This window comes from Pseudomonas sp. (assembly GCF_002796985.1).
Taxonomy (GTDB): Bacteria; Pseudomonadota; Gammaproteobacteria; order Pseudomonadales; family Pseudomonadaceae; genus Pseudomonas.
On record NZ_PEKX01000004.1, the window covers coordinates 343,622 to 399,406 of the forward strand.

At 65.4% G+C, this 55,785-nt stretch carries 51 protein-coding genes and 1 pseudogene (2 of these 52 only partly in view); 21 read left to right on the plus strand and 31 right to left on the minus strand.

From position 1 onward, the window contains the following. Together CTR55_RS04465 and CTR55_RS04470 are read right to left on the minus strand one after the other, a co-directional pair. A protein-coding gene (locus CTR55_RS04465) for a DUF1615 domain-containing protein (RefSeq protein ID WP_296284399.1) crosses the window boundary here: on the minus strand, positions 1-565 show its 5' portion. Its footprint begins 509 nt before the window's first position; 565 of the gene's 1,074 nt are visible here — the first part of the coding sequence; the start codon lies at positions 563-565; its stop codon lies off the left edge, out of view. A 152-nt stretch (positions 566-717) separates the two neighbouring features. Further along, positions 718-1,611, minus strand: coding sequence for a DMT family transporter (locus tag CTR55_RS04470; RefSeq protein ID WP_296284342.1), 894 nt, complete (start codon positions 1,609-1,611; stop codon positions 718-720). Between the two features lie 130 nt (positions 1,612-1,741). Here CTR55_RS04470 and CTR55_RS04475 point away from each other — a divergent pair, with 130 nt between their 5' ends. Next, positions 1,742-2,179 (plus strand): Lrp/AsnC family transcriptional regulator, encoded by a 438-nt coding sequence (locus tag CTR55_RS04475; protein ID WP_296284343.1) that lies wholly within the window; start codon positions 1,742-1,744, stop codon positions 2,177-2,179. Positions 2,180-2,891: 712 nt separating this feature from the next. On the opposite strand, the gene CTR55_RS04480 is transcribed toward CTR55_RS04475, so the two are convergent. The 3 genes from CTR55_RS04480 to CTR55_RS04490 form a co-directional block, all read right to left on the minus strand. After that, positions 2,892-4,262 carry a DUF1329 domain-containing protein gene (locus tag CTR55_RS04480; protein WP_296284344.1) on the minus strand — a complete coding sequence of 457 codons (1,371 nt, stop codon included), beginning with the start codon at positions 4,260-4,262 and terminating at the stop codon, positions 2,892-2,894. A 13-nt stretch (positions 4,263-4,275) separates the two neighbouring features. After that, on the minus strand, positions 4,276-6,237 hold the full coding sequence (locus CTR55_RS04485; RefSeq protein ID WP_296284345.1) for a DUF1302 domain-containing protein: 1,962 nt from the start codon (positions 6,235-6,237) through the stop codon (positions 4,276-4,278). 345 nt (positions 6,238-6,582) lie between these two features. After that, complete coding sequence (locus CTR55_RS04490) at positions 6,583-7,056, minus strand: DUF3859 domain-containing protein (protein ID WP_296284346.1); 474 nt, start codon at positions 7,054-7,056, stop codon at positions 6,583-6,585. Positions 7,057-7,186: 130 nt separating this feature from the next. Between CTR55_RS04490 and CTR55_RS04495 the strand changes: the two genes are divergently transcribed. The 5 genes from CTR55_RS04495 (at position 7,187) to CTR55_RS04515 (ending at position 13,633) form a co-directional block, all read left to right on the plus strand. Then, positions 7,187-8,053, plus strand: a complete 867-nt coding sequence (locus CTR55_RS04495; protein ID WP_296284347.1) for a pirin family protein — start codon at positions 7,187-7,189, stop codon at positions 8,051-8,053. Positions 8,054-8,199: 146 nt separating this feature from the next. Beyond that, positions 8,200-9,453 carry an L-fucose:H+ symporter permease gene (fucP, locus tag CTR55_RS04500; protein ID WP_296284348.1) on the plus strand — a complete coding sequence of 418 codons (1,254 nt, stop codon included), beginning with the start codon at positions 8,200-8,202 and terminating at the stop codon, positions 9,451-9,453. Positions 9,454-9,630: 177 nt separating this feature from the next. Continuing rightward, positions 9,631-10,122, plus strand: a complete 492-nt coding sequence (locus CTR55_RS04505; RefSeq protein WP_296284349.1) for a (2Fe-2S)-binding protein — start codon at positions 9,631-9,633, stop codon at positions 10,120-10,122. Continuing rightward, complete coding sequence (locus tag CTR55_RS04510) at positions 10,119-12,356, plus strand: molybdopterin cofactor-binding domain-containing protein (RefSeq protein ID WP_296284350.1); 2,238 nt, start codon at positions 10,119-10,121, stop codon at positions 12,354-12,356. Before CTR55_RS04505 ends, CTR55_RS04510 begins: the two co-directional genes overlap by 4 nt. Next, the gene (locus tag CTR55_RS04515) at positions 12,353-13,633 is read left to right on the plus strand and encodes a cytochrome c (RefSeq protein ID WP_296284351.1); all 1,281 of its coding nucleotides are present in this window, start codon (positions 12,353-12,355) and stop codon (positions 13,631-13,633) included. The genes CTR55_RS04510 and CTR55_RS04515 overlap by 4 nt, the downstream gene beginning before the upstream one ends. Before the next feature lie 41 nt (positions 13,634-13,674). On the opposite strand, the gene CTR55_RS04520 is transcribed toward CTR55_RS04515, so the two are convergent. The 5 genes from CTR55_RS04520 to CTR55_RS04540 all read right to left on the minus strand — a co-directional run bounded on the left by CTR55_RS04520 (position 13,675) and on the right by CTR55_RS04540 (position 18,672). Continuing rightward, positions 13,675-14,406, minus strand: a complete 732-nt coding sequence (locus tag CTR55_RS04520; protein ID WP_296284352.1) for a dienelactone hydrolase family protein — start codon at positions 14,404-14,406, stop codon at positions 13,675-13,677. Between the two features lie 91 nt (positions 14,407-14,497). After that, on the minus strand, positions 14,498-16,402 hold the full coding sequence (gene htpG, locus CTR55_RS04525; RefSeq protein ID WP_296284353.1) for a molecular chaperone HtpG: 1,905 nt from the start codon (positions 16,400-16,402) through the stop codon (positions 14,498-14,500). A 108-nt stretch (positions 16,403-16,510) separates the two neighbouring features. After that, a complete protein-coding gene (locus CTR55_RS04530) occupies positions 16,511-17,755 on the minus strand; it encodes an MFS transporter (RefSeq protein WP_296284354.1) in 1,245 nt (414 codons plus the stop codon). Continuing rightward, entirely contained in the window at positions 17,756-18,202 is a 447-nt protein-coding gene (locus tag CTR55_RS04535; protein ID WP_296284355.1) for a PaaI family thioesterase, read from the minus strand. After that, positions 18,199-18,672, minus strand: a complete 474-nt coding sequence (locus CTR55_RS04540; protein WP_296284356.1) for a PaaI family thioesterase — start codon at positions 18,670-18,672, stop codon at positions 18,199-18,201. The genes CTR55_RS04535 and CTR55_RS04540 overlap by 4 nt, the downstream gene beginning before the upstream one ends. A gap of 161 nt (positions 18,673-18,833) precedes the next feature. Here CTR55_RS04540 and CTR55_RS04545 point away from each other — a divergent pair, with 161 nt between their 5' ends. Further along, positions 18,834-19,055: a hypothetical protein gene (locus tag CTR55_RS04545; RefSeq protein ID WP_296284357.1), complete on the plus strand. Its 222-nt coding sequence runs from the start codon at positions 18,834-18,836 to the stop codon at positions 19,053-19,055. A 65-nt stretch (positions 19,056-19,120) separates the two neighbouring features. Here CTR55_RS04545 and CTR55_RS04550 read toward each other — a convergent pair whose 3' ends face one another. The 4 genes and pseudogenes from CTR55_RS04550 to CTR55_RS27365 form a co-directional block, all read right to left on the minus strand. Then, complete coding sequence (locus tag CTR55_RS04550) at positions 19,121-19,882, minus strand: DUF599 family protein (RefSeq protein WP_296284358.1); 762 nt, start codon at positions 19,880-19,882, stop codon at positions 19,121-19,123. A gap of 137 nt (positions 19,883-20,019) precedes the next feature. Further along, complete coding sequence (locus CTR55_RS04555) at positions 20,020-20,625, minus strand: START domain-containing protein (RefSeq protein ID WP_296284359.1); 606 nt, start codon at positions 20,623-20,625, stop codon at positions 20,020-20,022. A gap of 123 nt (positions 20,626-20,748) precedes the next feature. Beyond that, positions 20,749-21,003, minus strand: coding sequence for a YkgJ family cysteine cluster protein (locus tag CTR55_RS04560; RefSeq protein ID WP_296284400.1), 255 nt, complete (start codon positions 21,001-21,003; stop codon positions 20,749-20,751). Between the two features lie 54 nt (positions 21,004-21,057). Then, positions 21,058-21,192, minus strand: a pseudogene (locus tag CTR55_RS27365) (hypothetical protein); the annotation flags it as partial. Positions 21,193-21,306: 114 nt separating this feature from the next. Here CTR55_RS27365 and CTR55_RS04565 point away from each other — a divergent pair. After that, positions 21,307-21,648 (plus strand): DMT family protein, encoded by a 342-nt coding sequence (locus tag CTR55_RS04565; protein ID WP_296284360.1) that lies wholly within the window; start codon positions 21,307-21,309, stop codon positions 21,646-21,648. Positions 21,649-21,713: 65 nt separating this feature from the next. Here CTR55_RS04565 and CTR55_RS04570 read toward each other — a convergent pair whose 3' ends face one another. Next, positions 21,714-22,610 carry an NAD(P)-dependent oxidoreductase gene (locus CTR55_RS04570; protein WP_296284361.1) on the minus strand — a complete coding sequence of 299 codons (897 nt, stop codon included), beginning with the start codon at positions 22,608-22,610 and terminating at the stop codon, positions 21,714-21,716. Positions 22,611-22,694: 84 nt separating this feature from the next. Between CTR55_RS04570 and CTR55_RS04575 the strand changes: the two genes are divergently transcribed. After that, a complete protein-coding gene (locus tag CTR55_RS04575; protein ID WP_296284362.1) occupies positions 22,695-23,246 on the plus strand; it encodes an exonuclease domain-containing protein in 552 nt (183 codons plus the stop codon). A gap of 111 nt (positions 23,247-23,357) precedes the next feature. Continuing rightward, positions 23,358-23,639 carry a pyrimidine/purine nucleoside phosphorylase gene (locus tag CTR55_RS04580; protein ID WP_024765480.1) on the plus strand — a complete coding sequence of 94 codons (282 nt, stop codon included), beginning with the start codon at positions 23,358-23,360 and terminating at the stop codon, positions 23,637-23,639. A gap of 156 nt (positions 23,640-23,795) precedes the next feature. Here the strand turns inward: CTR55_RS04580 and CTR55_RS04585 are convergent, their stop codons facing one another. Both CTR55_RS04585 and CTR55_RS04590 read right to left on the minus strand, forming a co-directional pair. Continuing rightward, on the minus strand, positions 23,796-24,713 hold the full coding sequence (locus CTR55_RS04585) for a GTP-binding protein (protein ID WP_296284363.1): 918 nt from the start codon (positions 24,711-24,713) through the stop codon (positions 23,796-23,798). Then, positions 24,710-26,473: an amidohydrolase gene (locus tag CTR55_RS04590; protein WP_296284364.1), complete on the minus strand. Its 1,764-nt coding sequence runs from the start codon at positions 26,471-26,473 to the stop codon at positions 24,710-24,712. Before CTR55_RS04590 ends, CTR55_RS04585 begins: the two co-directional genes overlap by 4 nt. A 112-nt stretch (positions 26,474-26,585) precedes the next feature. Here CTR55_RS04590 and CTR55_RS04595 point away from each other — a divergent pair, with 112 nt between their 5' ends. After that, complete coding sequence (locus CTR55_RS04595) at positions 26,586-27,632, plus strand: AraC family transcriptional regulator (protein ID WP_296284365.1); 1,047 nt, start codon at positions 26,586-26,588, stop codon at positions 27,630-27,632. Positions 27,633-27,718: 86 nt separating this feature from the next. On the opposite strand, the gene CTR55_RS04600 is transcribed toward CTR55_RS04595, so the two are convergent. Next, positions 27,719-28,135 (minus strand): VOC family protein, encoded by a 417-nt coding sequence (locus tag CTR55_RS04600; protein ID WP_296284366.1) that lies wholly within the window; start codon positions 28,133-28,135, stop codon positions 27,719-27,721. A gap of 17 nt (positions 28,136-28,152) precedes the next feature. Next, on the minus strand, positions 28,153-28,578 hold the full coding sequence (locus tag CTR55_RS04605) for a YciI family protein (RefSeq protein WP_296284367.1): 426 nt from the start codon (positions 28,576-28,578) through the stop codon (positions 28,153-28,155). A 333-nt stretch (positions 28,579-28,911) separates the two neighbouring features. On the opposite strand from CTR55_RS04605, the gene CTR55_RS04610 reads away from it, so the two are divergent. From CTR55_RS04610 to CTR55_RS04620, 3 genes are all read left to right on the plus strand, one after another. Further along, a complete protein-coding gene (locus CTR55_RS04610) occupies positions 28,912-29,379 on the plus strand; it encodes a YbaK/EbsC family protein (RefSeq protein ID WP_296284368.1) in 468 nt (155 codons plus the stop codon). 216 nt (positions 29,380-29,595) lie between these two features. After that, on the plus strand, positions 29,596-30,105 hold the full coding sequence (locus CTR55_RS04615) for a hypothetical protein (protein WP_296284369.1): 510 nt from the start codon (positions 29,596-29,598) through the stop codon (positions 30,103-30,105). A 582-nt stretch (positions 30,106-30,687) separates the two neighbouring features. Next, positions 30,688-31,629 (plus strand): hypothetical protein, encoded by a 942-nt coding sequence (locus CTR55_RS04620; protein ID WP_296284370.1) that lies wholly within the window; start codon positions 30,688-30,690, stop codon positions 31,627-31,629. A gap of 45 nt (positions 31,630-31,674) precedes the next feature. On the opposite strand, the gene CTR55_RS04625 is transcribed toward CTR55_RS04620, so the two are convergent. Next, positions 31,675-32,496 (minus strand): alpha/beta hydrolase, encoded by an 822-nt coding sequence (locus CTR55_RS04625; RefSeq protein ID WP_296284371.1) that lies wholly within the window; start codon positions 32,494-32,496, stop codon positions 31,675-31,677. A gap of 139 nt (positions 32,497-32,635) precedes the next feature. After that, a complete protein-coding gene (locus CTR55_RS04630) occupies positions 32,636-33,535 on the minus strand; it encodes a LysR family transcriptional regulator (protein WP_296284372.1) in 900 nt (299 codons plus the stop codon). Between the two features lie 116 nt (positions 33,536-33,651). Here CTR55_RS04630 and CTR55_RS04635 point away from each other — a divergent pair, with 116 nt between their 5' ends. Together CTR55_RS04635 and CTR55_RS04640 are read left to right on the plus strand one after the other, a co-directional pair. Then, positions 33,652-34,644 carry an aldo/keto reductase gene (locus tag CTR55_RS04635; RefSeq protein WP_296284373.1) on the plus strand — a complete coding sequence of 331 codons (993 nt, stop codon included), beginning with the start codon at positions 33,652-33,654 and terminating at the stop codon, positions 34,642-34,644. Between the two features lie 67 nt (positions 34,645-34,711). Then, a complete protein-coding gene (locus tag CTR55_RS04640) occupies positions 34,712-35,179 on the plus strand; it encodes a thermonuclease family protein (RefSeq protein WP_296284374.1) in 468 nt (155 codons plus the stop codon). Positions 35,180-35,191: 12 nt separating this feature from the next. Here CTR55_RS04640 and CTR55_RS04645 read toward each other — a convergent pair whose 3' ends face one another. Then, entirely contained in the window at positions 35,192-35,998 is an 807-nt protein-coding gene (locus tag CTR55_RS04645; protein WP_296284375.1) for a transporter substrate-binding domain-containing protein, read from the minus strand. 316 nt (positions 35,999-36,314) lie between these two features. On the opposite strand from CTR55_RS04645, the gene CTR55_RS04650 reads away from it, so the two are divergent. Continuing rightward, the gene (locus tag CTR55_RS04650) at positions 36,315-36,734 is read left to right on the plus strand and encodes a nuclear transport factor 2 family protein (RefSeq protein ID WP_296284376.1); all 420 of its coding nucleotides are present in this window, start codon (positions 36,315-36,317) and stop codon (positions 36,732-36,734) included. A 31-nt stretch (positions 36,735-36,765) separates the two neighbouring features. On the opposite strand, the gene mgtA is transcribed toward CTR55_RS04650, so the two are convergent. The 4 genes from mgtA to CTR55_RS04670 form a co-directional block, all read right to left on the minus strand. Then, complete coding sequence (mgtA, locus tag CTR55_RS04655; protein WP_296284377.1) at positions 36,766-39,483, minus strand: magnesium-translocating P-type ATPase; 2,718 nt, start codon at positions 39,481-39,483, stop codon at positions 36,766-36,768. 204 nt (positions 39,484-39,687) lie between these two features. Next, positions 39,688-43,353 (minus strand): translocation/assembly module TamB domain-containing protein, encoded by a 3,666-nt coding sequence (locus CTR55_RS04660; protein WP_296284401.1) that lies wholly within the window; start codon positions 43,351-43,353, stop codon positions 39,688-39,690. Between the two features lie 14 nt (positions 43,354-43,367). Next, positions 43,368-45,056, minus strand: coding sequence for an autotransporter assembly complex family protein (locus CTR55_RS04665; protein ID WP_296284402.1), 1,689 nt, complete (start codon positions 45,054-45,056; stop codon positions 43,368-43,370). Between the two features lie 119 nt (positions 45,057-45,175). Further along, a complete protein-coding gene (locus CTR55_RS04670; protein ID WP_296284378.1) occupies positions 45,176-45,823 on the minus strand; it encodes a GNAT family N-acetyltransferase in 648 nt (215 codons plus the stop codon). 129 nt (positions 45,824-45,952) lie between these two features. Here CTR55_RS04670 and xthA point away from each other — a divergent pair, with 129 nt between their 5' ends. Then, complete coding sequence (gene xthA / locus CTR55_RS04675; protein ID WP_296284379.1) at positions 45,953-46,765, plus strand: exodeoxyribonuclease III; 813 nt, start codon at positions 45,953-45,955, stop codon at positions 46,763-46,765. Between the two features lie 63 nt (positions 46,766-46,828). On the opposite strand, the gene CTR55_RS04680 is transcribed toward xthA, so the two are convergent. The 4 genes from CTR55_RS04680 to CTR55_RS04695 form a co-directional block, all read right to left on the minus strand. Continuing rightward, entirely contained in the window at positions 46,829-48,034 is a 1,206-nt protein-coding gene (locus tag CTR55_RS04680) for a hypothetical protein (RefSeq protein ID WP_296284380.1), read from the minus strand. A gap of 344 nt (positions 48,035-48,378) precedes the next feature. Further along, positions 48,379-49,002 (minus strand): response regulator transcription factor, encoded by a 624-nt coding sequence (locus CTR55_RS04685; protein ID WP_296284381.1) that lies wholly within the window; start codon positions 49,000-49,002, stop codon positions 48,379-48,381. Positions 49,003-49,237: 235 nt separating this feature from the next. Next, positions 49,238-51,769, minus strand: coding sequence for a hypothetical protein (locus CTR55_RS04690; RefSeq protein ID WP_296284382.1), 2,532 nt, complete (start codon positions 51,767-51,769; stop codon positions 49,238-49,240). A gap of 143 nt (positions 51,770-51,912) precedes the next feature. Continuing rightward, complete coding sequence (locus CTR55_RS04695; protein ID WP_296284383.1) at positions 51,913-52,155, minus strand: hypothetical protein; 243 nt, start codon at positions 52,153-52,155, stop codon at positions 51,913-51,915. Between the two features lie 196 nt (positions 52,156-52,351). On the opposite strand from CTR55_RS04695, the gene CTR55_RS04700 reads away from it, so the two are divergent. From CTR55_RS04700 to CTR55_RS04710, 3 genes are all read left to right on the plus strand, one after another. After that, positions 52,352-53,734 carry a phosphate ABC transporter substrate-binding/OmpA family protein gene (locus tag CTR55_RS04700; RefSeq protein ID WP_296284384.1) on the plus strand — a complete coding sequence of 461 codons (1,383 nt, stop codon included), beginning with the start codon at positions 52,352-52,354 and terminating at the stop codon, positions 53,732-53,734. A gap of 220 nt (positions 53,735-53,954) precedes the next feature. Further along, the gene (locus CTR55_RS04705; RefSeq protein WP_296284385.1) at positions 53,955-54,998 is read left to right on the plus strand and encodes a TerC family protein; all 1,044 of its coding nucleotides are present in this window, start codon (positions 53,955-53,957) and stop codon (positions 54,996-54,998) included. Further along, a complete protein-coding gene (locus CTR55_RS04710; protein ID WP_296284386.1) occupies positions 54,964-55,164 on the plus strand; it encodes a hypothetical protein in 201 nt (66 codons plus the stop codon). Before CTR55_RS04705 ends, CTR55_RS04710 begins: the two co-directional genes overlap by 35 nt. Before the next feature lie 43 nt (positions 55,165-55,207). On the opposite strand, the gene CTR55_RS04715 is transcribed toward CTR55_RS04710, so the two are convergent. After that, on the minus strand, positions 55,208-55,785 hold the 3' end of the coding sequence (locus CTR55_RS04715; RefSeq protein WP_296284387.1) for an acyl-CoA dehydrogenase. Its footprint extends 652 nt past the window's final position; 578 of the gene's 1,230 nt are visible here — the last part of the coding sequence; the start codon falls outside the window, past its right edge; the stop codon is at positions 55,208-55,210.

The following is a 55,785-nucleotide window of genomic DNA, read 5'->3' on the forward strand; positions in this document are numbered from 1 at the left end:
GGATGCTGCCGTCCACCGGGTACGGATAACCGTCGGCATGAGCCTGGGCGAACTCGATGCTGACCTGCATCGGCCCGCCGGTATGCACCGGGTTGAAACGGCCGAACAATTGCTGGCCCAGCGGTACGCCGCCGATGAAGTCATCGAATATCGCGCTCAATTCCCGCTCGGTTTTCGCACTCGCCAGGCGCTGGCTGTAGCTGCGGCCATTCGGCGATTTCAGCGCCAGCGCGGTGTCGATGAGGAAACCCGGCACATGTATCTTGCTCGCACGCCGGTCGATCTCGGCGCGGGCGATCTTGCCCAGCCCCGGCACGGCAGGGTCAGCCTTGAAGTTGGATTCCTGCTCGGTAATTGCCACCACCGAGCAGAGGTTCTCGGTGGTCGCCGGAATGCGCTGGGTGGTGAAGGCGACCTGGATGTCCTTTGCCCAGCCCTGGCGGTCGGACGCGCCAGCCGGAATCAGCCTGGTCAGCTTGCCGCGTACTTCTTCCGGGGTCGGCTCCGGCACGCTGGGCGCGCGGCTGCCGCAACCGGCCAGCGCCAGCAGCGCGGCCACGCCCAGCAGGTGAATGCATCGTGATGAAGGCCTTTTCAGGCTGAGTGAATCCGCCGTCAGGGCAGCCGCAGTCATAGTCCGTTCCTTGCTTGAAGTCCGCCTACAGGACCTGTGCGCAGCGGCACAGGTTCCCCGGCATTGTCAGGCAAGCACGGATTTCAGCGCCAGGCCAGGCGTCGCAGGTTCAGGCTCCAGCCGCGTTGCATGCCGGCGGCGGCCAGCAGGATGGCGACCACGCCCAGCCATTGCAACGGGGTCAGGCGGTGGCCGAAGGCCAACCAGTCGACGAAGATCGCGGCGATCGGGTAGACGAACGACAGCGCGCCGGTCAGCGCCGTCGGCAGTTTCTGGATCGCGCCGTAGAGCAGCACATACATAAACCCGGTGTGGACGATGCCCAGCGTCGCCAGGCTGGCCCAGGCCGTGGTGGCCTGCGGCAGTGGCGACAGGGTCGCCCAGGGCGCCAGCAGGAGGACGCCGGTCACCGCCTGGATCAGCGCTATCAGGTGCGGCGGCACGCCGGTCAGGCGCTTGATGATCAGCGCCGCCACCGCGTACAGGGCCGCCGCTCCGAGCGCCAGGGCGATGCCGCCCAGGTAGTCGCTACCCACCTGCCCCGCTTCACCGTGCGCGCTGACGATGGCCAGCATGCCGACGAAGGAAACGCCGAGCCAGGCGAGTTTCTGCGCGGTGACCTTCTCGCCGAGGAACAGCGCGCCCAGCAATACCAGCAGGAACGGCTGCACGTTGTAGACCGCTGTACCGATGGCGATGGATGCCCGCGAGTAGGAACCGAACAGCAGCACCCAATTGCCGACGATGGCCGCGCCGCTGAGCAGCGCCAGGCCGAAGGTGGCGCGGGTGAGGATGCCGGGGCGCAGGAAGCCCATGACCGCGCAGATCACCAGGAGCGTCGCGGCGCCGAACACGCAGCGCCAGAACACCACGTCCAGCACCGGTTGGCCCGAGACAACCACCAACCAGCCGATGGTGCCGCAGATCAGCATGGCGCTGATCATTTCCAGGGTGCCGCGTTTGATCTGCTCGTTCATGGTTGACCTCCGCTCGTTGGAGACCAGTATGAACAGGCGGATTCGCACACTCCATCGCCTGGCGCAGGCGAAACAGGCTGATCACCTTTACTATCAAGGCAAATTACCGATACCACCTTTCGAGGCCGTCATGACCGATGAGATCGACCAACTGCTGATCACCGCACTGATGGAAGATTCGCGCCTTTCGCTCAAGGCGCTGGCCCAGGTCAGCGGCCTGAGCTCCCCCAGCGTGGCCGAACGCCTGCGCAAGCTGGAGGAGCGCCAGGTGATCACCGGCTACACGGTGAACGTCGACCCGCGCGCTTTCGGCTACCAGTTGCAGGCCATCGTCCGGGTGCGCCCGTTGCCGGGGAAACTGCAGGAGGTGGAAAAGCAGATCCTGGCGATCCCCGAGTTCACCGAGTGCGACAAGGTCACCGGCGAGGATTGCTTCTACGCGCGGATGTGCGTGCGCTCCATGGAGCAGTTGGACGAGATCCTCGATCACCTCAACGGCTTCGCCGAGACCAACACCGCCATCGTCAAGAAGAGCCCGGTGAAGCGGCGGTTACCGCCGATGGCGTGAATCCCGGCGTCCCAGCACAACGGCGAACCAATCGCGGACAGAGTCCGCTCCTCCCTGGATAGTTCTGTGTCGACCTCAGCCCTCTCCCTTCGGAGCGGGGCGCGCAGCCAGGGTCCGGAAGAGGGAAAACACTTGTGCGGGGCTTCAGAAGAAGACAGTTTTTCCTACGTATGACCACGTGCCGAAGTTGGCCCGCTCCTACAGGGGGATACCGTGCTATGCGGTTCGCGAGCAAGCTCGCTCCTACAGCTGCTCTTCGCACCCTGAAGACTTCCAGAGAAATATCCGCGCGCTCCGACTGCCCCGTTCAGGAGGCCTCGTTGGATCGGAGTTTCGGGGGTTGAGCGGCATGGATGCCGCGAGAGCGTTGTCGGGCCAGGGATGGCCCGTCAACGCGTGCCTCCGAAACTTCGATTCAACGAGGGAATTTTTCGCCTAAGCGAAAAACCGGATGTCCGGGGCAAGCCTTTTGGTTACTTTTCGGCGCTTGGAAAAGTGACTTGCCCGAGGGGGCGAAACCAGAACTCTCAGCGCACGCCGAAGCGGCGCTGGAACACCCAAGCCCAAGCATGCCAGCCGCAACTGGCACCCATACCAGCATTCGAGCAAGAACATACGCCGGCCCTGCCGGCGGATCGCGGGCAGGGCCGGCCCTTACGCTGTCCGCTGGAAAGAAAAAAGGCCCCTTGCGGGGCCTTTGTCGTTTGCGTGCTTAGCGCGAGGCTTTACGACGCAGCGCCGAGGGGCTGAAGTTGGAATCTTCCGGTGCCGGCTGGCTGAAGTCGGCGGTGCCGGGCTCTTCGTTGTCCAGCCACTGGATGCTGTAGCGGTGCGCCTGGAGGTCGTGGAAGGTGTCCAGTGCGGTCCATACCATCGGCTGCTCGTAGAAGCTCTTCAGGTACGCCTGCGACACACGCCACAGCTCACCACGGCCGTCGTACTGGTCGACCACGGCGGCGCCCCAGCTGTCCTCGTCGAGGTACAGGGTGCGACGCGAGTAGATGTGCCGTGCGCCAGGTTTCAGCTTGCCGTCCACCACCCACACGCGGTGCAGCTCGTAGCGGGTGTACTTGGGATTGATGTGGCCGGGGGTGAGCAGGTCCTTGTATTTAACCTCGGGGCTGGTGACCTGGTAGTTGTTGTAGGGGATGTAGATTTCCTTCTTGCCCACCAGGGTCCAGTCGTAGCGGTCCGGGGCGCCGTTGTACATGTCGGTGTCGTCGGCGGTGCGCAAGCCATCGGAGTCTTCGATGGGGGTGTCATAGGCCAGCGTCGGGGCGCGGCGCACGCGGCGCTGGCCGGGGTTGTAGCCCCAGGCCTGGCGCGGCTCCTTGACCTGGTCGAGGGTCTCCTGCACCAGCGCGCCGTTACCGGCCAGGCGGGCCGGGGCGGTGGTGAAGGTCATGTAGTAGAACAGCGTGTTGCCGAGCTTGTCGTAGCTGCCCTTGGGGTCGTAGAAGCGGAACAGCGCCTCGTCCTGCGAGGTCACCAGCGCGTAGGCGCCGTTGCGCTGCACGCCGGCCTGCGAGGAGCGTCGCACGATATAGGTGCCACGGTAGCGGGCGATGTGGTTCCACACCGCTTCGACGCCGCTCTGCGGGATGGGGAACGGCACACCGCCGTAGGCGTCGGAGAAGCCGTTGCCGCCTTCTACCAGTTTGGCGCTGGTGGCGTTCTTGAAGATGTTGTCGTAGACCCACTGCGGCGCGGAGCCGCTGCGATGGGTCGGGTACACCGGCATCTGGTAGGTGTCGGGGTAGGCGTTGAACAGGGCGATCTGCCCTGCCGTCAGGTTCGCCTTGTACTGATCGAGGTTGGCCTTGGTGATGACGAACTGCGGCTTCTCGCCGGGGAACGGGTCAACGTGGTGCGCGCCCGGTCCCTTGTAGCCGGCGGGCGCCGAGGTCAGGCCACCGCTCCAGGCGGGAATGGTGCCGGCGGCGTTGCCGGCCTTTTCCGCGCCCATGGGCGTCAGGCTGCTTTTCAGCTGGGCGGCCTGGTCGGCCGAGACGGCGGCACGCGCATCGGTGACGGCCAGGGCCGTCAGCGTGGCAAGGACGATCAGGGAACTCTTCTTGTACATGGTTCTCTCCGGATCAGAACGAGTATTTCGCGGTGATCGAGACGTTGTCGCGGTCGCGCATGGAGTTGCTGGAGCCGGCGCCGTAGTAGTTGGTGTACTGGGTGCCGACTTCGAAGGTGTTCAGGTAGCTGGCGTCGATACCGAGGGTGTAGGCCTTGCGCCCCTCGATGAAGTTGCCGGTGCGGTCGGAGTTGCCGCTGAAGTCTTCCTGGTACACGGCGTAGGGCGAGAGCTTCACCCCAGCGTAGACGTCGTTCCAGCTGCCGGTGAGCAGCAGGGTGTAGCCGTAGCTGTCGCGGCTGATCTGCACGTCATCATCGGCACCGCCAACGTAGGCCTTGTCCTGGGAGCCGACGAACTTGCGCTCGCTGCCGTCCCAGGCGGTGTACTTCAGGCTGCTGCCGCGGATGTGTTCGGAAGCCAGTTCCGCCACGCCGGTCATGGAGTCGAAGGTCAGGTGCGGGCCGAAGTTGTAGATGGTCGACAGCGAGATGTTGTAGGTCTCGGCGCGTTCGTAGTTCTCGAACAGCTCGCCACGGCACAGTTGCTTGCCGGCCACCGGGGCGCAGGCCTGGCCTGCGGGAGTGTTGGCATCGAACAGGTTGGTCTGCCCGAGCACGCCCTGGGTCAGCAGGTCACCCAGGAGGTCGTCGGTGGCGGAGATGCTGATCGGCATGTTCGGCCGGTAGGCAATTTCGCCGGACACCGAGGCGTCACCCAGCGTGGTGTTGAAGCTGAAGCCGTACATGCGGATGTCTTCGACATAGTCACGGCGTGCTTCGGCGTTGCTCGCCATGTCCAGCGTGGCCAGCCCCGGCACCGCATCGCCCAGGCCCAGCGGGCCGAGCAGCGAGTTGAGTTCGTCGACATCGACACCCTGGTAGCCGCGCAGGTCGACTGCGATCTGCGGTTCCTTGGCGTGGTAGTTGACGAAGTAGAAACCGAACTCGGTGGAATTCAGCTCCTCGGCGATGTAGCGGAAGGCCACGCCGAACTGCCCGCTGTCGCTGGCTTCGATATCCTTGCCGACGTTGGCGACCTTGAAGGTGCCGGTGTTGGGGTTCAGGTAAGCGTTCGGCCCGTGCGGCCCGTTACCCAGCAGACCGAGGGAAGCCACGGTCGGATAGCCGCCCAGCAGCTCCTTGATCAGCGGGTTGTCCTCGGTGGTGTAGGCGGTGTTGCCGCCGTCGCTGAACAGGTCGGTGTCGGAGAAGTAGGTGCCCACCGAGTCCAGGCGGGTTTCCTTCCACTTCCACTGGTAGAAGGTTTCCATGGACAGGTCGTCGGTGAGGCCGAAGTTGAGGCTCAGGGCCTCGGTCGGCACCAGCACTTCCTTGAGCTCGGAGCCCGGCAGGTGGAAGCGTGCGGCGTCCACCGGGTTGATGGTGTTGATGCCGCCGCGATAGAACACGCCCTCGCCCCAGTTCAGCACCTGGCGGCCGACGCGACCGGTCAGCGGGTGCTCGGCGACATCCCAGCTACCGGACAGGTAGGCATCCAGCAGCTCGGCCTTGCGGCCGGCGATGTGGCGGGTGTCATCGGTGAAGTGATCGTCCTGCGGGAACGACTGGCTGGGACGCTCCACACCATTGGTGGTGTCGTAGTAGTCGTTGCGCTTGTCCATGATCTGCGTGTCGTAATAGGCAGTGCCACGCATGAACAGGCCGTAGTTCTGGTACTTGGCCGCCAGGTCGGAGGTCAGCTTGAAGACCTGGGAAACCAGGCCGGTATCGAAGTTGCGGTTACCGTCGTCGGCGTTGATATCGGTGATGTTGCTTTTCTCGCGGCCCTGTACGCGCCACATGGCGCCGTAGGACAGCGTGCTGTCCAGCGAGCCGGTGATCTCGTTCTCCGCCAGCTTGAACTCCAGGGCCTGAGCCGACCCCGCCACCAGCAGCGGCAAGAGCCCCATTACCGCCCCTGCCCGTCGCGGCGCCCAGAAAATGGACGAACGCGCACCCAATCGACTGTTCATAGACAGCATTACCTCCATGGCCAAGATTTATCGCGCCGGTCATTGCGGCCGGTGCTGTTCTTATTCGTTTCTCGGCTGCCGGCCGCCTCGGATCAACCCGGGCCACCGTGCAGTAACACTCCTGCCAGAGCGCTTGCGGGCGCTTTGGCTCCCTCTCCTCTTTTGCTTGCACGCCGGGAGTTGGGACTATCGTGCAGGCAAAGTAACAAACTGTTTCCCCTGTGCCAATCCACAGGATGTAATCCGTGTCATTCAGTAGGCAAAGAAAAGCCCGGCACATGGCCGGGCCTTCTTCGTACAGATGGTGGCAAAGAGAGTTCGTACAGAGAGTACGTGTCGCGCGAATTACTCGACGGTGAAGGTCTTTTCCGCCAGCAGGCGATCGCCCTGGAACACCATGAAGCGCCACTGCCCCTGTACCACCTCATGGCTCTCGGTGAACTGGTAGGCCATCACGTCGGTGGGCGCGCCCACCACCAGCTTCTGCACCACCTCGAATTTGTCGTGACGCTGGCCGTCCGGGGTCACCACGCCAGGGGTGAAGTACAGCAGGGTCAGCGGGGTGTCGCCCTCCTGCTTGCCACTGAGCTGGTAACGCATGCCGAACTGGGTGCCCAGCTTGGCCGGCACGCGGGTGGTGGCGTCGATCTCTTGTTCACTGCGAGTGAGCACGCGCTCGCCCGGCTGGTAATCCTTGTAGTGGCTGACGAAGACGCCGTACTCGACCGGGCCGTTCACTCGCACTTCGGCAAAGGCCGAGGAGGCGAAGGCAGAAGCCAGGGAGAGAGCCAGGACTGCTGGCAGGCGGGAAATGGACATGTCGCGCTCCTTGTTGGGGTCCGCGCGAGGCTATGACATCGCCATGACAGGCTGATGACAGGTTGACGCCGCTCGGGTCGCCACGACGCCAAGCGTCTATCATGCGTGGATCGGACCACTGGACACCATCATGAGCGCCAACCTGCTAGCCATCCGCCCGCGTGCCGAAGATGTCGAGGGCGTGCCCATCCTGCGGCCCCTGCCGTCAGCCCAGCGCCGCAGCGTCGGCCCCTTCGTGTTCTTCGACCACATGCTCGAAAGCCGCTTCGCGCCGCAGCACGGCATGGACATCCGCCAGCATCCGCACATCGGCCTGTCGACCCTCACCTACCTGTTCGAGGGCCAGGTGCAGCACAAGGACAGCCTCGGTTCCGACCAGTTGGTGCTACCCGGCGACGTCAGCTGGATGACTGCCGGGCGCGGCGTCGCCCACGTCGAGCGCACCCCGGCGGACCTGCTGCACAGCGGCTCGCGTCTGCACGGCCTGCAGGTCTGGCTGGCCCTGCCGCGCGAGCTGGAAGGTTGCGAGCCCAGCTACAGCCACCACGCCAGCGCCAGCCTGCCGGAGAGCGACAGCCTGGGCGTGCGCGTCCGCATGATCGCCGGCTCAGGCTTCTGCCTGGAGTCGCCGGTGCCGGTGCGCTCGAAGACGCTCTACGCCGACTTGCAACTCAGCGCCGGTGCAACCCTGGCGATCCCGGACGAACATCCCGAGCGCGCGCTCTACCTGATCGAAGGCGAGGCACTGCTGGACGATGAGCCGCTGCCGCTGCACGAACTGGTGGTGCTGCCCGAGGGCGAGACCTTCACCCTCTCCGGCTGCGGCGACTGCCATGCGGTGATCATTGGCGGCGACCCACTGGACGGGCCGCGGCGGATGAACTGGAATTTCATCGCCAGCGACCCGGCATTGATCGACAGCGCTCGCGAACGCTGGGCCGCGCGCGACTGGCCGACAGTGCCGGGCGAGCAGGAACGCATCGAACTGCCGCGCTAGCCGTACAGAGACACCGATCAGAAATCGCCGCCCCGCAGTCGAAACCGGCGAATGAAAGGGGACGCGCGATGCGGCTTGCCGCAGCATCGCACCTCCCGAATCCTTGCCGACGGCAAGCCCGCTACTTCTGGCCCAAGGAGTCCGTGATGGACCAGTCGACCGCCAACCGCCACACCAGCGCCCTCACCGTGCTGACCCTGCTGTTCTTCATGTGGGGCCTGATCACCTCGCTGAACGACATCCTCGTGCCGCACCTCAAGGCGGTCTTCACCCTGTCCTACGTAGAAGCCTCGCTGGTGCAGTTCTGCTTCTTCGGCGCCTACTTCATCATGTCCTTCCCCGCCGGGCGGCTGGTGGAGAAAGTCGGCTACAAGAGCGGCATCATCGTCGGCCTGGCCACCGCCGGGATCGGCTGCCTGCTGTTCTATCCTGCGGCCGGCTCGCAGTCCTATCCGTTCTTCCTCGCCGCGTTGTTCATCCTCGCCTCCGGCATCACCCTGTTGCAGGTCGCGGCCAACCCCTACGTCAACGTGCTCGGCCCCGCATCGACGGCGGCGAGTCGGCTGAACCTGACCCAGGCCTTCAATTCCCTGGGCACCACGGTCGGCCCGTTGGTGGGCTCGGTGACCATCCTTGCCATCGGGGCCGGCGCCGCCTCGCAGATCGGCAGCTCGGCCGCCAGCGAGGCCGACTCGGTGAAGACGCCCTACCTGGTGCTGGCCGGTCTGCTGTTCGCCATCGCCGTGCTGATCGCCCTGTTCCGCCTGCCGAAGATTCACCACGGCTCCCCCACCGACGGCGTGGCCGGGCGCCAATCGATCTTCGCCCATCGCCACCTGGTGTTCGGGGTGATCGCGATCTTCTGCTACGTCGGCGCCGAGGTGTCCATCGGCAGCTACCTGGTCAGCCTGATGGGCCAACCGGAAATCGCCGGCCTGCCTGCCGATCAGGCCGGCAAGTACCTGTCGTTCTACTGGGGCGGCGCCATGGTCGGGCGCTTCATCGGCAGCGCGCTGATGCGTGCCATCGCACCGAACCGCCTGCTGGCCTTCAATGCCGTTGCCATCGCAGTGCTGATCGGCACCGCGCTGACCGTCGGTGGGCACATGGCGATGTGGGCGCTGATCCTGATCGGCCTGTTCAACTCGATCATGTTCCCAACCATCTTCTCCCTCGCCCTGGAGGGCCTGGGCAACCTCACCAGCAAGGGCTCCGGCCTGCTCTGCATGGCCATCGTCGGCGGCGCCGTGATGCCGCTGGTGCAGGCCTTCTTCGCCGACCGCATCGGCCTGCTGCCGTCCTTCGCCATCCCACTGGTGTGCTACCTGTACATCATCTGGTTCGGCGTACGCGGCTATCGCGCCGACCAGCCCGCCACGGCGCCCGCGCGCAACGCCTGAAGCCAGCACCTGACGGGGCGCAGTGCCTGCGCCCCTATCGCCCGATTCCTACAGGCCTATCGGCCTGCTCGCCCTAGCTGGCGTCAAGCCGCTCCCGAAGACTCCCTTCCTTTTCCCTGCACCCGCTGTCCTCGGCGGTGATGTCGGGCCTGTCTCTCTCAGGAAGGAGCCCACCCCGTGGCTGATCCCCTCACACTGGTCGTCAACGGCCAGTCCTGGCCGCTCGCCGTGCCAGCCGACACGCCGCTGCTGTATGTCCTGCGCAACGACCTGCAGCTCAACGGCCCCAAGTTCGGCTGCGGCCTGGGCGAGTGCGGCGCCTGCACCGTGCACCTCGATGGCGTCGCCACGCGTTCGTGCATCACGCCGGTCTCCGCCGCCATGGGACGCAAAGTCACCACCCTTGAGGGACTTGGCAGCCTCGAAGCCCTGCACCCGGTACAGCAGGCCTTCATCGACGAGCAGGCGGCCCAGTGCGGCTACTGCACCAACGGCATGGTCATGACCAGCGCGGCTCTGCTCTCCCGCAACCCGACGCCGAGCGACGACGAGATTCGCCAGGAACTGGCCTACAACCTCTGTCGCTGCGGCGCCCATATGGAAATCCTCAACGCCGTACGACGCGCCGCCGGCCGCCGCGGCGATGACAGCCAGGGGAATCCGGCATGAACCTGCTCAGCCGCCGCCACTTCCTCAAGGCTGGCGGCGTGCTGCTGGTCAGTGTCCAGCTGCCACGCCCGCTGCTGGCTCAGGGCGCCGACAATGGCCTGCCGCTCGACCAGCTCGACAGCTTCATCGCCATCGCCGCCAACGGCACCATCACCGGCTCCTGCGGCCATGTCGACCTGGGCACCGGCCTCCGCACCGCCCTGAGCCAGATCGTCGCGGAAGAGCTGAATGTCGATATCCGGCAGGTGACCCTGCTGCTGGGCGACACTCGCTATACACCCGACCAGGGGCCGACCATCGCCAGCTCGAGCATCCAGGTCAGCGCCATCCCGTTGCGCCGCGCCGCGGCCGAAGCGCGGGAGTTCCTCCTGCAGCGTGCCGCGCAAGCCCTGAAGACCGATATCCGCCAGCTCGACTGCGCGGACGGCGCCATCTTCGTCAAACGCAAACCGGCGCGCCGCATCGGCTATGGCGAGCTGCTGCAAGGGCAGCGCTTCGAACTGAAGATCGACGCCAGCGCGCCGCTCAAAGCACACAGCGACTACCGGGTGGTCGGGCATTCGGTGCCACGCCTGGACATCCCCGCAAAGGTCACCGGCGTACTGACCTACGTGCATGACATGCGCCTGCCGGACATGCTCCATGGCCGCGTGGTGCGCCCGCCCTACACCGGCGCCGACGTCAATGCACCACTGGGCAGAAGCCGGGTGGCAGTGGATGAACAGTCCGTGGCCCACCTGCCCGGCTTCGTTCGGCTGGTCGTCATCGGTGACTTCATCGGCGTGGTGGCCGAGCGCGAGGAGCAGGCGATCCGCATAGCTCGCGAGCTGAAGGTGCGCTGGAAGAACTGGAGCGACCTGCCGCCCCTGGGCCTCGACGACCTGGAAGCAACCCTGCGCGCCCACCCCAAGCAACCGCGCCTGCTGCAGGACGATGCGCAAATGGACGCGGTACTCAAGCAAGTCGCCCGCCCGCTGCAGCGCACCTACGTCTGGCCCTATCAGCAGCATGCCTCCATCGGCCCGTCCTGCGCGCTGGCGCACTTCGAGGACGACGTGATGAAGGTCTGGTCGGGCACCCAGAACCCCCACAGCCTGCGCGCCGACCTGGTGACACTGCTCGGCATGCCGCCCGAACAGGTCGAAGTCATACGGATGGAAGCGTCCGGCTGCTACGGGCGCAACTGTGCGGACGACGTGGCCGCCGACGCCGCCCTGCTCGCCATGGCGGTCGGTCAGCCGGTGCGTGTACAGCTGATGCGCGAGGAGGAACACGGCTGGGAGCCCAAGGGCTCGGCGCAACTGATCGAAGTCCGTGGTGGGCTGGACAAGGACGGCAACGTGGCGGCCTACGATTTCACCACCTGCTACCCCTCCAACAACGGCATCAACCTGGCGCTGCTGCTGACTTTGCGGGCGGACACCAAACCCCAGGTGACAAAGATGGGCGACCGCACTGCCGTCCCGCAGTACGCCTATCCGCACATGCGCGTGGTCTGCAATGACGCCGCCCCCATCGTCCGCGCGTCGTGGATGCGCGGCGTGTCGGCGCTGCCCAACGTGTTCGCCCACGAGTCCTACATCGACGAACTGGCGCAGATGGCCGGCGCCGACCCCATCGAATTCCGCCTGCGCTATCTGCACGACGACCGCGCGATTGCGCTGATCAACGCGCTGGCCACCTCCGCCCACTGGCAGCCACGCGTCTCCCCCAACCCACAGGCGCACCAGGGCAACCTGCTGGTCGGCCGTGGCTTTGCCTATGCGCGCTACTTCCACAGTGACTTTCCGGGGTTCGGCTCAGCCTGGGCCGCCTGGATCGTCGACGTTGAAGTCGAGCCACACACCGGGGCCGTCCGCGTGGCCGAAGTCCATGTGGCGCAGGACTGCGGGCAGATGGTCAACCCCGACGGCGTGCGCCATCAGGTCCACGGCAACGTGATCCAGGCCACCAGCCGCGCGCTGATGGAGTACTCCACCTTCGACCGCAGCGGGGTCACCAGCCTGGAATGGGGCGGCTATCCGATCCTCGGTTTCACCCAGGTGCCGAAGATCACCGCGCTGCTGCTCGACCGCCCCGGCACCCCGCCGCTGGGGGCTGGAGAATCCACCTCGGTGCCCAGCGCCGCCGCCATCGCCAACGCCCTGTACGACGCCACCGGCGTGCGCTTCCTGCGCCCGCCGTTCACGCCCGAGCGGGTTCGGGCCGCGCTGCAAGAGAAGCAACCGTCATGAAAAACACTTCACTGGCCGTTATCGGCGGGCTTGCCGCGCTCGCCGTGCTGGGCCTGATCGCCACTTGGCAACCGAGCATTGCACCGATCGACCCGCCGGACCCTGCCAGCTTTGCCGCCGACGCCATCGCGCGCGGGCAGCGGCTGGCCGCCCTGGGCGACTGCGCGGCGTGCCACACCCGTGACGGCGGCGCCCCGCTAAGCGGCGGCCGCGCCATGGCCACCCCGTTCGGCACGCTCTACACCACCAACCTCACTCCGGACCGTGAGGACGGTATTGGCGTCTGGTCCTTCGAGGCTTTCAAGCGGGCGATGCGCGAAGGCATTTCGCGGGAAGGCGACTACCTCTACCCGGCCTTCCCTTACACCGCCTTCACCCGAGTCGGCGACGAAGACCTGCGCGACCTCTATGCCTACCTGATGAGCCGCCCGGCCGTGGAGACCGACACCCCTGACAATCGCCTGCCCTTCCCCTACAACCACCGGCAGATCATGGCGGGCTGGAACCTGCTGTTCTTCGACAAGGGCCCCCTGCCGGCGCAGCCGCAACGGGACACGCAGTGGAATCGCGGCGCCTATCTGGTGGAGGGGCTCGGCCATTGCAGCGCCTGCCACTCGCCGCGCAACGCACTGGGCGCCGAACGCAGCGGCAAGGAGCGCTTTGCCGGCGCGACGGTGGACGGCTGGAAGGCACCTGCGCTCAATGCCGACAGCAAGCCACCCATCCCGTGGGACCAGGCAACGCTGTACGACTACTTCCGCCATGGTTTCTCGCGCTACCACGGCGGCGCCGCCGGCCCCATGGCGCCAGTGGCAGCGGGGCTTGCCCAGCAGTCGGATGCGGACCTGCAAGCCATCGCGCGCTACCTCGCCACCTTCCTGCCGGAACAGCCAGGCAACTTCTCCCCAGAGCAATTGGCCCAGCAGCTGGAACAGCGCACCTACGGCACCCTGCAACCGGCCAGCGGAACTGGCGGACGGCTGTTCAACGGTGCCTGCATGGCTTGCCACCATGACGGCGACAGCCCGAAGCTGAATGGCGTGCGGCCGTCCCTGGCGGTGAGCAGCGACCTGTACGCGGCAACACCGGACAACCTGCTGCTGGTCGTGCTGAACGGCATCGGCGATCCCGCCCGGCCGGAGCTGGGCTACATGCCGGCGTTCCGCAACAGCCTGAACAACGAGCAGATCATCGCACTGGCGCGCTACCTGCGGGAGGACTTCGCCGGCCTGCCGGCCTGGCCGGACCTGGAGTTCAAGGTGGCCAAGCTGCGTTGAGCCGGATCGGGGGAGCGGCGCGATGCCCTCCCCCGATCAGCTCAGGAGCCGAAACGCTCGTCCAGCAGGTCGAACATCGCCGCAAAGGCGCGGCGCGCTACCTTGGCGTCGTACTGCATCTTGCCGGGGATCTGCGCATGCGGGTCGGTGAAGGAATGCGCGGCGCCGCCGTAGCTGGTCAGTGCCCAGTCGACCTGGGCGTCGATCATTTCCCTGGCGAACTCAGTCAACTGCTCACGCGGCACGAAGGGGTCGATGGCGCCGTCGAGGACCAGCACCGAGCCCTTGATGTTCTTCGCATCGGCCGGGTTCGGCGTATCCAGGGTGCCATGGAAGGACACGGCAGCCGCCAGCGGCGCGCCATCGCGGGCCAGTTCCAGGGCGCAACAGCCGCCGAAGCAGAAGCCGAAGGTGGCCAGCCGGGTGGTGTCCAGCGGAACCTTGCCGGCCTGCTCCAGCAAGGTAGCGAGTGAAAGCTGCATGCGCTGGCGCAGCAGCACGCGGTCATTCTTGAGCGGCATCATCGCCGCAGCGGCCTGCTCCGTACCGTTGGGGCGGACATCCTTGCCATAGAGGTCCGCCACCAGCACCACGTAGCCGCGCTCGGCGACCTTGCGCGCGATATCCACGGCGCCCTGGCTGACGCCCATCCAGTTCGGCGCCATCAGCAGGCCGGGGCGCAGTGCGGTACTGGAAGCATCGAACAGCAGCTGGCCCTCGAAGGACACACCGTCCTGGCTGTAGGCGACCGGTTGCACGCTGATCTGGCTCATTGGCTAATCCCCTTTTCGCTTGTCGGTTGGGTGGAGCGGATAAAGAAAGCACAAAGCCCGCCGAAGCGGGCTTTGTTTTTCAGGCGGCGACTCAGGCGGAAAGTTCCACCAGCAGCTTGTTCAGGCGGCGCACGTAGGCGGCCGGGTCCTTCAGGCTGTCCCCCGCGGCCAGGGCAGCCTGGTCGAAGAGGATGTGGGTCAGCTCGCCGAAGCGGTCTTCGTCGGCTTCCGCGTCGAGTTTCTCGATCAACGGGTGGGCCGGGTTGAACTCGAAGATCGGCTTGGCTTCCGGCACCTTCTGCCCGCTGGCCTCGAGGATCTGGCGCATCTGCAGGCCCAGATCCTGTTCGCCGATGGCGAGGATCGCCGGCGAGTCGGTCAGGCGGTGGGACACGCGAACCTCGGCGACTTCCTCGCCCAGCGCGGCCTTCAGGCGCTCGGCCAGGCCTGCTTTGGCCTTGGCGATCTCTTCCTGGGCCTGCTTGTCCTCATCCGAGTCCAGGCTGCCCAGGTCCAGGTCGCCACGGGCGACATCGACCAGTTGCTTGCCGTCGAACTCCGGCAGGTAGCTCATCAGCCACTCGTCGATGCGGTCGGTCAGCAGCAGCACTTCGATGCCTTTCTTGCGGAAGACTTCCAGGTGCGGGCTGTTCTTCACCTGGGCGAAGCTTTCGCCGGTGAGGTAGTAGATCTTGTCCTGGCCTTCCTTCAGACGACCGATGTAGTCGGCCAGGGAAACGCTCTGCTCGCCGCTCTCGTCGCTGGTGGAAGAGAAGCGCAACAGGCCGGCGATCTTGTCCTTGTTGGCGAAGTCCTCGGCCGGGCCTTCCTTCAACACCTGGCCGAAGTTTTTCCAGAAGCCCTTGTAGGCTTCGGCGTCGTTGCTTGCCAACTTCTCCAGCATGTCCAGCGAGCGCTTGGTCAGCGCCGACTTCATCGAATCGACGATGGGGCCGGACTGCAGGATCTCGCGGGAGACGTTCAGCGACAGGTCGTTGGAGTCCACCACGCCCTTGATGAAGCGCAGGTACAGCGGCAGGAACTGGTCGGCCTGGTCCATGATGAACACGCGCTGCACGTACAGCTTCAGGCCGCGCGGGGCCTCGCGGTGGTACAGGTCGAACGGCGCGCGCGCCGGAACGTACAGCAGCGAGGTGTACTCAAGCTTGCCCTCGACCTTGTTGTGGCTCCAGGTCAGCGGGTTCTCGAAGTCATGGGCGATGTGCTTGTAGAACTCCTGGTATTCCTCGTCCTTCACCTCGGTGCGCGGACGGGTCCACAGGGCGCTGGCGCGGTTGACCACTTCCCACTCGGTTTCAGCCGGCTTGTCAGCCTCTTCACCGTGGTGTTCCTTGGGCAGCTCGATGGGCAGCGCGATGTGGTCGGAGTACTTCTTGACGATGTTGCGCAGGCGCCAGCCGTCGGCGAACTCGTCTTCGCCGTCCTTCAGGTGCAGGACGATGCGGGTGCCGCGCTCGGCTTTCTCGACGGTGGCGACTTCGAAGTCACCTTCACCCTTGGAGGACCAGTGCACGCCCTCGCTGGCCGGTGCGCCGGCACGACGGCTGAAGACGTCGACCTTGTCGGCGACGATGAAGGCGCTGTAGAAGCCCACACCGAACTGGCCGATCAGGTGCGAATCCTTCTTCTGGTCACCGGAGAGGTTCTTCAGGAAGTCGGAGGTGCCGGACTTGGCGATGGTGCCCAGGTGCGCAATGACTTCCTCGCGGCTCATGCCGATGCCGTTGTCTTCGAGGGTGACGGTCTTGGCGTCCTTGTCGAAGCTCACACGGATTTTCAGCTCGGCGCCGCCTTCGAGCAGCTCAGGCTTGGCCAGAGCCTCGAAACGCAGCTTGTCGGCGGCGTCCGATGCGTTGGAAATCAGTTCGCGAAGGAAGATTTCCTTGTTCGAATACAGGGAGTGAATCATCAGGTGAAGCAGCTGCTTCACTTCGGTCTGGAAGCCCAGCGTTTCTTTTTGAGTCTCCGCGCTCATCGTTTCTCGCTCCGAGGATGGCAAATGCCGCGTCGTGCGGCCGATGTCAGCGAGATGGGGGCTTCCCGAGCCAATTCAAGGGGTTGGAGAAAAATCGCCGGTGGGCGGTCAGCGTGCCGACAGTTCGATGTCCGTCACTTCGCTGGGACGCAGGGTGTAGCTGGCCTCGCCCGGCCCCTCGATGACCTGGCGGATGACGATGCGCCCATCGGCGTTCAAGCCAACGAAAACACCCTCGGCGATCCGGCCACGCTCGGTGGTCGCCCGCATGCTGCGGTTGATATAGCGCTGGGGCGCGGCCAGCAGGCGTTCCAGGGAAAGATGCCCGCTTTCCGGCGTCGGCTGCACTGGGGGGCTCACTTTCACCGGGACGGCTGCCGAGACCGGAAGCACGGCTGTGCTGACCGCCTTCAGCCGGGGGTAGCGGTCGTCACGAACGCCCCACCCTCGCGTCGGGTTCTTCTCCAGTGTCACCTGCAGGTCCTGCGGCTCGCCGCCGACGATGAGACTCAACGGAACTTCCTGGGTGGCACGCTGGGTATCCAGGGTAGGCAGGCGGGTGATGGTGACATCACGGCTAGCGAAGCGCCGCTGCAGATAGTCCTGCAGCACATAACGCAGGGTATCGCGGGAATCGAAGCGGGTATCGACCTCGCCGTTGCGGTAGCGCAGGCGGTCGGTGAACACCTCGAGAGTGCCGGACAGCGTGGTCCGCATCTCCGTCGGCAGCACCAGGTGGAAAGCGCCTTCCATGCGGTTGGGGGCCTTCGGCGTCAGGTCCAGGTGCAGGCTGTAGCCGCGTTGCAGGCGCACCGCTTCGGGCAAGTCCTGGCCAGGCGCGAGCCAGCTGACTTCGATTTCCGGCAGGCTGCCCTTGTCGTCGGGCAGCACATCCAGCCTGATCGGGCCGCTGACCGGAGCGGCCAGGCGCACCTGCAGCTCTCGGTGGGCATAGAAGTCCTGCCCTTCGCGCAGACTGAGCACGCCGTCGATGAATTCGGCCTGCTCGGGCACGAAGCGCTTGCCGTTGAGCTCCCCACGCAGATCGATGGCCAGTTCGGGCTTGGCAACCGGCTCGGGTTTCAGCCATTCCAGGCGCAGGATGGCCTCCAGTCGCGCACTGTCCTGGCTGGCCAGCATCGTCAGGCCGACCACCAGCGGAATGCAGCCCAGACTGCCGAGCGCCACGGCGCTACGGGCGTGGCGCCAGTGAACCAGGACAAACAGCAGCGCCAGCGGCGGTAGCAGGCTGGCCAGGCCCCAGAACAGGCTGCGTTCGAAGGCGCGGGCGATCAGCCAGACGTACCCGGCGATGATCAGCAGCAGGCCGAGCAGGATCAGCAGCGTATCCATTCAGGCGCCGTCGACCTTGAAGTGCGCGCGGGCGGTGGCGATGGGCTCGGTACGGGTGGTCTGCCAGGCGGTGATGGCGACGTTGGCCACGCGCCGGCCCTGGCGCCATACCTGGCATTGCGCATAGGTATCGCGGAAATGCCCGGCACGCAGGTAGTCGATGGAGAAGTCGATGATCTTGGGCATGTGCGGAATGCCCATGAACATCAACAGGTGCAGCAGCGCCGAGTGCTCCATGAAGCCGGCGATCACGCCGCCATGCAGGGCCGGCAGCGTGGGGTTGCCGATGTTGTCCGGGTTGGCCGGCAGCTGGAAGATCGCGTCGTCGCCCAGGCGCAGGCAGCGAATACCGAGCAGCCGGGCGTAGGGGATCATGTCCAGCAGCGGGTCGTAGTTCTTGCTCTCGTGCGCGGCGCGCACCATCTGCTCGATGTTCACCTTGCTCATCCCTGGCCTCCATCGACGTCGCGCTTCACCGCGCCGGCGGAAATCGCCTTGCCCATGCGCATGAAGGTGCCCACCACGTGGGCGATGGGCTCGGAAGGATCGTCCTGGTAGGCGTAGCCGCGGGTAAAGATGATGTTCGGGGTGACCCGGTAGCACTCGGCGAACCCGTAGACATCCTTGTGTGGATCGGCCGGGTGCATGTAGTCGATGCGCAGGTCCAGAGTCGGGCAGATCTCGAACTGCGGCAGCACGCAGACGGTGGAGATACCGCAGGTGGTGTCCATCAGCGTGGTAATGGCGCCGCCGTGGATCACACCGGTTTCCGGGTTACCGACGATGGCCTCGCTGTACGGAAGCCGCAGGGTCAGGCCGGAGGCGTCTGCCGCGTGTGCGCTGATGCCCAGCAATTGGCAGTGACGCAGCGCCGAGAGAAAGCGCTGGGCGCGCTCAAGGAGTGGGTTTTCGGACATGACGAAAGACGACCGATTGACTGCACGGGGCGGCATCATAACTCGGTCGCTGTCACTCCTGCAGTGATGAAATACAGGGCCTGAGGAATATTCGTTGAACTAATTCACACAACCCTTGTTCAAAGGGCTAACACCAGGAAAGCCGCACATGGAGGCTCCGCATGAAAAAAAACCTTCCCCTCGCTCTGATCCTCGTCGCCGGTCTGGGCCTTGCCGCCTGTGACAAGAAAGAAGAGCAGAAAGCCCCGGCTGCGCCCGCCGCAACCGAGCAGCCGGCGACTCCGGCGCCGACCACCCCGCCGGCACCTGAAGCCGCCCCGGCTACTCCGGCTGCCCCGGCCACCGCGCCGCAGGAGCCCGCCGGCGACGAGCAAAAGCAGTAATCGCGCTTCCGCCGTACAGCACAAGGCCCGCATTTTGCGGGCCTTGTCGTTTCTGCCGTTGGCTGTCAGCCGCTGGGGGGAATGTCGTTGTCCCGCGGCGCGTCACCCTGGAGCGTCGGCGTGTAGACCATCACATGGAGCACGCTGGAATGGAACTCGCGCTGGTACAGCACCCCGACGACACCGGCCGTCACCAGGATGAAGATCCACGGGTTGATGAACCAGGCCAGCATGGCCATGCCGAAATAGTAGGAGCGCAGCCCCTGGTTGAACTGGTGCGCGGCCAGGGACACCACGCGCGCCGCGCGCTCTGCGAAGGACTTGCGTTCCAGCTCGCCGACATTGCGTTCCCCCACCATGGGCGCGGAGCCGATCAGCACGGCGGCGAAGTTGTACTGGCGCATGCACCAGCTGAAGGTGAAGAACGCGTAGACGAACACCACTGCCAGGCACAGCAGCTTGAACTCCGACAGGCCGCGGGTGGGAGGCATGACGAACGGGAGATCGGCGAGCACCGACACCGTGCGCTCCGCCGAGCCCAGCAAGGTCAGGATACCGGCGAGGATGATCAGGGTGCTGGAGGCAAAGAACGAAGCGTTGCGCTCCAGGTTGCCGATCACGCTGGCGTCCGCGACGCGGTTGTCGCGCAGCAGCACACGGCGCATCCAGTCCTGGCGATAGAGGTGCAGCACACTGGCCAGGCACGCGGTGTCGCGGGCCTTGGTCTTGGCGTAGCGGGTATAGCCGATCCAGCAGAACAGGAACCAGAGGATGGCGAGCAGGATCCAGAAGTACTGGATGTCGAACAGGTCGACGACGTCGGTCATGGATTTCCTTGCAACTCGAGGCGGAGTGGAGTCGGTACGCAGCCGATAGACGCCAGTTTATCCCGCCAGGACACCACTCCCCAGAAACAAAAAACCGCCCGAAGGCGGTTTTTTCACGAGGCAGGCGACTGCGCCTATTACTTCTCGGCAGCGCTGCGCAGGCCCTTCAGGGTGTTCAGCGGCGCATCGACCACGAAGCTGTTGGCCAGCCAGGAAGGGATGCTGCCGCCCGGCTCGGTCTGTACCTGGTAGGTCACTTCGGTCACGCCAGCGCCCTTGGGCACCAGCTTCCACTCGCCGATCAGCTTCGGCACGCGGATTTCACCCTTTTCTTCCGGGATGTAGGTCGGCTCGGCCTTCAGGTGACGGATCAGGCCGCCGTCGGCGGTCTTCTCGGTGGTCACGTGGATCACCACGTCGCGGCCGGTGACCGGCCAGGGCATGTCGATCTTCGAGTAGGTCCAGGAATTGTCGCCTTCGGTTTTCAGCAGGCGCATCTCGCCGCAGGCGTGGATCCACTTGCAGGAGCCGGCCACGTCTTCCTGCAGGGCGTTGATCTTGGCCACATCGGCCTTGATGTCGACGACGCCACGGTAGGCCTTGTACTTGGAGCCGGCAACGGGGCTGAGGAAGACCTTCACGCCGTCTTCTTCCTTCTCCAGCTTCCAGTCTTCGGCCAGGGCAGTGCCGGCAAAGCCCATTACGGCTGTGGCCAGCAGGGTCATACGCAATACACCACGCATCGTCTTACCTCTCTTTATTCTTGATCTTGTGGGGCCGGCAATTGCGTCACCCCTTTGCAATCCGCGGTCTTGAGCGGGTCGGGGCGTCAGTATGGACCGCGAAAACGTGACTTCCAAGTCACATCAGGCAGCCGTGATGCGCTCCCACTCGGTGAGGATCAGGAGGGCCTGCTCGTTGCTGCTGCCGCAGGCATCGGCGTCCGCATCGAAGGCCGCACAGACCTTTGGGCGCCGCGCGTCGCCGAATAGTTGGCACAGATTGCGCTCATCCAGCTGCACGCAGCGCACGCCTGCCGGCTTGCCGTCAGGCATGCCGGGAATGGGCGAGGAAATCGACGGCGCGATGCAGCACGCGCCACAGCCGATACGGCATTGCATGGATGAACTCTCGACAGGGAAATCATGGGCTGGAGCGCAGCAGCCCTCGGGCAACGCCACGTTCAGATGCTGCCCTTCAGGCTCCAGCGCCGGAGCCAGCAGAAATAGGTCGCCGAGCATATAGCTCGTCGACCATTCCGCCAAGCTGGCCGGATCAGCGGGGAACTCCAGCCACCACGGGCGCGCCAGCGACCAGCCGTGCCGCGCCTCCCCAGCATACGAACTTCATCACCTCCGCGCCCCTTGGCTGTCGAGTCGCGCATCCACTAGGCTCAGGCGCAGTCCCTTACTGGAGCCGCTGCCATGCCGGTCTGGCTGCAAACCGCGTTTCTTCTGTCGCTCTCCAACCTGTTCATGACCTTTGCCTGGTACGGCCACCTGAAAACCCTGAGCAGCAAGCCCTGGATCATCGCGGCGCTGGTCAGCTGGGGGATCGCACTGTTCGAGTACTTGCTGCAGGTGCCGGCCAACCGCATCGGCTACACAGTGATGTCGGTGGGGCAACTGAAGATCATGCAGGAAGTCATCACGCTGGCGGTCTTCGTGCCGTTCAGCGTGTACTTCATGCAGCAGCCACTGAAGCTCGACTATCTATGGGCCGGCATGTGCCTGCTGGGCGCGGTGTACTTTATCTTCCGCGCCTGAAGCGATCAGGGGCGGCGCACGACGACCTCCGCGACCGATAGCGCCACCTGCGGGGGAGAAAGCGATCAGGACTCGGACGGGTCCTGAAGGCGGGTGATCAGACTGGAAGTGTCCCAGCGCCCGCCACCGGCGGCCTGCACCTCGGCGTAGAACTGGTCGACCAGCGCCGTGACGGGCAGTTGCGCGCCGTTGCGACGAGCCTCGTCGAGGACGATCCCCAGGTCCTTGCGCATCCAGTCCACGGCAAAGCCGAAGTCGAAGCGGCCTTCGAGCATGCTCTGGTGACGGTTCTCCAGTTGCCAGGACTGCGCAGCGCCCTTGCTGATCACTTCCATCGCCGCCAAGCCGTCGAGGCCGGCGCTCTGGGCGAAGTGCAGCGCCTCGGACAACCCCTGCAGCAAGCCGCCGACGCAGATCTGATTGACCATCTTGGTCAGTTGGCCGCTGCCCACCGGCCCCATGCGTCGCACCATGCGTGAATAGGTGGCGATCACCGGCTCGGCGCGGGCGTAGATGTCCGCATCGCCGCCGACCATCACCGTCAGCGCACCGTTCTCGGCGCCCGCCTGGCCGCCGGAAACCGGGGCATCGAGGAAGCTCAGCTCGCGCTCGGCCGCTGTCAGCGCCAGTTCGCGGGCCACTTCCGCCGAAGCAGTGGTGTGGTCCACCAGCACGGCGCCGGGCTGCATGCCGGCCAATGCGCCGTCGTCGCCCAGCACCACACTGCGCAGGTCGTCATCGTTGCCCACGCAGCACATCACGAAGTCCGCCCATTGCGCGGCGTCACGCGGGGTATCGGCCGAGCGGCCGCCAAACTGCTTGACCCACTGGGCCGCGCGGCTCGCGGTGCGGTTATAGACGCACACCTCATGCCCTTCGCGCGCCAGGTGCCCGGCCATGGGGTAACCCATCACGCCCAGGCCGATGAAAGCCACTTTCGCCATCGCAGTCCCCTTGTCCATGAAGGCGGTCAGCCTAGCACAGCGGTTTGCCGGTCCCTCAAACGCCTTCCATACTCGTTTCGAACCCAACCACGAGCACCGACTATGCCCCACTGGCTGGTAATCGACCTGGAAGCCACCACCGAGGAAGGCGGCTGGCCGGTCGAGGAGATGGAAATCATCGAGATCGGCGCCAGCCTGGTGGCCGAGGCCGACGGCCGCGAGCTGGACCACTTCCAGCGTTTCGTCCGCCCGCAGCGGCGCCCGCTGCTGACGACCTTCTGCCGCGAACTCACCCACATCACCCAGGCCAACGTCGACGCCGCCGCGCCCCTGCGCGAGGTGTGGCCGCAGTTCGAGCGCTGGCTCGCGCAGCACAGCCCCCGGCTGGCGGGCTGGACCAGCTGGGGTGACTACGACCGCCATCAGTTGGAGTTGGAATGGCGCCGCCAGCAACTGGACAGCCACCTGGCCCGCGTTCCCCACGTCAACCTCAAGCAGCGCTTCGCCCAGGCCCGCCAGCTCAAGCGCCCGGTGGGCCTGAACGCCGCGCTGCACCTGGCCGGCCTGCACTTCCAGGGGCAGCCGCACCGCGCCCTGGAAGATGCCCGCAATACCGCCCGGCTGCTGCCGCTGACCCTGCCCGTCGCCGGCTGAAACCCTCCTTCAATCACTGACCGCATGGTCGCCTGCGCCGCTCTAGTGACGGGGCCTGCGGCCTTGGGCATACTGGCGAGCCCTTTTTCACCCCTCTAGCAGGAGAAGCCCATGTTCAAGGTCAACGAGTACTTCGACGGCACCGTCAAATCCATCGCCTTCGACATGACCGCAGGCCCCGCCACCATTGGCGTGATGGCTCCCGGCGAATATGAATTCGGCACCAGCCAGCTGGAGGTGATGCACGTCGTCGCCGGCGCGCTGACCGTCAAGCTGCCGGGTAGCGACAGCTGGGAAACCTTCGAAGGCGGCAGCAACTTCACCGTGCCGGCCAACAGCAAGTTCCAGCTGAAGGTCGCCCAGGACACCGCCTACCTCTGCGAATACCGCTGAGTTAGGCGCGTGACGAAAAACCGGCCCTGGTGGCCGGTTTTTTATTGCCTGCTGCTCGGCAGCTGACCTTGCAGGAGCGAGCTTGCTCGCGAACCACTTCCCGGCCGCTCCGGCTATGGGCTGTTCGCGAGCAAGAACTAGGCGTCCCCCTCGATCCTACGAAAAGCAGTTGTGCAGCCCGGCTTCAAGATCAACCCGCAACCCCGCATCCTTCTCCGCGATGAACACCAACCGCGAACCCTGCGCCGCCTCGGCCGCCGTTGCCGGGCGCAGCTGAAAACGCCCACCGACATATTGCAGCCAGACCGTCTCGCCCTGCCCCGCCAGGCGAATCAGCCCCTTGAGACGCAGCAGGCCGCGCGGGAGCATTTCCAGCCAGTGCTTCAGCCGCGCGCCATCGAAGCTCGCCTCGCCCTGCCAGCTCCAGCTGTCGAACAGCTCGCCATGATCGATGCCGTCCTGCCCATGGGGTCGCAGCTTGCGCGACGGCTCGCCCAGCAGCAGCTCGTCAGGGATCTGCGCCTGGATGGTCTCCAGCACCCGCGCGCCACGGCCAAAGCGCTCGCGCTGCGCGGCCAGCTCGTCGGCCTCCAGCAAATCGCATTTGTTCAGCAGCAGCAGGTCGGCGGCTGCCGCCTGCATGCGCTCCAGTCGCGCGTACTCGCCTTCCAGCGGCTCGCGCCGCGCCGCGTCCACCACGGTCAGCACCGCGTCCAGATGCAGGCGCCGGCGCAGTTTCGGATAGCCCAGCGTCTGCACGATGCGCTGCGGGTCGGACACCCCGCTGCACTCGATCACCACCTGCTCCAGCGGTGGGTGCAGGTTGGCCAGGCGCTCCAGTTGCGCCAGCAGATCGTCCTGCACGGTGCAACAGATGCAGCCGTTCTCCAGGCTGTACACGGCCTCGGTCTGCTCGGCGATCATGCCGGCGTCGATGTTCAGCTCGCCGAAGTCATTGACGATCACCGCCAGGCGCCGGCCTTCGCAGCGCTCCAGCAGGTTGCGCAGCAGCGTGGTCTTGCCGGCACCGAGGAAGCCGGCCACCACCGTCACCGGGATGCTCGCGGTGTTCATGCGTTGACGCCTTCGATACGCGGCGGCTCGCCCTGCCAGACCGCCGCCAGCGCGGTATCGCTGAACTGGCCGAGCCGGTCGTAGACCGGGCGACCCTCGACGAAGGTCAGTTGCACTTCGGTGCGGTGGATGAAATTGCGTGCCGGCTGCTCGAACAGATTGCGGTCGAGGACGATGAAGTCCGCCGACTTGCCCGCCTCCAGGCTGCCGGTGAGCTTCTCCAGGCCCATGGCATAGGCGCCATTGAGCGTTGCCACGCGGATCGCCTGCTCCAGGCTGATCGGCTCACCGAAGCAGGCCGGGTCGTCGTTCCACGGGTTCTGCCGGGTGACCAGGGTTTCCAGCGCCAGCCAGGGGTCGATGGACGCCACCGGCCAGTCGGTGCCGAATACCGCGATGCCGCCGGCAGCCAGTACGCCCTTGAAGTCGTAGATGCGTTTCAGGCGATCGGCGCCGTAGCCCGAACGCGCGCCACTGGCGAAGGGCGTCGGGTACCAGGCCGCCGGGGAAAACTCGGCGATCACTTCCAGTTCGCGGAAGCGCTTGAGGTTGCCCGGATGCAGGATGGTGCTGTGTGCACACTGGTGACGCACGCCACTGAAACCGTTGCGCCGGCGCGCTTCGGCCACCGCGTCGAGGAACACGTCGGACGCCGCATCGCCGGTGCAGTGGGCGATGACGCGGATGCCGCGGCTATCCATGTCCACCACCATGTCGGTGATGTGCTCGGGCGTCAGGTTGAGCTTGCCGCGCCAGGCGCTCCCGCCCGCCCCGTCCTCACCTGGCCAGGGCGTAATAAGGAAGGACGAGCGCGGCTCGACGGTGCCGTCGAAGTGGAACTTCACCGCATTCGCCGATAGCCGTGCGCTGCGGTAGTAGTGGCGCTCGCCGCTGAGCAGCTCCCAGCGGCGGCGCACCGGGAAGATGTCGTCCTGCCAGCTGATCGCCGCCTCCACGCGCAGGGTCAGTTGCCCGGCGTCGTCGAGGTACTTGAGCGCATCCAGGCGGTTCTCGCAGACGTGCAGGTACTTGGCCGCGGTGACGCCGCGCGAGCTCTGGAAGTGCACGCCCTCGCGGTAGGACTGGCGCAGCACCTTGGCCGGGGTCGGCGGCATCGCAGCGTGGATCAGCGCGTAGGCTCCGTCGATCATCAGGCCGTTGGGCTCGCCGGTCAGTTCGTCACGCTCCAGGTAGCCGTTGCGCGGGTCGGCGGTGCTGGCGTCGATGCCGGCCAGTTCCAGCGCGCGGGAGTTGACCATCATGGTGCCCCACATGCGGTCGAGCAGCGCCACCGGGCGATCCGGCAGGATGCTGTCGAGCCACTCGCGGCCCGGCTTCAGCCCGGCTTCGCGGAAGGTGTAGCGCACCCAGTACTGGCCATAGACCCAACCGTCGCCGGGGTGGCTGTCGGCGTAGTCGCGGATGGCTTTCGCCAATTGCTCCGGAGTCGGGTCCTCGATGCCGACGTCGAGATCGTCGGCGTAACGCGGGTTCAGCGCCAGGTCCGGGTGGGTGTGCATGTCGTGCAGGCCGGGCATGCAGAACGCGCCTTCGAGGTCGCGCACCAGGGTGTCCGGGCCGATCAGGTGCTCCATGTCCTCGCGGCGCCCCACCGCCAGCAGCCGGCCGTCGCGGATGGCCACGGCCTCGGCCCAGGGCTGGGCGGGGTCGAGGGTGTAGAAGCGGCCGTTGTGCAGCAGCAGTTCGGCAAAGCGTTCGGTGGGGGAATTGGAGGAGCGGAAGCGGTCCGGAGCGGTCATGGGTAGCCCTTGTTGTTCTTGTCCGTGGAGGCAGTATAGGGCTCGGCTTTCGGCTGCTGACTAGCATAAGATGACAACTCACTAGCACAAGACGACAGCCTGAGCCTGCGCCATGCCCACCGCCTCCTTCGACATCGATTACGCCGCCCGCCAGCTGTTCCGCCACTTCCTCGATGAGTGGCGCGCCCGCCCCGCCCAGCCCGCGCTGGCGCCCTTGCTGGGCGGTCTCGGCCTGCCAAGCAGCGGCGAAGCGGCGGCCGCCGAGATGAACTTCGCCCGCTACTATCGGCTGCTGCAACAGGCCGCCGGGCTGCTCGGCCCGAGCGACTTCTTCCTGCGCCTGGGCCAGCGCTACAACCTCTATGACCTGGGGGTGATCGGCTACGCGCTGATCAGCGCGGCCAACCTGCGGCGCTCCTGGGATATCTCCCTCGGCCAGCCATCGAGCCTGATGCCGCACCCGATCCACACCCACCGCGAGGAAGTCGGCGAGCACATCCGCCTGACGCTGCAGCTACCGCCCTTCAGCGAGGTGGAGCGCATCGCTCTCTGCGAGGAGTGGCTGAGCAGTACCTGGCGCTGGCTGTGCCAGCGCCTGCCGGACCTGGAGAGCTGCGCCGGCATGCAACTGCACCTGCCCTACCCGCCGCCGGCCCATGCCGCGCTCTACGGCGAGCTGTTCCCCGGCTGCAGCCATTTCAACGCCGAACAGGCCGAGCTGTGGATGCCCAAGGCCTTCCACGACCAGCCCTTCTCCACCGCCAACCCGTCGGTGAGCCGGCTGTGCCAGGCGCAAGGCGCGGCGACTTTGGCCAGCTTCGAGCGCGGCTCTGCGCTGCCGGACGATGTGCGCTACTACCTGCTGCAGAACGCGCGTATCCCACTGCCGGACCTGGAGCAGACCGCCGCCTGGCTGCGTCTGCCGCCGCATACATTGCAGCGCCGGCTGCGCGAGCACGGGCTGACCTTCAAGGGAATCGTGCTGGAAGTGCGGATGGCGCTGGCCCAGCGTTATCTGCTGGCCAGCCGGATGGCGTTGCAGGAAATTGCCTTCCTGCTCGGCTATGAACACGTCACCAGTTTCCACCGGGCTTTCCAGCGGTTCACCGGGACGACGCCGGAGCGGTTTCGTGCAGCAGGCGGGATCGCGCCGGAGTGAAGCAATCGCGGACAGAGTCCGCTCCTACGCCAGGGTTGGCCTTGGTGTAGGAGCGGACTCCGTCCGCGATCGGCTCGCCTGTGCGCTTAAGCTTCCTTCTCGCAATTGATCATCCACGGCACCCCGAAGCGATCCTCCAGCGCGCCGAACAGCTCGGCCCAGAAGGTCTGCTCCAGCGGCATGGTGACCTTGCCGCCCTTGCCGAGGGCTTCGAAGATGCGCCGGGCTTCGGCCTTGGTGTCGACGTTGAGGGTGATCGACACACCCTTCACGCCCTCGTACTGGCCGCACTGCGGGGAGGCGTCCGAGCCCATCAGCACGTGTCCGCCCACTTCCAGGCGGACGTGGATGATGCGGTTCTTCAGCGCCTCGGGCATGTCCTCGCAGCCCGGCGCATCGGAGAAGCGCATCAGGTGCGGCAGCTCGCCATGCAGCACTTCGGCGTAATAGCGGAAGGCTTCTTCGCAGTTGCCGTCGAAGACCAGGTAGGCATTCATCAACATGGTAGTTTCCTCCAGGCTCAGGATTTACTGGCGATTTCGGCGCGCAGGCGTTCTTCCTGTTCGCGCAGTTCAGGGGTGAATTCGGCGCCGAAGTCCTCGGCCTCGAAGACCTGCCGGATCTCGATCTCGGACTCGCCGTCGAACGGATTGGGGGAGCGCTTGACCCAGTCGATGCACTCCTGCAGCGAGGCGGTCTGCATGATCCAGAAGCCGGCGATCAGCTCCCTGGTTTCGGCGAACGGGCCGTCGATTACCTGCCGCGACGCGCCATCGAAGCGCACCCGCGCGCCCTTTGCGCTGGGCTGCAGGCCTTCGCCAGCCAGCATCACACCGGCCTTCACCAGCTCCTCGTTGTAGGCCCCCATGGCGGCGAGCAGTTCTTCCTTGGGCATTACACCGGCTTCGGAGTCGGCGGTGGCTTTGACGATCACCATGAAACGCATGGTCTTTCTCCTCTTGTCATTCTCTTGTAATTGCCAGCGTGGCGGCCGGTTGCTTCCGGTTCCTGACGAATAGTCGAAGGGCGTGACGGCTGATCGACATGCCACGCAAAAAAAATTCGAGTGGGTCTATGGGGGGCTCTGAGCATAGGCCGGTGGTCATGACGGTGCCGTGAGCGAGCCGCGGATTCACGGGAGCGCGCGACGACCGGGAGCGAGTTCAAGTTTCTCGGTATCCAACCGCCATGCCGCCAGCGGCAGACGAATGGCTGACTGGACAGCCCCGACCGCGCTCCCTAGATTCAGGCCTTTTCCCACGACACGGAGCATTGCCCCATGAGCCTGGAATCGGTTCGCGCCTTCTTCGCCGAAAAGGCCCCGGACATCGCCATCATCGAGCTGGAAACCAGCACCGCCACCGTCGCCCTCGCCGCCGAAGCCCACGGCGTGGAGCCAGGCCGCATCGCCAAGACCCTGTCCCTGCGGGTGGGCGAGCGCACCGTGCTGGTGGTGGCCCGCGGCGATGCGCGGCTGGACAACCGCAAGCTCAAGGAAGCGTTCGGCGGCAAGGCCAAGATGCTCGGCGTCGAGGACGTAGTGGCGCTGACCGGGCATCCGGTGGGCGGCGTCTGCCCGTTCGGCCTGGCGACGCCGCTGCCGGTGTATTGCGATGTGTCGCTGCAGGCATTCGACGAGGTGCTGCCGGCGGCGGGTGCGGTGCACAGCGCGGTGAGGATCGAACCGCTGCGCATGGCGCAGTTGGTGGCGGCGGACTGGATCGATGTTTGTCAGGAATTGGCCTGAACGGCTTTGCCGCTGGCGCCAGGCGTTCCAGGGGCCTGCCTGGCGCACTGGCTCAACAAGCGGCGGTGACGCTCGTCGGCTGAGTTCGGCGTAGCCTTACTCCCACGCGGGTTGCGTCTAACCTGACAACACACCCGCGCCTCCGCGCTCCGGCACAGCCCGTGGATGCGTGGCGCCCATATCCGCGAACGAGTGTCCGCTTGCGAGGTGTTCGTCATGGCCAACCCCCTGTCCACCCTGGGTATCGTGCATACCGCCATCAGCCTGGTGCCGCTGATGGCCGGTATCTGGGCGTTCTATCGCGCGGGGCGCATCGACCCGCGCAGCCCGGTCGGGCGCTGGTACGTCTACGGAATGATCCTCGGCGTGCTGACGGCTTTCGGCCTGTCCAGCACCGGCGGCTTCAACGCCGGGCATGCCATTGGCCTCCTCTGCCTGCTCTCTGTTGCAGTGGCCAGCTACGCGCAACGGATCAGCGCCCTGGGCGGGCTGGGCGAATACCTGGAAACGGCGGCGATGAGCTTCAGCTTCTTCCTGATGATGATCCCCACGCTCAATGAATCCCTGTCGCGCCTGCCGCCCTCCAACCCCATCGGCCAGGGGCCGGATTCACCACCGGTGCAGACGGCGGTGATGATCGCCCTGCTGCTACTCATCCTCGGCGTGCTCTACCAGTTCTACCGCATCCATCGGCGGCGCATGCCACCGGCGCGCCCGGCGCACTGAGTATCAGCCGGAGCAACGGCGATGCTGGCGGGCTCCCGAGCCGGAGCTCCGCCATGACCGTCCACCGGTCATGCGATCACCGACCAGTTGACCGTCGACCCCTGGGGTGTGTGCGCGTCTTTCTGCTTGCTCCACTGGGTACGTTGGTGAACGCACTGGAGCACCGGTAGCGCTCAACCGTTCGTCACCGTCTCCGCCACTGTGGCCTGTTTCCCGGCGAATCGCCCGGAGCGACCTAAACTGCTTCTGGGCGCCCGCAGACCAAGACGCCCAGCGCCGGATGGAATCGGCTCCCGCCCCAAAGGCAGTAGCCTGATAGCGAGCCATGCAGCCCGGCGATCAAGACTGCCCACCGCCGTGAGCTTCGCCATGCCAGAGCGATTCGACATATCACCATCGGCACCACCCGCCCGGTTGCAGGCGCAGCTCCAATCTCCGGCAGCGGCGCCACCCCAGCCGCTTCCCGGTATGTCTCGCGTTCGCCAGTTCACCGCCCGCCTGGGTGGCCTATTTGCACCGCGCCCCAGCCCTCTCACCCAGATGCCGACGGGCAACTCGAAGGAACAGCACCAGGAGAACAGCATGAGCATTCGCAATTCCAAGGAGCCCAGCGAAGGCACCGGCCCGGCCGATTCGCAGCGCCCACTCGCCAACCCGGACGACCATCTGTCACAGCGCTATGACCTGCCACCCGGCCAGTTGCCGGACCCGCTGGCCGGAGCCACCGGTCAGGCATCCGCCTACTCGGCCGGTGCCACCGATTACGCCCTGAAACAGCAGCACAGCGCGCAGCACACCCTGGACCAACTCGACAAGCTGGACGAAACGCTCCAGCGCGAGGCAAACCGGCCAACCGCGAAGGCAGCCGGTACGTCGGCCGCTCCCTCCGACAGCCCACTCAGCCAGGCCGATCAGCTACTGGCGGCGGCCGTCTCGCCACAGGCCAGCGACACCGAGAACGTGCTGCAAGACGTGCAGACCACCCTGGACTCCCTCGCGGGCATGGCCCAGGGCCTGTCGCAGCAACGCCTGGAATCCATCAGGGAGCGCGAGACCCTGGACGTGCGCCAGGAGCAGGCCGATGAACGCGAGCGCCTGCTCAACGAACGCGAAGACACGCTGCGCCAATGGGAGCAACGGTTACAGCAGGAGAAGGCCGCATTGACCCGACTCGGCGAGCAGCAGACCGCCACCCTGGCCGAACGCAGTGCCACCCTGCAAGGCCTGGCGGAGACCGTCGACAGCCGCGACCGTGCCACCACCAAGCGCAGCGAAGTGCTGCAGTCGGAGCAGGAGCAGTTGGAGCGCAAACTGGCGCAGATGCGCATCCGCCACGCCGAGCTGGATGGCCGCGAGACGCTGTTGCAACAGAAAGACAACGAGCTGACCGAACGCTTCAAGCAACTGGTGGACGCCAAGGAGCGCTTCAGCGCCATCGTTCGCAGCTTCAATGAAACGGTGCGCTTCAACACCGCGCTGAGCGCCATCAATCGGACCGTGGGTGGGCGTTCGGACGATCGTTGATCCAACCGTGGAATGCCGGGACCCCTTGGCCCCGGCCGCTTCATTTCAGCGGTTGAGGAAGCCCAGCAGGTCCTCGTTCACCTGATCGGCCAGGGTGGTGCACATGCCGTGCGGCGCCCCCTTGTAGACCTTCAACTCGCCCTTCTGCACCAGTTCCACCGAACGCTGGCCAGCGGCACCGATGGGTACGATCTGGTCGTCGTCGCCGTGCAGGATCAGCGCCGGCACGTCGATCTTCTTCAGGTCCTCGGTGTAATCCACCTCGGAGAATTCGTGAATGCACAGGTATTGCCCAAGGTGCCCGCCGGTCATGCCCTGCAGCCAGAAATTGTCGATCACTCCCTGGGACTGCTTCGCGCCTGCACGGTTGTAGCCGTAGAACGGCACCGCCAGATCCTTGAAGAACTGCGAGCGGTCTTCCTTCACACCCTTGCGGATGCCGTCGAACACGTCGACCGGCAGACCGCCGGGGTTGTCGGCCGTCTTGAGCATCAGCGGCGGCACCGCACCGATCAGCACCGCGCCGGCCAGGCGCTTGGTGCCATGCCGGCCGATGTAGCGCGTCACCTCGCCACCGCCGGTAGAGTGGCCCACCAGCGTGGCGCCCTTGAGTCCCAGCGCATCGATCACTGCTGCCAGGTCGTCCGCGTAGGTGTCCATGTCATTGCCGTTGGCCGGCTGGCCCGACCGGCCGTGGCCGCGCCGGTCATGGGCGATGACCCGGTAGCCCTTCTGCACCAGGAACAGCATCTGCGCGTCCCAGGCGTCGGCATTCAGCGGCCAGCCATGGGAGAACACCACCGGCTGCCCGCTGCCCCAATCCTTGTAGAAGATTTCAGTGCCATCTTTCGCTTTGACAAAGCTCATTTGGGTCGTTTCCTTCAGGGAGTGGTTGAAAAGAAACGCCGCAACTTCAGCGACTGCGGACCGCTCTACGGCGGCCTTGAGCATAGCCAGCGCGGTGACGCCGCCCCCCGCGTCCAGCGCCTTTCCGACGAGCGACAGCTCAGTCGATGCCGGCCGCGAACAAGCCGCCGAGCCAATCGGAGAACACCCGCAGGCGCCGCGACATCTGCCGGCGCACCGGATACAGCACGCTGACCGGCAGTGGCGGCGGCTGCCAGGCGCGCAGCACTTCCACCAGTTCGCCGCTGGCGAGGCCCTCACGCAGGTGGTAGCGCGGCGCCTGGATCATGCCGAAGCCGGCACGGCAGGCGGCGATATAGGCGTCGGCGTTGTTCACCGTGATCCGGCTGGGCAGCCGCTGGGTGCACAGCTGGCCGTCGAAGCGGAACTCCAGGTCGAAGATGCGCCCGCTGGATGCCGACTGATAGTCCACCGCCAAGTGCCCTTCGAGCTGTTCCGGGTGCTCGGGCAGGCCGAACTCCTGCACATAGGTGCGGCTCACGCAGGTCAGTTGCTCCAGCTCGGCGATGCGCCGACCGACCAGGCTGGAATCCGGCAGCTCGCCCGCGCGCAACACGCAATCCACACCTTCGCGCACCAGGTCCACCTGGCGGTCATTCAGGCTCAGTTCCAGTTCGATCTGCGGGTAGCGCCGGCAGAACGCCGGCAATGCCGGGATCACCACCAGCCGTCCCAGCGAGCTGGGCAGGTCGATGCGCAGCTTGCCGCGGGGGTTGTCGGGTGAGTCGGAGAAGCAGTTCTCGGCCTCCTCCAGGTCTTCCAGCAGGCGCACGCAGCGCTCGTAGTAAGCCTGGCCGTCGGCGGTGACGCTCACCTGCCGCGTGGTGCGGCGCAGCAGTTGCACGCCCAGGTGCGTCTCCAACTGCTGGATCAGCTGGGTCACGCTGGCGCGCGGCAGTTGCAGGCTGTCCGCCGCCTTGCCGAAGGCCTTGAGTTCGACGATGCGGGTGTAGACCTGCATGGCCTGCAAGCGGTCCATGGCGCACTCCGACTATTCATCCAGGCCGAATAGTTAAACCGCAATCTGCCGGTTTATCCATGCCCGGCAAACAACAAGAATGGTCCTGCCCCTTTCCCCACCCCGGAGAATCCCGCATGAAGACCCGTCGCCTGGGCTCGCAAGGCCCCGTCGTCTCTGCCATCGGCCTCGGCTGCATGGGCATGTCCGACTTCTACACCACCGGCAGCAACGAAGCCGAATCCATCGCCACCCTGCACCGTGCGCTGGAGCTGGGCGTCACCCTGCTCGACACCGCTGACATCTACGGCCCGCACACCAACGAGGAACTGCTCGGCCGCGCCCTGAAAGGCAAGCGCGAGCAGGTCTTCCTCGCCACCAAGTTCGGCATCGTGCGCACCCCGGACCAGCCGCAGGTGCGCGGCGCCAACGGCAGCCCGGAGTACATCCGCCAGGCCGTGGAAGGCAGCCTGAAACGGCTGGGCACCGACCACATCGACCTCTACTACCAGCACCGCGTCGACCCCAGGGTGCCCATCGAGGAAACCGTCGGCGCCCTGGCCGAGCTGGTGAAGGCCGGCAAGGTGCGTTACCTGGGTCTGAGTGAAGCCTCAGCGGATACGCTGGAGCGCGCGCACCAGGTCCACCCGATCACCGCGCTGCAGAGCGAGTATTCGCTGTGGACCCGCGACCCGGAGGAGAACGGCGTGCTGGCTGCCTGCGAACGCCTGGGTGTCGGCTTCGTGCCCTACAGCCCGCTGGGCCGCGGCTTCCTCACCGGCGCGCTGAAGAGCCCGGATGATTTCGCCGAGGACGACTACCGGCGCTCCAGCCCGCGCTTCACCGGGGACAACTTTGCGAAGAACCTGCAGTTGGTGGACAAGGTCGCCGAGCTGGCCGCCACCCGCGGAGTGAAGCCCTCGCAACTGGCGCTGGCCTGGGTGCTGGCCCAGGGCGAGCACCTGGTGCCGATCCCCGGCACCAAGCAGCGCAAATACCTGGAAGAGAATGTCGCCGCCGTGGATCTGGCGCTGACGAAGGCGGAGCTGCTGGAGCTGGACGCGATCTTCCCGACCGGCGCAGCCGCCGGCGGGCGCTACAGCGAACAGGTGATGGCGCTGATCCAGTAAAAGCTCTGCACCGGGGCTCCGGTGGACGCTCGCAGCGGTTATGCTGACGGGGTCCACCGGAGGCTTCATGCGATTCGTTCCCGCCGCACTGCTCGTACTTTCCTTCCTGCCCCTCGCCGCCCACGCGGACGAGGAATGCCAGGTGACGGCCGTGTTCAGCGGCGACCAGTTGACCTGTCAGCGCGCGGACGGCAGCGACACCACCATCCACCTGCGCGGCATCACCGCCCCGGAGCTGGAGCAACCCTTCGGCCAGCGCTCCCGCGCCGCCCTGGTGCAGCTCGCCCTGGGCAAGAGCGCCACGCTCAAGCACGCCGAGCAGCAATCCGACGGCAGCCTGCGCGCAGCAGTCTGGGTTACCCCGGCGGAGTGCCCGAACTGCGGTCATACCCTGGATATCGGTCGCGCGCAGTTGAGCATCGGCCTGGCGCGCTGGCGGCAGAGCGACGCGCAGACGCCCGAGGAAGTCGGCCAGTATCAGTTCGAGGAACACGAAGCGAAAGCGCGTCGCACCAACCTCTGGCGCGAGCCCTGAGCTCAAATACGCTCAGTTGCTGACGTAGTGCTGCAGGATGCGCCGGTCCTCGCCCTCGTCCACCAGCGTCTTGAACGTCTGTGCATAGCGACGGACGAAATCCTCGTCCTGGGTGCGCTTGCTGAAGGCGACTTCCGCCGACTCCGCTGACACCACCACGCCCGTGGGTACGATGCGCTTGGCCAGGCCCAGTTGCTGCAGTTCGTACTGGCCGCTGTGCTCGTCGGCAATGATGCCGTCGATGCGACCCTTGTCGACCATGTGCCAGAGGTTGCTGCGGCTGGGGTTGAAGAACACCCGCGCGGCGTAATCCGGATCGGCCATCAGCTGGCGGTAGGGTTCGCCATAGGACACGTCGATCTGCGCGCCGAGGCGGAAGTCGCTGCCGGGCAAATCGGCAAGCTGCTGCAGGCTGTCGCGCTGGGGCAGGCCGCGACGGACGAAGAGGATATTGCGCGAGGGCGGCAGCACGGTGCCGGAGAACCAGGCGTAGACCTCGCGTTCGGGATTGCGGAAGGCACCGGGCAGCACGTCAAGGCGGCCCAGTTCCAGCTCCTTGAGTGCCCGCGCCCAGGGCAGCTTGACCATTCGCACCTGGCAACCGAGACGTTCCAGCACTTCCCGGTTCAGCTCGACGTAGAGGCCGCCGACACTGCCATTGGGCAGTTGCATGCTGAAGGGCGGGTCGTCATCCCAGCGCAGGGTCTTTTCACAGGCGGCCAGCGGCAGGCTGGCCAGCACCAGGCTCAACAGGGCCAGGCGCTTGAGGCGCACATGCGGGAACAACGGCAGGCGAAGGGCTTGCGACGGCAAGTTCACGACTCACAGCGGGAGAAGACGGATGACCGGAGTGTATTGAACAGGACGCCCGTGTTACCAGCGGCAAGTGAATCCACTGGCGAGAACGGGCCGCCGCGCCCTCCCGGAAGGGATGTCGGCGTCGCTGATCCTGGCGCGGTGGCGCCAGCGAAGTCGGGTTTCGGTCCCGCGCGACCAACACTAGAAAATGGAGTAGGACATCAGGGATTTTTCCTACACCACCCGAACAACAGCCTCCCTAGACTGCCGCGAACTCACCGCCGGGCGCGGTGATAGCGCGAACGACTCCAGCAGATAAAGGAGACTGACAGTGAAAATGCTTCGATCCATCGGCCTTGCCCTGCTCGTGGCGGGTGGCCTGGTCAGCACGGCCTGGGCCAACAGCGACGAGGAACAGATCCTGACCCTTGAACAACAGTGGGTGGATGCCAGCGCCAAAGGAGACAGTGCATTCATTCGTCACCTGCTTGACGATGCCTTCGTCAACATCAATGTCCAGGGCGTTATCCGTGACAAGAGCACCGTGCTCAGTGCCAGGCCCCTTCCAGCCGGCGCCAGCCAGACCCTGTCCGGGCTCATCGTCCGGCTGCACGGTGACATGGCCGTGGTGACCGGCACCAACACAGTACATATGGACATATCGGCGAGCCCCGTGGCGGTGGTCTTCACCGATGTCTACAGCAAACACAACGGGCAATGGCACGCGATTTCGTCCCAGGAAACCATCCGCCCCTGAGCCACTGTCGCCTCTCGCCGGCTGGCCCGCGTCATTGCCAGCCGTAGCGCCGGGTGAACCAGCCCTTCACCGCCTGGGTCAGCGCCATGTAGCCCAGCAGGATCGCCGCCAGCCAAGGCCAGTAACCCAGCGGCAGTGCCTCCATGCGGAACGAATGCGCCAGCGGCCCCATGGGCAGGAAGATCGCCACCGCGACGATCGCCAGGGTCATACCCAGCAGCGGCCAGGCGGCGCGGCTCTGCAGGAAGGGAATGCGCCGGGTGCGGATCATGTGCACCACCAGCAGTTGCGAGATCAGCCCCTCGACGAACCAGCCGGACTGGAACAGCGTCTGCTGCGCCGGAGAATTTGCGCCGAACACGTGCCAGAGCACGAGGAAGGTGGCGATGTCGAAGATCGAACTGATCGGCCCGAAGAACACCATGAAGCGCCCCAGGCCGTCCGGGTTCCACTGCTGCGGCTGGCGCAGCAGCTCGTCGTCGACGTGGTCGAAGGGAATGGCGATCTGCGACAGGTCATAGAGCAGGTTCTGCACCAGCAGTTGCAGCGGCAGCATCGGCAGGAAGGGAATGAAGGCGCTGGCCACCAGCACGCTGAACACGTTGCCGAAGTTGGAGCTGGCGGTCATGCGGATGTACTTGAGCATGTTGGCGAAGGTACGGCGCCCTTCGATCACGCCCTCCTCCAGGACCATCAGGCTTTTTTCCAGGAGGATCAGGTCAGCGGCCTCTTTGGCGATGTCCACCGCCGAATCCACCGAGATGCCGATATCCGCCGTGCGCAGCGCCGGTGCGTCGTTGATGCCGTCACCGAGGAAGCCGACCACATGCCCGCGCTCGCGCAGCACGCGCACCAGGCGCTCCTTGTGGCTGGGGGTGAGCTTGGCGAACAGCGTGGTGCGTTCGGCCAGTTCGCCCAGCACGGCATCGTCCAGCTCGTCCAGCTGCGGGCCGAGCAGCACGCCTTCGACCACCAGCCCTACATCACGGCAGACCTTCAGGCTCACCCGTTCGTTATCGCCGGTCAGCACCTTCACCGCCACGCCGTTCTCCGCCAGGGCGCGCAGGGCCGGCGCGGTGGTTTCCTTGGGCGGATCGAGGAAGGCGATGTAGCCAGCGAGGCACAGCCCGCTTTCGTCTGCCACGCCGTAGATGTCGCGGGTGGGTGGCAGCTCGCGGGTGGCCACGGCGACCACCCGCAGGCCTTCCTGGTTGAGCCCGTCGGCCACCGCACGGATGCTCTCCAGGCGCGCGCCGGTCAGCGGCTCGATGCCCCCGGCAGTCTCTACTGTTTCGCAGACCGCCAGCACCTCTTCCAGCGCGCCCTTGCAGATCAGCAGGTGGTTGTCCTCGCGTTCGCTGACCACCACCGACATGCGCCGGCGGGCGAAGTCGAAGGGAATCTCGTCGAGCTTGCGGAAACGGCTGTCCACCTTCAGTGCATGGCGCAATTCGACGTGTTCGAGCACCGCGACATCCAGCAGGTTCTTCAGGCCGGTCTGGTAGTGGCTGTTGAGGAAGGCCAGTTGCAGCACACGGTCCTGCACCTGGCCGAAGGCGTCGGTGTGGCGCTCGAGGACGATGCGGTCCTGGGTCAGGGTGCCGGTCTTGTCGGTGCAGAGGATGTCCATCGCGCCGAAGTTCTGGATGGCGTCCAGGCGCTTGACGATCACCTTGCGGCGGCTGAGCACCACCGCGCCCTTGGCCAGGGTCGAGGTGACGATCATCGGGAGCATTTCCGGGGTCAGGCCGACGGCGATGGACAGCGCGAACAATGACGCCTCCAGCCAATCGCCCTTGGTGAAGCCGTTGATCAGCAGCACCACCGGCGCCATCACCAGCATGAAGCGGATCAGCAGCCAGCTGACGCGGTTGACGCCGGTCTGGAAGGCCGTCGGCGTCGGGTCGCTGGCGATCACCCGCTCGGCGAGGGAGCCGAAGTAGGTGCGCGTACCCGTGCCGATCACCACGGCCAGGGCAGAGCCGCTGACCACCGTGGTGCCCATGAAGCACAGGCTGTCGCGCTCCAGCGGATTACCCTGACGGGCGTCGCGCAGCTGGGCGAATTTCTCCACCGGCAGGGATTCCCCTGTGAGCGCGGCCTGGCCGACGAACAGGTCCTTGGCGCTGAGCAGGCGCACATCCGCCGGCACCATGTCGCCGGCCGACAGCCACAGCACATCGCCCGGCACCAGTTCTCGGATCGGCACTTCCACCCGCAACGCGGGGCCATCACCTTCGGCGCTGCGGAACACCGTGGCGGTGTTGCTGACCATCGCCTTGAGCTTCTCGGCGGCGCGGTTGGAGCGCTTCTCCTGGATAAAGCGCAGCAGCGTGGAAATACCCACCATGCTGCCGATCACCACGGCGGCCTCGACGTCCTCGGTGAACCAGGAAATGGTCGCCAGCACAGTGAGCAGCAGGTTGAAGGGATTGCAGTAGCAGTACCACAGGTGCATCCAGGCGCTGATTGGCCGGTCCTGGTCCACCTCGTTCAACCCGTCGCGCTGGCGGCGCTCTTGCGCCTCGCTCTCGCTCAGGCCTTCACGCCGGCTTTCCAGGCGTTCCAGCACCGAGGCCGGCTCCAACGCGGACCACTCCAGCAGGACCGAAGTCAGCGCATTGGGCGCCTTGCGCCCGGCGGCGGAGCCACGCAGCAGGTCGCGCGCGGCCAACCGGCGCAGTTGACGGGCCGGGAAGCCCTTGTTGATGAATTCGAGCAGGTGGGTCCTGATGAGGTCCAGGCGCATGATGACTTTCCCCTTGTGCGCACATCGTCCGGCGGCGGGGGGAGTCTGTGCCGAGTACCTTAAGGCGCCATGAAGGCTGGCGCAGCGCCAGGGGCGGCATGTCTGCAGAGATCGTAAAGCGCATAGCGCCTCAGGCGTCATGCACGGCTGCGGCGGATAACGAGGTTCGCGGGCAAGCTCGCTCCCACGAAAAGCACGACCGCCTCAGAAGTCGCGCTTGTAGAAGATGTCCAACGAGCTGGCCAGGCCGCTGGCGGCCTCCAGGTAGACCTTCTTGCTCAGCAGGTAGCGCAGCGCGATGGTATTGGCCGGCTCGAACACACCCACGCCATAACGCAGGCTGAGGCGGTCGGAGAGCTGGCCGCTGGCGACCACGCTGGTGCTGTTGCCGGTGCCTTCGGTGTCCAGTTGGAAATCCTGAATACCCAGGCGCTGGGCCACCTCGCCGGTGAGCGGCGCGCTACCGGCAAGGCCAAGCGCCAGGGCCGCTTCGCCAAGCATGTTGCTGTCTTCGCCGCTGGACATCGGCCGGCCCAGCACCAGGTAGGACAGCGCCTGTTGCTGGCTCATGGCGGGCTCGGAGAACACCTCGCTGCGCGGCTGCTCGGCGTTGCCGGTCAGGCGCAGGCCGGCGACCACGTCGTCGACCTTGCGGATCGCCTCGACGTCGAGGAACGGCTGGTCGATGGGCCCGGCGAACAGCAGGCGCGCACGACGGATGGTCAGCTTCTGGCCGTAGGCGCGGTAGCGGCCGTTGTTCAGGCGCAGCTCGCCACGGGTATCCAGGTTGTCACCAATGTGCACCTGCCCCGCCAGTTCCGCGTTCAGGCCGAAGCCGCTGAAGGTCAGCTTGTCGCTACCCACGCTGACGTCGATGTCCATGTTCAGCGCCAGGGCGCTTTTCGGCTCCTGCTTCGCGCCCACGATCACAGTGTCGTCGGACACCTTGACCGTGGACGGCGGCAGCTGGCGAAGGATGATGGCGCCGCGCGGCACCTGCACCGAGCCGGAAATCGCGAGTTTTTCACCGACCATCTGCACGGCGAGGTCCGGTTCGACTTCGAGGTTGGCGTAGGGCTCCACGGTCACCGGCAGGCGGTTGCCATGCAGCTTCACGTCGACATCCAGGCCGCTGGCCCAGGCGATGCGCCCGGACAGGCTGCCGTTGCCATGCTCTCCGGCCTTCCAGTCACCGCTCAGGTCGACCTGCTCGCCGGCGATTCGCGCCGTGACCTGCAAGCGCTCGAAACGGGTCGGCAGGTCGCCACCGGAGATTTCACCGTCATTCAGGCGCAACTCGCCATCCACCCGTGGCGCCAGCAGCCCACCGGAGATCTGCCCGCTGCCATTGAGCTGACCCTTGAGGGTTTCCACCATCGGCGCGAACGGCCGGGCAATGGCAATATCCAGTCCCTTGAGACTGAAAGTGCCGTTCACCGGCTTGGTTTTCGGCCGTGGGTCGAGCTGGACCTGGGCCTGCAGGCTGCCGAGCTTGTCGCCGAGGAACTGCAGGCTGGTGTCGATGCGCCGGGGCGTCAGGCGGCTCTCCAGTTGCAGGCGCTGGTAGGGAAAATCGACCCACTCCTCCTGCTCCTTGATGCGCAGGGTGCCGTTGTTGGCGTTGATCAGGATGGAACCGTTGGGGCCGCTGGCGGGCAGGTCGAGTTGCACGTCGCCATCGAGCTTGCCCTTCCAGGCAAAGTCCTCGGGCAGCCAGCGCGCCAGGCTGTCCAACGGGAATTCGCGCAGGTGCAGGCGCAGCCGCGGGTCGGGCATCAGCCGCTGGTCTTCCATGCACAGGCTGGCCGGCCCGGACGCCCAACAATGGGCGCCGAGGTTGATGCGCCCGTCCGCCAGCCGCTCCAGGCGTGCCGGCTGTTGCAGGCGCCAGTCCTGGCCGCCGCTCTGGATGTCACCTTTTACCAGACGCCCGCGCCAGTCCTTGCCGTTCCAGTTACCGTCCAGGCCGAGGTCGAGCACTACCGGCTTGCCCTGCAGGTTCAGGGCGAGCTGCTGGCGCTTGAGGTCGCCGCTGCCGTCCAGCTTGAGCACGCCAAAATCCGTGTCGCCGCTGTGCAGCCCCTGGGCTGTCAGGTTTACCCGGCCGCGCTGGGCGGCGTCGAGGGAGGCAGTCAGGTCCAGCGTGCGCAGGCCCTGGTCGGCGTAGGCGACGCGCTGGCCGTCGAGCTTCAGTTGCCCTTGCGGCGCCTGCAGCGTGCCAGCCAGGTCGAGCTGGCCATTGAGACGACCGAACAGTTGCGGCCACAGTTGGCCGAGTCGATTCAAGGCGATGTCGAGGCGACCGGACAGCCGCTGGTCCAGCGTGGCCTGGCCGCTGATGCGGTTGTCGCCCAGTTGCAGCGCCAGGCCTTCGACCTTCCACGCCTGCCCCGCCGCCGTGGCATTGGCCCTGAAGGTGGCCGGCTGGCCGCGCAGGCGGCCCTGCAGGTCGAGGTTGGCATCGAGGTTCAGCGCCTCACCCTTGAGCGAGCCCTTGCTGCGCAGCGGCCCGCCGAGGCGGCCGGGCATTTCCTCCAGCCAATAGGCCGGGTCGAGGTCGGACAGGTCGAGCGCTGCGTCCCAGCTCACCACGTCGGCGAAACCGACCTTCAGGTGCCCTTCGGCCTTGCCCTGCCCCGCCACCAGTTTCAGCGACGGCAGGAAGACTTCCGCAAGGTTGCCCGACACTGGGCTGGCCAGGGTGAAATCGCCAGCCGGCCCCTTGAAGGCGCCGTCGAAGTTGCCCAGGTAAGCGCCGTCGCTGTAGCTCACTTCGGCCTTGAAGGTGTGCACGCTCACCGGCGGCTCGTCGACTTCCGGGTACAGGCGGCGCCAGGGGAAGTCCAGCCAGTCGAGTTGGGCGTTGGCGGCGAAGGCGTCCTTCCAGTCGAGGCGGCCGGTCAGTGCCACGCGCTGGTCCTTGGCGGCACTCAGGTCGAGCGCGGCGATGTCCGCGCCCTCGGCGTCGACGCGGCCGCGCAGGGTCAGCACCACCGGGCTTTCCACGGCGGGCAGCAGCGCGGCACCGGCCAGCTGGTAGCCGTCCTTGAGGTTGCCGCTGGCGGTCAGGCGCAGCTGGTTCAGCGTCAGGGTGTCGGGCAGCGAGGCATCCGCCTTGAAGCCGTCGGCGGTGACCAGCGCAGTGGCCGGCAGGTTCTCCGCCAGTGGTTGCAGGTCACCCTCCAGCTTGCCATTCAAGTAGCCACTGCTCTGTGCCTGCAACTTCAGATGGCCCATCAGCTCGCCCTTGGCCTGCAGCTGCAGGGTCCAGGGCTGTTCGCCCGGTGCGGGCAGCCCGAGGGTGCCTTCGGCTTCCAGCGCCCAACCCTGGGTCGGCTTGAGCAGGCCCTTGAGCGACAGATTCAGGCCGTCGCGGGCGAGCTTCACCGAGTCGATGTGCAGACCTTCATGGTCCCAATGCGCGGCCAACTCGGCGTCGCGCAGCTGTTCCTGGCCATCGAGCAGGAAGCGGCCGATGCGGATGTCGCCCAGCTCCAGCGACAGCGGCAGGCTCAGGTCGGGCAGTTCGACGGGGCCGGACGATTCGCTCGGCTCGCTCGGTGGCAGGGTCAGCAGCACCTCGTTGGCCACGACCGTGTGCAGGCACAGAGTCATACGCAGCAGGCAGGCCGGCGACCAGTCGATCTGCGGCTGGTCCAGCACCAGGTGGGTCGCGCCATCGGTCCACTCCAGGCGCTTGGCGCTGAAGCCGCCCGCAAGGCGCCCGTCGAATGCCTCGACGCTCAGGCCGGGCACCCAGCTCAGCACCGCGCGGCTACCTGCCGACGTGCCGAGCAGGCTGGCGATGGCAATAGCCAGCAGCAGGATCAGCCCGAGCAGGCCGCCCAGGCTCCAGCGCAGCGCGCGCATCCAGCCCGCGCGGCTCATAGCTCAGGGCCCATGGAGAAGTGGATGCGGAGTCCGCCGTCCTCGTCCAGGCCGTCGGCCAGGTCCAGACGCAACGGGCCGACCGGGGAAATCCAGCGGATGCCGATCCCCACGCCGGTCTTGATCGAGGGGAAGTCCAGCGAGTTGAACGAGTTGCCCTGGTCGACGAAGGCCGCGATGCGCCAGCGTTCGGCGATGGGGTACTGGTACTCGACACTGCCGGCGACCATGTAGCGGCCACCGATACGGTCGCCGTCGGAGTTCTTCGGCGACAGGGTCTGGTAGTCATAGCCGCGCACGCTCTGGTCACCGCCGGCGAAGAAACGCAGCGACGGCGGGATCGCGCTGTAGTCGTTGGTGGCGATGCCACCGACCTGGATACGTCCGAGCAAACGCTGCCCTCCCCAGAAACTGGTCACGCCCTTGGCCATGGCGTTGATATGGGCGACGTCGGCGTCCGCCAGCAACCCTTCCTTGGCGCCCTTCACTTCGAATTGCAGGCGATAGCCCTTGCCGGGGTCGATCTTGTTGTCGGCTTCGAGGATCGAGTAGCCGATGCCCGGCATCAGGAAACTGCTCAGCCCCGAATCGTCGCCCAGCTTGTACTCCTCACGCTGCCAGTTCAGCGAGACAACCCGCTGCCAGCCGCTGTCGAGTTTGTGGTGCCATTCGCCGCCGAGGGTGAGCAGCTTGCTCTCGGTGTCCACCAGGTCTTCGTACTGGTAGCCGCTGGTGAAGCGCAGCTTGTCAGTGAGTGGCGGGTCCAGCGGGATCTCGTACCAGGCGCCGACGTTCTGCCGGGGCGCGGAGACCTCCGCCTCGAAGCCCAGGCTGTGGCCCTGCGGGTTGACCCAGTGGCGGGTCCAGGTGGCCCTGGCACGCGGCCCGACGTCGGTCGAGAAGCCCAGGCCAAGGCCCATGGTGCGCGGCTTGCGCGCTTCCAGATGGACATGCACCGGCACCACCTCACCGTCGGCGTTGGTCGGTGCGGCATCCACCCGCACGCCATCGAAATAGCCGCTGGACTGCAGCGCCTGGTTGAGATCGGCGATCTGCTCGGAGTCGTAGTCGGCGCCTTCCTTGAACGGCACCATGCGCTGCAGCAGGTCTTCGTCGAAGGGGAAGTCGCCGGCGAAATCAACTTTGCCCAGGCGGTAGCGCGGACCGCTGGCGTACACCAGTTCGATATCCGCCACGCCGGCTTCGGGGTCGATGCGCAGTTGCTGCTGGGTGAACTGGCCACGGAAGAAACCGAAGCGCGAGGCCTGGTTCTGGATCAGCCGCTTGGCGTCCTCATAGGCGCCATGGTTAAGCTGCGAACCCGGCTTCAGGGCATCGCCGCCAGGCACCCGGAAGCTCTTGAGTTTGGCCGCCGGGCCATCGACGCGCACCGTCACGTTGCGCAGGTGAATGGGTTCGCCGGGACGGACATTGATCCGCAGGGTGGCCACCTTGTCATCGGTCACCCGGCCGCGGATGCGCGCCTGGTAGTAGCCCAAAGCCTGGGCGGCCTTTTGCGCCTGCTCCACGGCATTGCGCCGGAATCTTTGCAGGGCCGCCTGATCACGCTCGCCAAGACTGCCCACATAGGCCTCGATATTGGCCTTGAGCGCAGTGTTGGCGGGAGTGATACGAACGTCGAGTTGGGCTTCGGCAGCCAGTACCGCCTGCAAGCAGAAGGCCATTACCAGCAGCAGCCCAAGCAATCCTTGGACAACTCTCATGGCGCGAAATGCTAGCACGGGTTTTCCCCGCCCGGCCCTATTCCAGAGCGTGGGAAACGTCTGAACGACTCAAGACCGGTCTATCCGACAGATGCTGTCGCTGCTTCGCGCCCGGCATTGGGATGAAACAACACATGCTCGCGGATCGGTCCCAGGGCTACCTCCCCCAGCTCCTTGTAACCATGACGCCGGTAGAACTCCAGATAGCGCGCATTCCCCGTGTCCAGCACCAGCCCCTGCGAGCCGCCATCCTCAGCGCACCAGGCGTGCAGTGCATCGAGCAACTGCTCGCCCAGGCGCTTGCCCTGGAATTCAGGGTGCACGCCGATCAGCGGCAGGATGTGATAGGGCCCGGGCGGCAGGCAGCCGAGTACGGCCGCGTGATAGTCCAGGTAGCGCCGGGTGCAGCCCAGACCGGTGGTCAGCAGCATGCGCATGCGCCAGAACCAGCTTTCGGTCACGTCCAGACGACGTTGTGGCGGCACGACGAGGGCCACGCCCACCAGACGGTCCTCGATCAGCAGGCCGATGGACGGCAGCTCCTCGAGAAAGTGCTGGTTGACCAGTTCGCGGATAGTGGCCCGCACACGCTGATCGAAGCCGGCACGGTCGGACTCGAACAGGTAGGCGAAGGTGGGTTCATGGCGGTAGGCGTGATACAGCAACGAGCGGACTTCACGACTGTAATTGCCGTCCAGCAGACGGACTTCAGCGGGAGTATCAGGCATGCGGACGCCTCTTCTTGTTGTGTGTTCCTATGGTTAGCGGCCCAGCCACGAAACCCTAGCAGTGCCTCGCCGGGGTCGCCAGGGCCCGCCGGCCTGAGCTAGCATCTTGTTTTTGCCAGGACGCCCGGGATGAAAATCGTCTCTTTCAACATCAATGGCTTGCGCGCCCGCCCCCATCAGCTGCAGGCCATCATCGAGCGTCACCAGCCCGATGTGATCGGCCTGCAGGAAACCAAGGTCGCCGACGAGCAGTTCCCCCACGAGGAAATAAAAGCCCTCGGCTACCACGTGCATTATCACGGCCAGAAGGGGCACTACGGCGTCGCCCTGCTCTCCCGCCAGGAGCCGCTGGAGCTGCAGCGCGGCTTCCCGAATGACGGCGAGGACTCCCAGCGCCGCTTCATCTGGGGCACCTTCAAGGACGCCGAGGGCCAGCCGATCACCGTAATGAACGGCTACTTCCCCCAGGGCGAAAGCCGCGACCATCCGGTGAAATTCCCGGCCAAGCAACGCTTCTACGCCGACCTGCAGGACCTGCTGGAAACCCGCTTCCAGCCCGACCAGCCGCTGGTGGTGATGGGCGACATCAACATCTCGCCGGAAGACTGCGACATCGGTATCGGCGAAGAGAACCGCAAGCGCTGGCTGAAGACCGGCAAGTGCAGCTTCCTGCCGGAAGAACGCGAATGGCTGGCGCGCCTCAAGGGCTGGGGCCTGGTGGACAGTTTCCGTTTGCAGAACCCGAGCGTGGACGACCGCTTCAGCTGGTTCGACTACCGCAGCCGTGGCTTCGAGGACACCCCCAAGCGCGGCCTGCGCATCGACGTGATCCTCGCCTCCGAGGGCCTGCGCGGACGCATTGCCGATACCGGCGTGGACTACGACATCCGCGGCATGGAAAAACCGTCCGACCATGCACCGATCTGGCTACAGCTGAAGTAATCACCCTGAACAAAAAAGCCCGGCCAATGCCGGGCTTTCCTTCTCTTCGATTCAGCTCCGGGCTCAGGCTTCTTCCGCCCCGGTTCCCACCGTCTTGCTGATGGCGCTGTAGGTGGTGTTGAAGCGTACGGTTTCGTTGAATCCCTTGACGATGGCACCGAAGCGCTCCTTGGCATCGAGCAATTGCTTGAAGCGATCCGCCAGCTCGGCGCCCTGGCGCTGCAGGCCGGTCTCGCGGTCGTCCAGCTCCTGAATGCGGGCACGCATCTGGTTCAATTGGCGGTCGATGCTCTGCTGCTCCTGGCTCAACACCTCGGCGCGCTTGGTGGTGGCACGGTCGCGGCTGTCCACGGTTTCCGCCAGGGCTTGCAGCGCGGTGCTGCGGTCGGCGAGCACTGCGGCATTCTGCTCGGCGACACGTTCGATACCTTGCTTCTCTTCCTGCAGGCGCTGTTCCTGCTGGCTCAGACGCTCCTCCCGCTCGGCCAGTTGACGCTCACGCTCGAGTGTCGCCAGGCGACGCTCCTCGAGCGCCTCGCGCATCTTCACGATTTCCAGCTTCTGCTGCGACAGCCCGTGGGCCATGCCCGCCAGCGAGTCAAGGGTGGACTGCACGTCGTGCAGGACACCGTCGGTTTCAATGGCTGAGGACGGACGTGCAGCCACAGCGGATTCCACGGATACCCGGGCATTCGTGGCATCGGAGTTGGCGGCTTGTGCTTGAGCGTTCATGGTGAGGGGTTCCTCGTGGGAAAAGGGGGAAATTGGCTGTCTGCTAGACGAAAGGGTTGCAGCGTCAGTGGTATTGCATTCGTGATCGGCTGTTTGCGCCGGGAGCTGGAGCGAATCGAGCAGGATGGCGGCCGTTTCTGCTTCGGAGATGGCAAGGTCGGCAGACGAAACGCCTGCGGTCATCGACAGCGGCTCGGTGGTCTCGGAGCAGCCGGGCTCCACGGAGCCCAGACCTGAGCAGGCCGAGGCGAGTTCGGCGAGATCTCTTTCAAGGCTTTCGAAAGCCTCGACAGTCTGCGAATCCGCAGGCTGCCCGGCAGGCAAAGAGGCCTGGCCCTGGATCGAGATATACCCAGCCGACAACACAGGGCGAGTGATGTCCTCGGCGGACGCGGACAACGTCGTCCCGAGGCCGGACAGGTCCTCCTCGGTACCCGGAGAAAGAAGTGCGGTTACCTGTTCGGACTGCTGAGGGGCGGTCATGACAGACAAGCCTTCCTCCTGATGTCCTTCGAACCGCTTCGCATCTGAAGTCATGAAACGTCCTACCCTGAGGGTGGTCAGCCACACCTCCTCTGCACGTCGTTCGACAAGTCGAACAAGGTCAGAGGCTCGATGACGATGCCGCTTCGAAATCAAGGGCAATCAGGCCGACTGGAAGAGCCGATGGGCTGCCCCGCTCTTCCTCGTTTGCGGAAGAGCAGGACAGGTTGCAGGAAGAATTCTTACAACTCGGAGCCATCGTGAATGTCAGTAAATTCCTGCATAGACGAAGGAAAACTATGCAAGACCACCTGACTGAATCGACTCAGTTCCCAGGGGGATCCAGGCTTGCCGGAAAAACAGGGCTCGGCAAAGGACGCAGAATGGGTTCGCACCCGCTAGAGCAGGCCAATCTCCTCGCTGACGCTGAACAGCTCCTCAAGGGTCGTGGCCGATAACTTCCGCATCAGTTGCCTTTTGTGCTGACCGATGCTCGCCCCTGACAACGCAAGGATCTCCGCCAGCGAAGCGACCGAACGCCCCCGGTGCAGGCCATGCAGAACAGCAACCAGGTGCGTGGGAAGCACCAGAGCAGAGTCCAGCCTGGGATCGCCACCCAGCGGCAATCGCGCATGCTCAGGAAAGACCTTGCCGCCCGCGAGAACGGCGTCGACGGCCCTGCCGATCAGCGTGGGCCGATCGTCCATCAGCAGAAATCCCGACACCCCGATTCTAATCGCGCGCTGAATATTCAGCGGTGATCCCAACCTGGAACACACCAGCACCGGGGTAGTCGGTTTCAGCCGCCCATCACGCCTCAGGATGGTGACCAGTTCCATACCATGAATGTCCGGCAGCTCCAGCGTCACCACCAGAAGATCGCATTCACTGGCGTCCAGACCACTCAGGGCTTGCCGCGCATACTTGAAATGCACGTCGCACTGATGGCCGTGGTCCAGCAGAAAGCGGCGGAGTGTGACGAAGTCACGCCGCGATGGTTCGATGAGTACTATGCGGGCCATGTTCCTCCATGCAGCAAAGGCCCCGCGGGCCGGGTGCGACATGGCGTATCGAAAGAATCCACCGCAGCAGTCGTTCCCGCAGAAATGTCGTTGAATGGCTGCCCCAACGGAATACGCCGCTGACGCAACGAAGGAGCCGGACAATTCCGTGTCTCGGCAACCCTTGTTGCGCCAGCGTCTCCACTGCGGCAGGTGCTCTCGACCGGCGCGCCCGAGGGCGTGCAGGTCGTTCCGGTCACTCGTTGACCGTCTTGGAAATGGCGGACAAGGTACTGTTGAACTGCACCGTTTCGTTGAAGCTCTTCACGATGGTGCTGAACTTGTCCTTGGCGCTTTGCAGTTGCTTCAGCCGAACGCCCAGTTCCTCGCTCTTGCGCTTCAAGGCGCTCTCCCGCTCATCCAGCTCGCTCGCACGGTTACGCAGGCCGGCCGCCTGTTCATCGATACGCTGCTGTTCCAGCTGGATCGACTCGGCACGCTTGACGGTGGTCTTGTCACGCAGGTCGACGGTCTGCGCCAGTTCCTTGAGTGCCTCGCTACGCTCCGCCAGGAGACGGTTGTTCTCCGCAGCCATTCGATCAAGGTTGGTCTTGGCTTCCTTCAGATGGTTCTCCAACTGCAGCAGGCGCTCTTCCTTGTCGCCCGCCAGGCGCTCACGCTCCTGCAGTAGGTTGTTCCACTCTTCCAGCTCTTCCTGCAGACGACCAGCCGCCTGCTTTTGCTGGGTCAGCCCTTGAGCCATGCCCGCGAGAGAATTCAAGGTGCTCTGGACATCGGACAGCACATCGTCCGGATCGGCTTCGAGTTGGGGCACGCTCAGCGAGGCCGCCACTTCCTGCAGCTCTATCGAAGAGATAGGAGCGGTGTCCTGTACATCGACCTCGGGTAACTCATCGCGCATTTCGGTCATTTCAGTTTCCTTCTGGATAAAGATTCCCTGAAGCGCCGCTGCTTCAGGGCGGCTGTCGTCGGCCCACCGGGCTTCGGCAGCAATGGGGGCTAAAGTGGCTCGTGCTGCGCTCAGTGTCGCTACCGGCTCAACCTGAGCGACCGGCGCCTCTTCATGAACAGCATTGGCAGCGGCCAGCACGGCCAAGGCATCTTCGAGGCTGGCGATCATCGGTTCGAAACCGAACTCGTCGGAGTCGACTGCTTCCTGAGCCCGTTCGAGCGCCTGCATATCGCCCATGACCAGATCGGGCTGTTGATCCAGCGCCACCGGCGTCCAGTGCATGACGACCGGTGTGCTATCCGACTCAGGCTGTGCAATGGCCTTCGCGAGCGCGGGCTGCGGCTGCTGGGCAATGTCTTCAACGACAGGCGCATTCACAGCAGTGGTTTCCACCTCACCCACACCTTGCGCAGCAGACTCTTCCGCCACTTCCGGCAGAGGCTTCTCGATCGCCACTTCGACAGCCGGCGCGCTCATCTCTTCCGCCAATGGCACGCCAGCGCTCGGTGTAGCGCGCTTCTGCGCCACTGTCGGCTGCGGCAGCACTACGGGTTTCCTGGCGATACGAACGCCGCTGACCACAATTGCCGGAGCCACCGCCTTGGGTTCTTCTGACGCCGTCATCACTTCCGGTTGCGTCGGTTCGGCCACTTGCCCGTTACCGATTTCGCTCTCGGCGGCAATTTCCGGAGCGCTCAGGTCCGGTCCCTGTTCGGCGAACATCATGTCCGGCAGCGATTGCTCGACGACCGCCTCGATCACTGGCTCGTGCACCGCCTCCACCGGCAGCTTCTCAAGGGGAGACTGGTTCAGCTCCGAAGTACCGTCGAACTCGGGCGCCACCTCTGCCATGGTCACTGACGCTTCTATTTCCGGCACACCGCTATCTGTCACTTCCGGTGGCGAATGCTCGACCACTTCCTCCGTGGAATGCTCCTCCGAGTCTTCCACTTCCGAAGGCTCCATCATGGAGGGCGAAGCGACTTCCATGGTTTCGGGCGCGGACAGTTCAGTCAGAGTCACGGTTTCCCCCGACGAAAGCTCCGGAGACTCGATACCGGTCAACCTCTCTTCCCTGGACTCTTCTTCGGCCGGCTCGAGCTGTTCAGCCAGAACGGTCATGTCCGGCGAACTCGTTGCGGAAACCACGGCGGGTTCCGGCGCGTCCAGAGTCTGCAGGCCCAACGGCTCATCCGCCTGGATGCGCGATTCGAAAGCGGGGGATAGGTCAGCGTTCTGGCCCTGCTGCACCGTATTCACCTCGGAGTCGTCCTGCGCGCCAGGAGTGCCACTTCCCAGGAAGTCCTGGTCCACCGACTCCGACGAAACGCTGCCGGCCATGCCGAGCGCATGCAGCTCGTCGATGCCGGATTCGGAAGCGATTGCGGGCGGCTCATCAACGCCGGCGACCTCCTCGGCGGCCGTTGTCGATTTCTGTTCGACGGAGCTATTGAGCCGCGACTGCCGGGCAAAATTCGCGAAGTCCAGGATCATCTCGGTGCCCATCTCGAAGCCCAGGTCCTCGATCTTCGTCGGTACGTCCTCGTCTTCCTCTGGATGGCTCAGAATGCTCAAGGCAGGTTGACGCACTCCCAGCATCCCGGCCCTGGACAGGAGATGGAGCCAGGAACGCAACGGCTGCAATGGCAGACGGATGCCCTGGAAGGTCAATGCTCTGGGGGACGGCAGGCTCAGTGCGCGGCGCCGCCAAGGGCGTCCCCAGGAGGCAGCGGATGCGACATGCAGGGCCAAGACGGTCGGTTTGAGGCGATGCTCGGAGCCAGCCGGAGCTGGCGCGCTATGGGATTGGGTCATGATCACTTTCCGGCGGGGACGTTGAAACGGCGCAAGTTTCGCTTGGCCGGAAAACGGGTGTTATCAGGCTTTCCTGATGAGCTGGGAGATTTTTCCTATCACTCCATCCGCACTCTGTTGCCAGCACATTCCGCAGCCCCGGCTCAGTCGTGGCTCCAGCGGCGCGCACTCTTCCTGGCCAGCCTGTCCGCTGAAAAACGCCGTACAACCCCTGTCAAGTCCAGCAGCATCACCAGGGCGAACAGCGGAGCCACCAACATGAGCATCGAGGGCGCCACCGCCAGCGCCCTCTCAGGCGCCATGACCAGGGCGCCAGCCATCAACACGGCCAGCAGGATGAGCACCAGCTTCATCAGGACCGACGCAAAATCGAGGATCTCGTCCATTTCGTTCTCCGGCATGGCGTAACGGACGACCTGTATAGCCCTGGCCGAACGGCGGTGAAATCGGAAATCTCCGGCAATCCACCAGTCATGTCTGAAGGCTGCGGAAACGGCTCTGCCCCGCAGCGAAGCGTCATATCGATGCAATGATTCCGACTTAATCTGCCGCGCCAACGATGCCTCAAATGGAAGTGGACCCATGCAGTACAAGTCGAGCCCCAGTGATGCCCAACCCTGGCCCGTTACCATCGCCTGGCTCACCATCGCGTTCATCTGCTACGCGTTCCCCTGGTCGGCATTCGCCGCCCTGCCCTCGTCCCAGGGCGACGCTCCGGTGCTGCGCATCCAGGGCTCCAACACTATCGGCGCGCACCTTCTGCCGGAGCTGGTAAAGGGCCTGCTGGTCAGCGAGGGCTACTCGAACGTCAGCGTCCAGCCGGGTCAGGCGGAGAACGAACAGCGCATCATCGGCCGCACCGGCGACGGAAAGGAGGCCATCGTCGACCTGGCGGCCCACGGCTCGAGCACCGGCTTCGTCGCGCTGAAGGGCAACACTGCCGAACTGGCCGCCGCCTCGCGCCCGATCAAGGACGCCGAAGTCGCGGGCCTGTCGGCGTCGGGCAACCTGCGCAGCGCCAAGGCCGAACAGGTGATCGGCATCGATGGCCTGGCGATCATCGTCAGCCCAGCCAATGCGCTGGACGAGCTGACCACCGACGACCTGGCGCGAGTTTTCTCCGGTGAAGTGAAAACCTGGGAAGAATTGGGCGGCCGCGGCGGTGCGATCCACCTGTACGCCCGCGATGACAACTCCGGCACCTTCGATACCTTCAAGGAGCTGGTGCTGGCCAGCCACGGCAAGGCGCTGGCCAGCGGCGTGCAGCGCTTCGAGTCCAGCGACCAGCTGTCCACCGAAGTGAGCAAGGACCCGCAGGGCATCGGCTTCGTCGGCCTGTCGTCGATCCAGAAGTCCAAGGCCCTGCGCATCGCCGATGGCGACTCCCAGGCCATGCCGCCCTCCACCACGCTGATCGCGACCGAAGACTACCCGCTGTCGCGCCGCCTGTTCCTCTACATGAAACCCGAGGAACCGAACCGCTGGGCCCGCGCCCTGCTGCAGTTCGCCCAGGGCGACAAGGGCCAGGCCCTGGTCAGCGCCAGCGGCTTCGTCGGCCAGCGCGTACAGGCGGTGAAGATGGCCCCGCGCGCCAGCATGCCGGAGGGCTACCAGGCCCTGGCGCGGGATGCCGAGCGGCTGTCGGTGAACTTCCGCTTCCGCGAAGGCAGCGCCACCCTGGACAACAAGGCCCAGCGTGACATCGACCGCCTGCTGGCCTACCTGCAGCAGAACGGCAAGATGAACAAGCAGGCGGTGCTGGTCGGCTTCGGCGACCCCAAACAGGACCCGGCCCGCGCCGAGCTGCTCTCCAAGCTGCGCGCCATGGCCGTGCGCCGCGAGCTGGCGAAGGACGGCGTGATGTTCCGCGAGATCAGCGGCATGGGCGATGCCCTGCCGGTGGCGGCCAACAGCGACAATGACGGCCGGGTGAAGAACCGTCGCGTGGAAGTCTGGGTTTACTGAAGTACCCAGCCAATAGCGAGCCTTCCGAGGATCAGCGTCTAAACTTTCCTTCAGACGCTGACGCCTCGAATCGGAATTCATGTAGGAACTTGTTACGTTCCAGCACTTGCCTGAGGCGTCCGCTCTGCTATTTTCCCGCCAGTGACGCCGGGCCCCTCTGACGGTTGCCAACCGCCATGTCGGAGTCACTTTTCGACAACGACACTAAGGGAGGGGCCACATGACAGCTCTGCACGCCTTTTTGACCGCACCATTCCTCGGAACCGCCACCTGGTTCTGGCTGGCCTTCCTGGCCATCGTGATTCTTCTGCTCGTACTCGACCTGGGCGTTTTGCAACGCGATCACCATGAGATCGGCGTGCGCGAAAGCCTGATGCTCTCCGCCGGCTACTTCGCCTGCGGCCTGGCCTTCGGTGGCTGGGTCTGGTACGAGTTCGGCGCCACCAGCGCGGTGGAGTACTACACCGGTTTCCTCGTCGAACAGTCGCTGTCCATGGACAACGTGTTCGTCATGGCGATGATCTTCGGTTTCTTCGGCATTCCCCGCCGCTACCAGCACCAGGTGCTGTTCTGGGGCATCCTCGGGGCCATCGTCATGCGCGCGCTGATGATCGGCCTGGGCGCCGCGCTGGTGAAGGAATTCGAGTGGATCATGTACGTGTTCGGCGCCTTCCTGCTGTTCAGCGGGGTAAAGATGCTGTTCAGCAAGCATGACAGCGAGCCGGACCTGGCCAACAACCCGGTACTGAAGTTCCTGCGCAAGCGCATCCGCATGACCGACACCCTCCACGAGCACCACTTCTTCGTGAAGATGCCGGATGCCTCGGGCAAGCTGGTGCGCTACGCCACCCCGCTGTTCCTGGCGCTGATCCTGATCGAGCTGGCCGACCTGGTGTTCGCCGTGGACAGCGTGCCGGCGATCTTCGCCATCACCCAGGACCCGTTCATCGTCTACACCTCGAACATCTTCGCCATCCTCGGCCTGCGCGCCCTGTACTTCTCGCTGGCGGCGATGATCCACCGCTTCGTCTACCTGAAGTACGCCCTGGCGCTGGTGCTGGTGTTCATCGGCACGAAGATTTTCCTGCATGGGTTCATCGGCAAGGTTCCCGCCGCCCTGTCGCTTGGCGTAACCTTCGGCCTTTTGGCGGGTGGCATACTGCTATCTTTGCTCAAGACCCGTCGCTCCAGCGAGGAACCGCTGGAAATCGTCAGCCAGGAGAGGATCCATGCAAGCGCTGGAGGTGAGGATCGAAGCCGTTGAGTTTCGCGGCCGGGCCTATTGGCAGGTCCGTCTCGGTCGTCGCACGCTGCGCTTTCCCCATGAGGCCGCTGCGCGCGCCTTCGCCGCCCAACTGCACTCGCGGCGGGAATGGCTGATCGAGCAACGGACGAGGAGCGACGGGACGGAGCCCTCTCCCCCGCAATAAATGAAAAGGCCCGCATCAGCGGGCCTTTTCATTACGGGTGGGATCAGCGGCTGCTACGCAGCGCATCACGCGGTACGTACTTGCCGATCTCGAACTTGCCGATGGCCGCGCGGTGCACTTCGTCCGGGCCGTCGGCCAGACGCAGGGTGCGCTGCATGGCGTAGAAGTAGGCCAACGGGGTGTCGTTGGAGACGCCAGCACCGCCGTGCATCTGGATGGCGCGATCAATCACCTGCAGGGCGACATTGGGCGCGACGACCTTGATCTGGGCGATCTCGCTCTGGGCGATCTTGTTGCCGGCGGTGTCCATCATGTACGCCGCATGCAGGGTCAGCAGGCGGGCCTGGTTGATCTCGATGCGCGAATTGGCGATGAGGTCGATGTTGCCGCCCAGGCGCGCCAGCGGCTTGCCGAAGGCGGTACGGCTGACGGAGCGCTTGCACATCAGTTCCAGCGCGCGCTCGGCCATGCCGATGGAGCGCATGCAGTGGTGGATGCGGCCTGGGCCGAGGCGGCCCTGGGCGATCTCGAAGCCACGGCCTTCGCCGAGCAGCACGTTCTCATAAGGTACGCGCACGTTCTCGAAGAGCACTTCGGCGTGGCCGTGCGGGGCATCGTCGT

Bases quoted from the DNA above. Each gene is read 5' to 3' on its own strand.
- htpG (WP_296284353.1), bottom strand. From the start codon at position 16,402: ATGAGCGCGGAGACTCAAAAAGAAACGCTGGGCTTCCAGACCGAAGTG.
- CTR55_RS04700 (WP_296284384.1), top strand. From the start codon at position 52,352: ATGCAGTACAAGTCGAGCCCCAGTGATGCCCAACCCTGGCCCGTTACC.
- CTR55_RS04615 (WP_296284369.1), top strand. From the start codon at position 29,596: ATGGCCAACCCCCTGTCCACCCTGGGTATCGTGCATACCGCCATCAGC.
- CTR55_RS04575 (WP_296284362.1), top strand. From the start codon at position 22,695: ATGCCCCACTGGCTGGTAATCGACCTGGAAGCCACCACCGAGGAAGGC.
- CTR55_RS04660 (WP_296284401.1), bottom strand. From the start codon at position 43,353: ATGCGCGCGCTGCGCTGGAGCCTGGGCGGCCTGCTCGGGCTGATCCTG.
- CTR55_RS04540 (WP_296284356.1), bottom strand. From the start codon at position 18,672: ATGTCCGAAAACCCACTCCTTGAGCGCGCCCAGCGCTTTCTCTCGGCG.
- CTR55_RS04495 (WP_296284347.1), top strand. From the start codon at position 7,187: ATGAGCGCCAACCTGCTAGCCATCCGCCCGCGTGCCGAAGATGTCGAG.
- CTR55_RS04515 (WP_296284351.1), top strand. From the start codon at position 12,353: ATGAAAAACACTTCACTGGCCGTTATCGGCGGGCTTGCCGCGCTCGCC.
- fucP (WP_296284348.1), top strand. From the start codon at position 8,200: ATGGACCAGTCGACCGCCAACCGCCACACCAGCGCCCTCACCGTGCTG.
- CTR55_RS04565 (WP_296284360.1), top strand. From the start codon at position 21,307: ATGCCGGTCTGGCTGCAAACCGCGTTTCTTCTGTCGCTCTCCAACCTG.
- CTR55_RS04585 (WP_296284363.1), bottom strand. From the start codon at position 24,713: ATGAACACCGCGAGCATCCCGGTGACGGTGGTGGCCGGCTTCCTCGGT.
- CTR55_RS04490 (WP_296284346.1), bottom strand. From the start codon at position 7,056: ATGTCCATTTCCCGCCTGCCAGCAGTCCTGGCTCTCTCCCTGGCTTCT.
- CTR55_RS04710 (WP_296284386.1), top strand. From the start codon at position 54,964: ATGCAAGCGCTGGAGGTGAGGATCGAAGCCGTTGAGTTTCGCGGCCGG.
- CTR55_RS04550 (WP_296284358.1), bottom strand. From the start codon at position 19,882: ATGACCGACGTCGTCGACCTGTTCGACATCCAGTACTTCTGGATCCTG.
- CTR55_RS04600 (WP_296284366.1), bottom strand. From the start codon at position 28,135: ATGTTGATGAATGCCTACCTGGTCTTCGACGGCAACTGCGAAGAAGCC.
- CTR55_RS04605 (WP_296284367.1), bottom strand. From the start codon at position 28,578: ATGCGTTTCATGGTGATCGTCAAAGCCACCGCCGACTCCGAAGCCGGT.
- CTR55_RS04670 (WP_296284378.1), bottom strand. From the start codon at position 45,823: ATGCCTGATACTCCCGCTGAAGTCCGTCTGCTGGACGGCAATTACAGT.
- CTR55_RS04560 (WP_296284400.1), bottom strand. From the start codon at position 21,003: ATGCAATGCCGTATCGGCTGTGGCGCGTGCTGCATCGCGCCGTCGATT.
- CTR55_RS04470 (WP_296284342.1), bottom strand. From the start codon at position 1,611: ATGAACGAGCAGATCAAACGCGGCACCCTGGAAATGATCAGCGCCATG.
- CTR55_RS04630 (WP_296284372.1), bottom strand. From the start codon at position 33,535: ATGGACCGCTTGCAGGCCATGCAGGTCTACACCCGCATCGTCGAACTC.
- xthA (WP_296284379.1), top strand. From the start codon at position 45,953: ATGAAAATCGTCTCTTTCAACATCAATGGCTTGCGCGCCCGCCCCCAT.
- CTR55_RS04485 (WP_296284345.1), bottom strand. From the start codon at position 6,237: ATGAACAGTCGATTGGGTGCGCGTTCGTCCATTTTCTGGGCGCCGCGA.
- CTR55_RS04570 (WP_296284361.1), bottom strand. From the start codon at position 22,610: ATGGACAAGGGGACTGCGATGGCGAAAGTGGCTTTCATCGGCCTGGGC.
- CTR55_RS04555 (WP_296284359.1), bottom strand. From the start codon at position 20,625: ATGCGTGGTGTATTGCGTATGACCCTGCTGGCCACAGCCGTAATGGGC.
- CTR55_RS04595 (WP_296284365.1), top strand. From the start codon at position 26,586: ATGCCCACCGCCTCCTTCGACATCGATTACGCCGCCCGCCAGCTGTTC.
- CTR55_RS04510 (WP_296284350.1), top strand. From the start codon at position 10,119: ATGAACCTGCTCAGCCGCCGCCACTTCCTCAAGGCTGGCGGCGTGCTG.
- CTR55_RS04695 (WP_296284383.1), bottom strand. From the start codon at position 52,155: ATGGACGAGATCCTCGATTTTGCGTCGGTCCTGATGAAGCTGGTGCTC.
- mgtA (WP_296284377.1), bottom strand. From the start codon at position 39,483: ATGCGCCTGGACCTCATCAGGACCCACCTGCTCGAATTCATCAACAAG.
- CTR55_RS04620 (WP_296284370.1), top strand. From the start codon at position 30,688: ATGAGCATTCGCAATTCCAAGGAGCCCAGCGAAGGCACCGGCCCGGCC.
- CTR55_RS04475 (WP_296284343.1), top strand. From the start codon at position 1,742: ATGACCGATGAGATCGACCAACTGCTGATCACCGCACTGATGGAAGAT.
- CTR55_RS04665 (WP_296284402.1), bottom strand. From the start codon at position 45,056: ATGGCCTTCTGCTTGCAGGCGGTACTGGCTGCCGAAGCCCAACTCGAC.
- CTR55_RS04545 (WP_296284357.1), top strand. From the start codon at position 18,834: ATGAAAAAAAACCTTCCCCTCGCTCTGATCCTCGTCGCCGGTCTGGGC.
- CTR55_RS04650 (WP_296284376.1), top strand. From the start codon at position 36,315: ATGCTTCGATCCATCGGCCTTGCCCTGCTCGTGGCGGGTGGCCTGGTC.
- CTR55_RS04635 (WP_296284373.1), top strand. From the start codon at position 33,652: ATGAAGACCCGTCGCCTGGGCTCGCAAGGCCCCGTCGTCTCTGCCATC.
- CTR55_RS04705 (WP_296284385.1), top strand. From the start codon at position 53,955: ATGACAGCTCTGCACGCCTTTTTGACCGCACCATTCCTCGGAACCGCC.
- CTR55_RS04625 (WP_296284371.1), bottom strand. From the start codon at position 32,496: ATGAGCTTTGTCAAAGCGAAAGATGGCACTGAAATCTTCTACAAGGAT.
- CTR55_RS04640 (WP_296284374.1), top strand. From the start codon at position 34,712: ATGCGATTCGTTCCCGCCGCACTGCTCGTACTTTCCTTCCTGCCCCTC.
- CTR55_RS04610 (WP_296284368.1), top strand. From the start codon at position 28,912: ATGAGCCTGGAATCGGTTCGCGCCTTCTTCGCCGAAAAGGCCCCGGAC.
- CTR55_RS04685 (WP_296284381.1), bottom strand. From the start codon at position 49,002: ATGGCCCGCATAGTACTCATCGAACCATCGCGGCGTGACTTCGTCACA.
- CTR55_RS04535 (WP_296284355.1), bottom strand. From the start codon at position 18,202: ATGAGCAAGGTGAACATCGAGCAGATGGTGCGCGCCGCGCACGAGAGC.
- CTR55_RS04530 (WP_296284354.1), bottom strand. From the start codon at position 17,755: ATGGATACGCTGCTGATCCTGCTCGGCCTGCTGCTGATCATCGCCGGG.
- CTR55_RS04580 (WP_024765480.1), top strand. From the start codon at position 23,358: ATGTTCAAGGTCAACGAGTACTTCGACGGCACCGTCAAATCCATCGCC.
- CTR55_RS04690 (WP_296284382.1), bottom strand. From the start codon at position 51,769: ATGACCCAATCCCATAGCGCGCCAGCTCCGGCTGGCTCCGAGCATCGC.
- CTR55_RS04520 (WP_296284352.1), bottom strand. From the start codon at position 14,406: ATGAGCCAGATCAGCGTGCAACCGGTCGCCTACAGCCAGGACGGTGTG.
- CTR55_RS04480 (WP_296284344.1), bottom strand. From the start codon at position 4,262: ATGTACAAGAAGAGTTCCCTGATCGTCCTTGCCACGCTGACGGCCCTG.
- CTR55_RS04680 (WP_296284380.1), bottom strand. From the start codon at position 48,034: ATGACTTCAGATGCGAAGCGGTTCGAAGGACATCAGGAGGAAGGCTTG.
- CTR55_RS04590 (WP_296284364.1), bottom strand. From the start codon at position 26,473: ATGACCGCTCCGGACCGCTTCCGCTCCTCCAATTCCCCCACCGAACGC.